Annotated in this window: 41 protein-coding genes (1 of these 41 only partly in view); 19 read left to right on the forward strand and 22 right to left on the reverse strand. The window is 44.9% G+C overall.

The genetic code is table 11. The features are described from left to right. Window positions 1–751 carry the 5' portion of a glycosyltransferase gene (locus QUB16_RS00880; RefSeq protein ID WP_333313351.1) on the reverse strand. 449 nt of this gene lie to the left of the window's left edge, so only the first 751 of its 1,200 coding nucleotides appear in the window; the start codon lies at window positions 749–751; its stop codon lies off the left edge, out of view. A gap of 161 nt (window positions 752–912) precedes the next feature. Further along, window positions 913–4,908 (reverse strand): nSTAND1 domain-containing NTPase, encoded by a 3,996-nt coding sequence (locus QUB16_RS00885; RefSeq protein ID WP_333313352.1) that lies wholly within the window; start codon window positions 4,906–4,908, stop codon window positions 913–915. A gap of 144 nt (window positions 4,909–5,052) precedes the next feature. Here QUB16_RS00885 and QUB16_RS00890 point away from each other — a divergent pair, with 144 nt between their 5' ends. Both QUB16_RS00890 and QUB16_RS00895 read left to right on the forward strand, forming a co-directional pair. Further along, window positions 5,053–5,517, forward strand: coding sequence for a hypothetical protein (locus tag QUB16_RS00890; RefSeq protein WP_333154643.1), 465 nt, complete (start codon window positions 5,053–5,055; stop codon window positions 5,515–5,517). Continuing rightward, window positions 5,514–6,944, forward strand: a complete 1,431-nt coding sequence (locus QUB16_RS00895) for a hypothetical protein (RefSeq protein WP_333313353.1) — start codon at window positions 5,514–5,516, stop codon at window positions 6,942–6,944. Before QUB16_RS00890 ends, QUB16_RS00895 begins: the two co-directional genes overlap by 4 nt. A gap of 7 nt (window positions 6,945–6,951) precedes the next feature. Here QUB16_RS00895 and QUB16_RS00900 read toward each other — a convergent pair whose 3' ends face one another. Continuing rightward, on the reverse strand, window positions 6,952–7,572 hold the full coding sequence (locus QUB16_RS00900) for a hypothetical protein (protein WP_333313355.1): 621 nt from the start codon (window positions 7,570–7,572) through the stop codon (window positions 6,952–6,954). Between the two features lie 284 nt (window positions 7,573–7,856). Here QUB16_RS00900 and QUB16_RS00905 point away from each other — a divergent pair, with 284 nt between their 5' ends. Both QUB16_RS00905 and QUB16_RS00910 read left to right on the forward strand, forming a co-directional pair. Next, the gene (locus tag QUB16_RS00905; protein WP_172192102.1) at window positions 7,857–8,183 is read left to right on the forward strand and encodes an MgPME-cyclase complex family protein; all 327 of its coding nucleotides are present in this window, start codon (window positions 7,857–7,859) and stop codon (window positions 8,181–8,183) included. Next, entirely contained in the window at window positions 8,180–8,917 is a 738-nt protein-coding gene (locus QUB16_RS00910; RefSeq protein ID WP_333313357.1) for a hypothetical protein, read from the forward strand. Before QUB16_RS00905 ends, QUB16_RS00910 begins: the two co-directional genes overlap by 4 nt. 192 nt (window positions 8,918–9,109) lie before the next feature. Here QUB16_RS00910 and QUB16_RS00915 read toward each other — a convergent pair whose 3' ends face one another. Next, window positions 9,110–11,314: a tetratricopeptide repeat protein gene (locus tag QUB16_RS00915; protein ID WP_333313359.1), complete on the reverse strand. Its 2,205-nt coding sequence runs from the start codon at window positions 11,312–11,314 to the stop codon at window positions 9,110–9,112. A gap of 457 nt (window positions 11,315–11,771) precedes the next feature. Continuing rightward, the gene (locus QUB16_RS00920) at window positions 11,772–12,713 is read right to left on the reverse strand and encodes an NAD-dependent epimerase/dehydratase family protein (protein WP_333313361.1); all 942 of its coding nucleotides are present in this window, start codon (window positions 12,711–12,713) and stop codon (window positions 11,772–11,774) included. 260 nt (window positions 12,714–12,973) lie between these two features. On the opposite strand from QUB16_RS00920, the gene dnaG reads away from it, so the two are divergent. After that, entirely contained in the window at window positions 12,974–14,992 is a 2,019-nt protein-coding gene (gene dnaG, locus QUB16_RS00925; protein ID WP_333313363.1) for a DNA primase, read from the forward strand. Window positions 14,993–15,289: 297 nt separating this feature from the next. On the opposite strand, the gene QUB16_RS00930 is transcribed toward dnaG, so the two are convergent. Further along, window positions 15,290–15,805 carry a pentapeptide repeat-containing protein gene (locus QUB16_RS00930; protein ID WP_333313364.1) on the reverse strand — a complete coding sequence of 172 codons (516 nt, stop codon included), beginning with the start codon at window positions 15,803–15,805 and terminating at the stop codon, window positions 15,290–15,292. Window positions 15,806–15,819: 14 nt separating this feature from the next. Between QUB16_RS00930 and QUB16_RS00935 the strand changes: the two genes are divergently transcribed. Then, window positions 15,820–16,410 (forward strand): YraN family protein, encoded by a 591-nt coding sequence (locus QUB16_RS00935; protein ID WP_333313365.1) that lies wholly within the window; start codon window positions 15,820–15,822, stop codon window positions 16,408–16,410. A 141-nt stretch (window positions 16,411–16,551) separates the two neighbouring features. On the opposite strand, the gene QUB16_RS00940 is transcribed toward QUB16_RS00935, so the two are convergent. Beyond that, window positions 16,552–16,941, reverse strand: coding sequence for a hypothetical protein (locus tag QUB16_RS00940; RefSeq protein WP_006632408.1), 390 nt, complete (start codon window positions 16,939–16,941; stop codon window positions 16,552–16,554). A 157-nt stretch (window positions 16,942–17,098) separates the two neighbouring features. Between QUB16_RS00940 and queA the strand changes: the two genes are divergently transcribed. Next, window positions 17,099–18,238 carry a tRNA preQ1(34) S-adenosylmethionine ribosyltransferase-isomerase QueA gene (gene queA, locus QUB16_RS00945; RefSeq protein WP_333313367.1) on the forward strand — a complete coding sequence of 380 codons (1,140 nt, stop codon included), beginning with the start codon at window positions 17,099–17,101 and terminating at the stop codon, window positions 18,236–18,238. Between the two features lie 42 nt (window positions 18,239–18,280). Here the strand turns inward: queA and rpmF are convergent, their stop codons facing one another. Together rpmF and QUB16_RS00955 are read right to left on the reverse strand one after the other, a co-directional pair. Then, window positions 18,281–18,454, reverse strand: coding sequence for a 50S ribosomal protein L32 (gene rpmF, locus QUB16_RS00950; protein ID WP_006632406.1), 174 nt, complete (start codon window positions 18,452–18,454; stop codon window positions 18,281–18,283). Between the two features lie 180 nt (window positions 18,455–18,634). Next, window positions 18,635–19,111, reverse strand: a complete 477-nt coding sequence (locus QUB16_RS00955; protein WP_333313368.1) for a TM2 domain-containing protein — start codon at window positions 19,109–19,111, stop codon at window positions 18,635–18,637. Between the two features lie 417 nt (window positions 19,112–19,528). Here QUB16_RS00955 and acsF point away from each other — a divergent pair, with 417 nt between their 5' ends. Continuing rightward, window positions 19,529–20,605: a magnesium-protoporphyrin IX monomethyl ester (oxidative) cyclase gene (acsF, locus tag QUB16_RS00960; RefSeq protein ID WP_190738830.1), complete on the forward strand. Its 1,077-nt coding sequence runs from the start codon at window positions 19,529–19,531 to the stop codon at window positions 20,603–20,605. 140 nt (window positions 20,606–20,745) lie between these two features. Here acsF and QUB16_RS00965 read toward each other — a convergent pair whose 3' ends face one another. After that, window positions 20,746–24,372 (reverse strand): CHAT domain-containing protein, encoded by a 3,627-nt coding sequence (locus QUB16_RS00965; RefSeq protein WP_333313369.1) that lies wholly within the window; start codon window positions 24,370–24,372, stop codon window positions 20,746–20,748. 308 nt (window positions 24,373–24,680) lie between these two features. Here QUB16_RS00965 and QUB16_RS00970 point away from each other — a divergent pair, with 308 nt between their 5' ends. Both QUB16_RS00970 and QUB16_RS00975 read left to right on the forward strand, forming a co-directional pair. Beyond that, the gene (locus QUB16_RS00970; RefSeq protein ID WP_333313370.1) at window positions 24,681–26,195 is read left to right on the forward strand and encodes a phospholipid carrier-dependent glycosyltransferase; all 1,515 of its coding nucleotides are present in this window, start codon (window positions 24,681–24,683) and stop codon (window positions 26,193–26,195) included. Between the two features lie 60 nt (window positions 26,196–26,255). Continuing rightward, complete coding sequence (locus tag QUB16_RS00975) at window positions 26,256–26,423, forward strand: hypothetical protein (protein ID WP_333313371.1); 168 nt, start codon at window positions 26,256–26,258, stop codon at window positions 26,421–26,423. Window positions 26,424–26,711: 288 nt separating this feature from the next. On the opposite strand, the gene trmB is transcribed toward QUB16_RS00975, so the two are convergent. The 4 genes from trmB to csaB form a co-directional block, all read right to left on the reverse strand. Beyond that, complete coding sequence (gene trmB / locus QUB16_RS00980; RefSeq protein ID WP_333313372.1) at window positions 26,712–27,344, reverse strand: tRNA (guanosine(46)-N7)-methyltransferase TrmB; 633 nt, start codon at window positions 27,342–27,344, stop codon at window positions 26,712–26,714. Window positions 27,345–27,503: 159 nt separating this feature from the next. Further along, window positions 27,504–28,223: a Uma2 family endonuclease gene (locus QUB16_RS00985; protein WP_333313374.1), complete on the reverse strand. Its 720-nt coding sequence runs from the start codon at window positions 28,221–28,223 to the stop codon at window positions 27,504–27,506. Window positions 28,224–28,297: 74 nt separating this feature from the next. Continuing rightward, window positions 28,298–29,092, reverse strand: a complete 795-nt coding sequence (locus tag QUB16_RS00990; protein WP_333313376.1) for a Uma2 family endonuclease — start codon at window positions 29,090–29,092, stop codon at window positions 28,298–28,300. 22 nt (window positions 29,093–29,114) lie between these two features. Next, a complete protein-coding gene (gene csaB, locus QUB16_RS00995; protein ID WP_333313377.1) occupies window positions 29,115–30,152 on the reverse strand; it encodes a polysaccharide pyruvyl transferase CsaB in 1,038 nt (345 codons plus the stop codon). Between the two features lie 410 nt (window positions 30,153–30,562). Between csaB and QUB16_RS01000 the strand changes: the two genes are divergently transcribed. The 5 genes from QUB16_RS01000 (at window position 30,563) to QUB16_RS01020 (ending at window position 36,535) form a co-directional block, all read left to right on the forward strand. Continuing rightward, on the forward strand, window positions 30,563–30,877 hold the full coding sequence (locus tag QUB16_RS01000) for a DUF2499 domain-containing protein (RefSeq protein ID WP_333057176.1): 315 nt from the start codon (window positions 30,563–30,565) through the stop codon (window positions 30,875–30,877). Between the two features lie 16 nt (window positions 30,878–30,893). Beyond that, window positions 30,894–31,313, forward strand: a complete 420-nt coding sequence (locus QUB16_RS01005) for a lysozyme inhibitor LprI family protein (RefSeq protein ID WP_333313379.1) — start codon at window positions 30,894–30,896, stop codon at window positions 31,311–31,313. A gap of 189 nt (window positions 31,314–31,502) precedes the next feature. Beyond that, window positions 31,503–34,163: a DNA polymerase III subunit alpha gene (locus QUB16_RS01010; RefSeq protein WP_333313381.1), complete on the forward strand. Its 2,661-nt coding sequence runs from the start codon at window positions 31,503–31,505 to the stop codon at window positions 34,161–34,163. 1 nt (window position 34,164) lies between these two features. Then, window positions 34,165–34,953, forward strand: coding sequence for an LAGLIDADG family homing endonuclease (locus tag QUB16_RS01015; RefSeq protein ID WP_333313383.1), 789 nt, complete (start codon window positions 34,165–34,167; stop codon window positions 34,951–34,953). Continuing rightward, window positions 34,937–36,535 carry a helix-hairpin-helix domain-containing protein gene (locus tag QUB16_RS01020; RefSeq protein ID WP_333313385.1) on the forward strand — a complete coding sequence of 533 codons (1,599 nt, stop codon included), beginning with the start codon at window positions 34,937–34,939 and terminating at the stop codon, window positions 36,533–36,535. The genes QUB16_RS01015 and QUB16_RS01020 overlap by 17 nt, the downstream gene beginning before the upstream one ends. On the opposite strand, the gene QUB16_RS01025 is transcribed toward QUB16_RS01020, so the two are convergent. From QUB16_RS01025 to QUB16_RS01040, 4 genes are all read right to left on the reverse strand, one after another. Further along, window positions 36,512–38,602, reverse strand: a complete 2,091-nt coding sequence (locus QUB16_RS01025) for a protein kinase domain-containing protein (protein WP_333313388.1) — start codon at window positions 38,600–38,602, stop codon at window positions 36,512–36,514. The genes QUB16_RS01020 and QUB16_RS01025 overlap by 24 nt on opposite strands. 554 nt (window positions 38,603–39,156) lie before the next feature. Then, on the reverse strand, window positions 39,157–39,495 hold the full coding sequence (locus tag QUB16_RS01030; protein WP_333313389.1) for a DUF3593 domain-containing protein: 339 nt from the start codon (window positions 39,493–39,495) through the stop codon (window positions 39,157–39,159). A gap of 297 nt (window positions 39,496–39,792) precedes the next feature. Further along, window positions 39,793–40,443 (reverse strand): ATP-binding protein, encoded by a 651-nt coding sequence (locus tag QUB16_RS01035; RefSeq protein WP_333313391.1) that lies wholly within the window; start codon window positions 40,441–40,443, stop codon window positions 39,793–39,795. Window positions 40,444–40,622: 179 nt separating this feature from the next. Beyond that, window positions 40,623–40,751, reverse strand: coding sequence for a hypothetical protein (locus tag QUB16_RS01040; RefSeq protein ID WP_333313393.1), 129 nt, complete (start codon window positions 40,749–40,751; stop codon window positions 40,623–40,625). Between the two features lie 299 nt (window positions 40,752–41,050). Here QUB16_RS01040 and QUB16_RS01045 point away from each other — a divergent pair, with 299 nt between their 5' ends. Then, window positions 41,051–41,794 carry a pentapeptide repeat-containing protein gene (locus tag QUB16_RS01045; protein ID WP_333313395.1) on the forward strand — a complete coding sequence of 248 codons (744 nt, stop codon included), beginning with the start codon at window positions 41,051–41,053 and terminating at the stop codon, window positions 41,792–41,794. A gap of 104 nt (window positions 41,795–41,898) precedes the next feature. Here QUB16_RS01045 and QUB16_RS01050 read toward each other — a convergent pair whose 3' ends face one another. Both QUB16_RS01050 and gatA read right to left on the reverse strand, forming a co-directional pair. Beyond that, complete coding sequence (locus tag QUB16_RS01050; protein WP_333313397.1) at window positions 41,899–43,113, reverse strand: alpha/beta fold hydrolase; 1,215 nt, start codon at window positions 43,111–43,113, stop codon at window positions 41,899–41,901. A gap of 118 nt (window positions 43,114–43,231) precedes the next feature. Further along, a complete protein-coding gene (gatA, locus tag QUB16_RS01055) occupies window positions 43,232–44,692 on the reverse strand; it encodes an Asp-tRNA(Asn)/Glu-tRNA(Gln) amidotransferase subunit GatA (protein ID WP_333057204.1) in 1,461 nt (486 codons plus the stop codon). 1,100 nt (window positions 44,693–45,792) lie between these two features. Between gatA and QUB16_RS01060 the strand changes: the two genes are divergently transcribed. From QUB16_RS01060 to QUB16_RS01070, 3 genes are all read left to right on the forward strand, one after another. Next, window positions 45,793–46,248 carry a helix-turn-helix domain-containing protein gene (locus tag QUB16_RS01060; protein WP_333057162.1) on the forward strand — a complete coding sequence of 152 codons (456 nt, stop codon included), beginning with the start codon at window positions 45,793–45,795 and terminating at the stop codon, window positions 46,246–46,248. A 414-nt stretch (window positions 46,249–46,662) separates the two neighbouring features. Further along, window positions 46,663–47,967 (forward strand): serine hydrolase, encoded by a 1,305-nt coding sequence (locus tag QUB16_RS01065; RefSeq protein WP_333313399.1) that lies wholly within the window; start codon window positions 46,663–46,665, stop codon window positions 47,965–47,967. A 55-nt stretch (window positions 47,968–48,022) separates the two neighbouring features. Beyond that, a complete protein-coding gene (locus QUB16_RS01070; protein ID WP_333313401.1) occupies window positions 48,023–48,853 on the forward strand; it encodes an alpha/beta hydrolase in 831 nt (276 codons plus the stop codon). A 264-nt stretch (window positions 48,854–49,117) separates the two neighbouring features. Here the strand turns inward: QUB16_RS01070 and QUB16_RS01075 are convergent, their stop codons facing one another. Both QUB16_RS01075 and rlmB read right to left on the reverse strand, forming a co-directional pair. Then, window positions 49,118–49,396: a DUF1816 domain-containing protein gene (locus tag QUB16_RS01075; protein WP_333313403.1), complete on the reverse strand. Its 279-nt coding sequence runs from the start codon at window positions 49,394–49,396 to the stop codon at window positions 49,118–49,120. Between the two features lie 293 nt (window positions 49,397–49,689). Further along, window positions 49,690–50,767 (reverse strand): 23S rRNA (guanosine(2251)-2'-O)-methyltransferase RlmB (gene rlmB, locus QUB16_RS01080; RefSeq protein ID WP_333313405.1); only part of this gene is annotated, 1,078 nt, incomplete at its 5' end.

Raw genomic sequence — 50,767 nt, forward strand, 5'->3', positions numbered from 1 at the left:
AGCCTTGAACTGCTAGCAAGTTAGCAGCTTCTAGCAATAACAAATGACCTTTTTGTTCGCTGAGTCTGCCAATGCAAGCTAAGCGGGGTGCTGGAGGTATGGGGACGTAGGGTGCAGCTAAAAATGCAGCATCTACGCCGCAGTGTATGACGTGAATTTTTGACCAAAAAGTGCGATCGCACCACCTAAAAAGCTGACTTTTACCGAAGGAACTAACTGCTGCTACAAAGGTCGAGCGTTTAATTTTTTCGTCTAAGGAAAGAAGTGTGGCTTTATCAAATTCTTCAGGGCCGTGAACGGTGAAACTGTAAGTCGGGCCGCCCAGCACGCGGCACAGCATTGCGACTGTTGTGGAATTTGTCCCGAAGTGAGCGTGAACGTGTGTTGTACCGGATTCTGCAAACCAATTTAAAAGAATGCAAGCTTCTGCTAAATAAGCTAGATGCAGCAAAATCCCCCGTTCCGAGTGCCAGCCAACTTTGAACATTAACCGCACAGCTTCGATGAATCGAATGGGTCTAGTTGCGGCAACGCGCAGCAAAGCCCACGCTAACCCCTGTACGCCAACTCCTAAGATTACTTTAGTCAATTCTTGCTCTAGTTTGTCGGCCTCATCAACGAGTTCTGACTCGCAGGATCGGATGGAAAAGCGTGCGACTTTCATGCCGCAATTTTCAACGGCTAGCACTTCTCGGCGGACAAAGCTGTGGCTGACTTTGGGATAGAGGTTGACTAGATAAGCGATGTTCATGAACAGGCTGGAAAGGCTTTGAAATTTATTGAGTTTATTTTAGCATGGGGATATGGCGAGCGCACAGTACCGTAGGTTGACACTATCGCAATTGATGGGATGGGGATTGGGAAAGGGCGATCGTATTCTCAAATTTACCATCAATACGATCGCTCCTATTTCTAAGGCAAATTTGAACAAGTCTTGCGATACCCCTCTCCCGGTAAATACTGCTTCCATTCTTCTTTCGTAAAATTACGAGTTAAGCGTTGGCATACTTCATCTGTGAGCTTGTTTTGAGGTAAGCTAACTAATTTTATTATGTTATTTTCTGTTCCAGTTGCATCAGCAACAGCCAGAAGTTTGCGATCTTTACTAAAAGTTATACTATTTATATTATCCTCCTTCTTCTCAGAGACTATCTCTTTAAATCTTTCTTCACTGAGAATATAGTCTATAATAAACATTGCCTTACGGTCATGCTGCTTAATCTGCTTCATAAAGTCTTGTGTAGAAAAAGTAGCGGGTTTAGATAGTATTATTTCTCTATTGTTACTATTTTCTTTCACTATAATTTTGCGATTGTCAATACACCGAGCAGAATATTTTTCAGCCTTCCAAGTAGAGCGAGATTTGCATGATTCTTCAAAAGATAAGTTATCGTCCCAAAAGGATGATATCTCATTCCCACTTTGAGTTTCATGGAGTTGTGTTCTATAACCACTAATACCTCCCACATTTAAAGATATAAATAAATATTTGAAGTCATTACTAAATAAAACTGCATATACCACTGTTGTAGCAGGCGATGAATTACTTGCTAAACCAAAAGTTTTGATTTTTTTATGGCTATTTACATCCCATATGTCGGCAGATACACCTGCATTAGTCTGACCAATTGCCACTAAATATTTTCCATCATCACTAAAATTGAGGGATAGAATATCATCTTGAGTTCTCAAAGATAATATCCATCTATTCGCAGGTTCCCATTGTTTTACTGTTCCATTCCTATACTCAATATTTAAAAATTTACCATCAGACGAATAAGTTACTTTTTGTATTTCATCTTTGTCAGTAAACCGGGCTACTTCCGACCCGGTTTCAACATCCCAAACTTGTGAAACAAATACTGATGACTCACTATAAGCTGATTTATCAAGCTGGGAAGTGCCGAACAAATACTTTCCTTCTGGACAAAAGACTATTTTCCCAATATTACCATTTTGCCAATTAATAGTTTTTATTTTTTTCGTGAGTGGTTCTAACAGTCTAATTTGACTAGAATCGGTAACTGCCAAGTATTTATCGCCTGGACTAAAAGCAATTTTATTTAATTGAGTAGGAGACTTTATTTCCCATATTCTTTTTCGGTTATTTGCATCCCAAAGTTCAATTTTATTGTCATGATTTACTGTAGCTATGTACTTGCTATTATAGCTAAATGCTATATTCTTAAAAATATACTCTCCACCTAGCGTAACATTTTCTGTCTCAGCTTTAGTATGATTAGTCATATCTGATAAAACTTCAGAATATCCACCATATTTACTATATCCTGTAGCGAGATAGTGATCGTTGTGGCTGAATTCATAACTTACATGGTTAACATAACCAAAAGGTTGAAAAGGATAAATCTCCTCATATTTTTTTTGACTATTGTTCCATGCTTTTAACATAAAATGATAGTTTTCAAGTGTAGTAACTTGATACTTCTTAGTTTTACTAAATCCGATATCATCATTCTTGGGAGATGTATTAGTTATATTTTGTATATTTTGTGGCAATAAAGTTAATCCATGCCACAAATTTTGAGTTGTTTCTAGAGATTCATGAATTCTGACAGCTTCCATAGCCAACAGCATACTTGTTTGAAACTCAGCAGGCTGTTTTCTTAGGTCTTCTGCTTGTTTCACTAGATTCTGACTGAGAGAGACTCGGCTTTTAAAATACAATGTTGTTCCTAATAGACCGAATATAGAAAACAATAAAATACGCATACTACGTGAATATTTTTCGCACTGTAGACTTAAATTTAGGAAATCTTCAGCCACCTTTGAAAGCTGTATATCTTCTTTTTTGATAAAATCTGCTGCTTCTTTTAATTTCTTACCTGACAGCAAATAACTTCTATTTTTACCTACTAATAGTGAAAAATAATGAATAAAAGGATCGATAAATTTATGTGGCTTAGAATGACTGAGTTGATGAGGATTATTTTTATCTTGCTCTCGCCACGTTTGAGCAGCATCTTCAATATTTTGTCGGATCAGCAATGCTTCTCTATTTTCGTGAAGCCAACTGTATAACCGTGGCCAATAGCGAATTAATGCTTCATGGGCAATGTCTACCACAGGAATTTTTTTATTTTCTGTTTCTAGATGGCTCGTTACGATTAGCTTAGCATCTGCTAAACGTTTGATAACCTGTTCTAACAATTCTTTAGCTTCTGGTGATTTATCAGTCAGTAAATCTTCTTTACGAACCTGCCTACGTGTATCATCACCTTCAACATTTAAGCGTGTCAGCGCCACAAAAATCCACTTGGCAACCTGCTGCGTAGCCAGCCCCTGCTGATTTGGTAACCGATTTTTGTCTTCATCTTGTAATAAGGAGTCATATATTTCATCTGCGTGTTGTTCCAGTGCTCCTGCTACTCCTCCTAATTTGGTTAAATCCGAGTTAATTAACCGCTTTTTCTGAGACTGTTGCCAAAGTTTATCTAAGGTGAACTGCAACAAGGGCAAATAACCCGGTGAATTCTCTACCTGTTTAATTAAACTTGTTACCAATTCAGTTTCAACTTCTATTTCAACTTTTTTGGCTGGTTCTATAATAGCTTCCCGTAATTCTACATCGGTCATCTGCTCAACTCTAAACAGATTCTGCTTCTGCGAAATTTTCCTGCCTATTTTTTCATATTCTGGTTGGTGAAATCTGCCTTCAAAATCTGAACGCATCACCAGCACCAGGCATAGTTTATGCCCTAAACCCTCTACAGCTTTCAATAAGCAGTTAAAAAACTTCTGTCTTTCAGCATCATCTTTGCATTCGGTAAAAATTTCTTCAAACTGGTCTATTACCAACACCACACGACGATCAGCAGATGCCATTTGGTTGACTAAAGCCTCTAGTTGGTCTGCTTCTACTCCAATGACATTTTTGAGGCTTTCCAGTGGATGCTTACCGGGTCGAAATGATGGGTATAGTTTCCAACTGTGACTCCCTACGATTTCCTTACCTAAGTACAACTGATAAAGTAACCCAGCTCTTACTAGGGAAGATTTTCCGCTTCCAGACACTCCCAATACCGCAATAAAATTCCTGTCACGCAACTTTTGTAATAGCTGTTTTGTTAAGTTTGTACGTCCGTAGAAATATTTGTGATCGTCACACGCTTTTAGCTGTTCTGGATTGAAGTCAAAATATTTCAACCCTCTGTAAGGACGAATATTTGCCAGAACACCGTTTTTACCAGTTAAATGAATGATACCAGTTGGATTACTACACCTGTGATGCTGCTGTGGTTTTTCCGCATTCAATTTCTTATCAATAAAGTCTGTTAGCGTGTAATTTGTCACCCAGCCGTCGCTGTTATTCTCAGGGTTAAGACCTGCCAACAATGCTGGTGTCAGCACCCCTCCAATCGCTGTCTCGAACTCCCGCGAGGCGACAATTAAACAACGGTCACGCCCTCTTGTTTCTTTCCCTAAATTAGTCTCTGTAAAATTGAATAACTCCCCACTATGACAGCAATCTAACCAAACAATCTGCTGTTGTACCGGACTATTTTTTAATATCTGATGTAAGTCTTTTAGGGAAAACAGACCGCTCTCCCTGCAATTATCATCATGACAACTGGTGACTAGAAAGCCTTCGGTTTGTCCATTTTTCTGCCTTCTCGAGCCATGACCTGCAAAAAACAACAGTGCTGTTTCTGGAATTATGACACTTTCGGGTTGAAAAAGCCGGGTAATTGCCGTCTTCAGTTCTGGGAGGGTAACAAATAAATCTTGTGAAACTTCCCTCTCATCATAAATTGGCAACCGATGTACCTCAAAGCTGCCGTATTCCTCTAAAAGTTGGGCAATCTTCTCCGCATCCTGTGCTGCTGTAGGGAGATAGCCTTCAAATGGATATTCATTGATGCCAATTACCAAGGCTTGTCGCTTCGTCATGTTCACCCACTCATGCAGTAGTGTCTTTTCTGACTATACACAAGCAAATTAGTTTCTTCCGGATTTAATGTTTTTCTTTGTGTAGACTACATTACAGCGATTTTGACTTGCTGTATATACTGGTAATATCCACAAAATATTTTTATGACTGCATCCATTGACACCACTTTACTAGCGTTGTTGATAGCTCTGAGCAACTTAGATCAACCCCTGAGTCCAACTGAACAAGCTGCCCTAAATAAGGTAGGTAAACAGTTAGATGCTAATCCTAAAGCTTGGGATACCATCGAAAAAGGATTGAGGAAGGTGGTTGAGGCGAATGATTCTTTAAATCAGCAATATCAAGTGGCAATAGCTTTAGTAGAAGCCGTAGATGGTAAAATACCCTCTGGACTACTACCCACTGAAGCTGAACTAGAACAGATATTAACAGTTGGGAATAAACTGGAAAAACGTGCTGGTAAACCCAAGCCAGTTCAAGACTCTCAAAGTAACGAAATTCTCAACATGAGTACCGAAGTTCTGAAAACTTTGAACCCCGTAGAAGCCAGCAAAAAATTGCCTTTGGAAAAACTCAAAGATTTCTTTAAAACAACTTTCAATAAATGATAAACCTCGTCTACCCTAACTTATTTCTGTTTCTTTATGACCTGCGGGAAGGATTGGGTGAAGATGCCCAATCCTTAACAGCCAATCAGAAAAATTTTGCGGCTAAATTACCGACAAATATTCGTTCATCCCTGTTTAACGGAGATTCTGTTTTTGAATCGGAATACCTGGAACTGCTGACAAATAGGTGTGAGGGTTTTACTGACGGCGACAAACCATTTGAAGGCTATTATTTACCCGTCCGCTTGAACGATACCTATGGATTACTTTTGGGTTGTTCTTTTAAGGAAGATAGGACTCCTCACCCAGCCAGTTGTCTTGCCCAATTTCAAGCTAAAATCAAGGAAAAGCTAAATAATCAGGAGCCAAATATCGGGCAAACCTGGCTGATTGTAACTGAGATGGACAACCCAAACATTAGTCCAGAAGAAGTTGCTAAAAAATGCTGTCAATCCTTAAATATTGGCTTGAAATGGGAACGAGATTTCCCAGGTAAAGGGTCTTTTCTGGGAGGGAGTATATTTGAGCTTTCACGGTACCAACTGCTGATGCAGGAGTCAACACAGGATTCTACACCACGCACTATTCAACAACTACAAGAGAATATCCATCTCATCATTGCCGTAATGCCGAGCAGTGATGCTGCCAAAACAGTTTGGGAAGATTTTAACACTAAACTGCTGCCCTTATTTTGCTATCGCCATAAAGTTTTCTGGGCTTATGCTCAAAGTCGCTATCTGAAACAACAACTAAAAAAAGATTTCAGAGATATTAACCAACTCGTAGGAAACATCTACAGTCAAAATCTCAAAAAACTCCGCAAAACCGTTGTTGATGCCCAAAATCTATTACCTAAGTATACCACAAAATTACATTATCTAGATGCTCAAATTCGCACTATTGAAATTAACGCCATCAACTATAGTAGACGGATCGGTACTATTGGCGATCGCCTAAATCAAATCCCAACCCCAAACTTACAAAACACGATCGCTCAAATCCTCCCCTGCGATCTAAAATTCCTGGAAAAATTCAGCGAAGATGTAGAGAAAAAATACCAGTTACAAGTGCAAAAAGACTATGCTTCTTTCAGTCTAGGCTCACAATTACTGCAAGACTTAATCAACTCAAGTCGGGCAATTACAGAGATAGAACAAGCTGAGCGCGATCGCACTTTCCAAAACACTGTTGGGATTATTGGTGCTGGACTAGCAGTGGGCTCCATCGTCGCCTCAATCGAAATACCGACTGAGCCAAATGACAACTTCTTAAATCCCCCGCTCGATTTGGCGCTTTCTACTCTACATATTCCATGCGCTTGGTTGCCTTTTGCCATTAAGATTACCTTTAGCTTGAGTGCCGCACTCGCCGCTGGGTTATTTACTGCTATACTAATTTGGTTAGGACAGCTTTGGCGGAAAAAGTAACAACAAATCAAACAGCTACCAATTGATTTAGCTGCGATTCACACTGTTGAAAGATGTAATTAACAGCACCAAAAAGTTGATCTAGTTCCTGAATGCTGTAAAAATTGATATTTCTGGTAAAAACATTTCCTTCTAGCTTGCCAAATTGCCAGGTTTTGCCATTAGACACAATACCCAAAATAATAACTTGAAGTTCATCGTTAAGTCGCTGGGCTGCAATCATTTCTGCTATACACTGCGCCCAGCCTTCTTCAAATTTATCTTGCTTAGCTTCAACTAAAAGCAAATACGGTTTGTCAAACACAACTTTGCCGAGAGGAGAACGTTTTGCCAAAATATACTCAGGAAAACCTGACAACTTAGTGTCATAGTTGAGAGCTTCATGGCTCCACAAAACAAATTTACTGCGATAGCACTTCCAAACTTCTTTTAGCACGGGATAAATCAAATTTTCGCAAACTGCAAATTCTGAGTTATCGACTACTCCTTCCATCATCATGATTTGCAAGTCTTCGCGAAAGTAGTCAGGGACAGTGAAAGCAATTTCAATCACAAAATTAGCTTCAGTATAAATTGTCTGAAATTCTTTGATAACTGCCCCGATCGTTTTATAATTGCTAAAAGCCATATTTACCTCACTGTGTTTGAGTTAAGTAAGTGGGTACTAACAAATATAACATGGGGAGAGCGCTGGTTTTGCAGCCGTAACTGGCTATTTGGGTAAATTTTGCAACATTTATCCTTTACGTAGCTCTACACCTACCCAAAATGACAGCAATAAGGTAAAGTAAACGGCACAAGAGTCTAGAACTCTCCAACGACCGCAACTCGGCAAACCCGCCCCTGACCAGCAAAACTGGTCGGTACAGGCGGCATTAACCGCAAACCGTCAACCCCTAACAACCGAGAAAAATGCAAACCTACTACTACGTTTTAGCCAGCCAACGCTTTTTGCTAGAAGAAGAAGCCCTAGATGAAGTGTTTAAAGAAAGAACTCGCAACTACAACGAACAAGAAAAACAAATAGACTTCTGGCTAGTCAAACAGCCCGCTTTCCTAGAAGCACCGACAATGGCAGAAGTTAAAGCAAAATGCCCTCAGCCAGCCGCCGCTATTATTTCTACCGATCCAGTCTTCATCACCTGGTTGAAACTGCGATTAGAATATGTACTGACAGGTGAATTTCAAGCACCATCACCAACTATTCCCGATGCCCTTGCATCCCTACAGACAGCATGAATAAAATAGCCAAATATCCGACCAAACAACTAACAACAATTAGGGGTAAACTGTACAAGTTTATTTTGTCTCTACCCCTATTTTCTGCTACTTCGATCGCCCTTTTTGCCTTAACAATTTTATCGAATTCTGTTAAAGCTGAGTCGAGCTGTCAACCGCCCCAGTCCGATGAATATCTACTGTTAATTGTCACCCCAACACCCGAACAGCAAGAAAGAGCAAAACGCTCATTCCCCGGAAATACTAACAACACCGTTTGTCGGTATATCAATGACACGGTGACGCGAGTTGGTGGCTTTCGCGACTCGCAAATCGCCAGCGATTGGGTTAAATACATCGAAGATGTTGTCGGATTGCAAGCTTACGTAGTACGATCGCCCGCTGCGGCACTACCCCAAAATTTGCCAGTCTACAACCCTCAGCCAGCACCAGCTTCTGAACCAATCACCAATCCTTCAACCGGCAATCTTGCCTTCAATCCCCAACCCCTGGGCCCTGGTTATGCAGTGTTAGTAGATTACTTCAACCAACCGGAATTAGCCGCCCAAGTCAGGCAAGCATTCGGCACGCAAGTAGGCTTAGCTTCCTATGGCCAGCGTCCCTTTTTATTCGTCGCTTATACAACGGATCAAAACGCCGCTACTGATGCCGTAAAAGCATTGAGCGATCGAGGTTTTTGGCCGATGTTAGTAGACAGCCGCCGAGTTACCGTAATTGCTCCCGCTGTTCGCTAAAAGATAACCTACCCCCACGATCGTTCGGATCTTGAAATCGCTACTAAGCTGAGGCGCATCTAAATTTTACAGTCAACTTTGATGAAATTATTGTGGGGAGTAGGGGTTGGGCGTCTCGCCCGCCCGAAAAATACAACGCAAGATGCGGAACAGCTTAAACAAACAAAGTCCGCCCACGCGGATTAATAACAATTATTGTTGTTGTTCGGACTCTAGCGGGCTGCTTCCTAGCTGACTTTCTGCCCGCTTTTTTGCTTCCATTGCCGCTCCGTAATCCGGTTTGTAGCGAATTGCTTTGTCATAGGAGGCGATCGCATCTTCGTATCTTTTTACCGCCATAAGTGCATTGCCGCGGCTGTACCAGGCTTCCGAGTAGTCAGGCTTGACATAGACAGCTTCATTGTAAGAGACTAGCGCATCTTCGTACCGCTTTAAATTGGACTGAGCATTTCCTCTATTGTACCACGCTTGATATTCTTTCGGGTTTAAATCTAAGGCTCTGTTATAACACTCAATTGCTTGTTCATACTTGCGTAATTCGTGGTAGGCCCAGCCTAAATTATACCACGCTTGATAATAATCCGGTTTTAATTTTACAGCTTTTTCGTAAGCTTCTACCGCTTCTTCATGCCTCCGCATTTTCAGCAAAGCGATGCCTTTACTGTACCACCCTTGATAAAACTTGGGCTGAAATCGCACGGCTTTTTCGTAGGCTTCAAAAGCTTCTTGGTTTTTGTTAACTTCTAGGAAGACATTGCCTAAATTGTACCAAGCTTCATAATTATCGAATTTGATTTCAACTGCTTTTTGATATGATTCAACGGCTCGATCGTACTGTTTTAATTTTTGGTGAGCTTGTCCCCGATTGTACCAGGCACGGTACAAATTGGGCTGAAATTTTACAGCTTTTTCGTAGGAAGTGATCGCCTCTTCGTACCGCTGCGAGTCTAACAGAACATCGCCTCTACCTTCCCACGCTGCGGCATAGTCGGGCTGGATTTTCAAAGCGTTATCAAAAGATGTGATCGCCTCTTGAGACTGTTGCAACTTATCCAAAGCATAACCGCGTCCCGTCCAAGCTTCCAAGTATTCCGGCTTTAATTCTATGGCTTTATCATAAGCTGACTGCGATTCTCGATATTTTTTCAATTCGTACAAAGTTTTGGCTTTTTCCTGCCACACTTCCGCGTAGTCAGGCCTGAGATTTATTGCTCGCTCATAAGCGGCCAGAGCTTCTTCAAATCGGCTTAAATTGTAAAGAGTATTACCTCGGTTGTACAGGTCAGTTGCATTGGCCGCATTAAAAGTATTTACACCATAAATAGATGCTATAATACTGATGCCAATTAAACTGGCGAGCGACAATATTTTTAAATACAGTTTTTTTCGGGATTTTACCTGCTTATTCGCAGCAGCAACCGGAGGCAATACAGGAACTGTACCGCTGAAAGAATTTTTCAATTCTTTAATAGCTTGCAGCGTTTCGCTGGCACTAGAATAACGTTGCCTAAAATCGTACTTTACCATCTTATCTAAAATCTTCGCAAATTCAGGACTGACGGATGTTTTGTCCTGCCAAATAATTTCCTCTGTATCGGGGTTCCTTGGCATTTGGTGAGGATTTATGCCAGTGAGGAACTGAATTGCGATCGCACCTGCGGCATAGATATCGCTGCTGAGTTTCGGGTTGCCGTGAGCTTGTTCGCTGGGCATATAACCGGGAGTACCGATGCTGACACTCAAGCTATTCTTGGGCTGAGGATTGGTGATTTGAGTAGTAATTTCTTTGACTGCGCCGAAGTCAATTAAAACTAATTTTCCGTCTTTATCTCTGCGGAGGATATTGCGGGGATTGACATCGCGGTGAATCACATTTTGTTGGTGTACAAAGTCTAAAATTTCGAGAAGTTCCTGCAATATACAAATGACTGCATCTTCCTGCATGACTCCTGCTGTTCCTCCTTGGTAAGGGGAACCCGCCCCAGTCGCCCTTTGGTAAGAGGAACCCCCCCCAGCCCCCCCTTGGTAAGGGGGGGAGCCAAGTCCAGCCCCCCCTTGGTAAGGGGGGGTTTGGGGGGGTATAATTTCCTGACTTAAATCGTGGCCTTCTATAAATTCTTGAACTAGATAAAACTCTTGATTCTCTTCAAAAAAAGCAAAAAGTCGGGGAATGCGATCGTGATTTCCCAACTTGTACAAAACTTGTGCTTCCGTATCGAATAAACGTCTTGCTACCTTTAGAGTTTCGGGATCGGTTGCGTGAGGTTTAAGCTGCTTGACGACGCAGAGGTGATTGCCTGGTAGCTGCTTATCTTCAGCTAAATAAGTTTGAGCAAATCCGCCGCCTCCCAAGTGACGGATAATGCTGTAGCGATTGCCGAGTGTTATTCCAAGCATGAGATTTACCTAATATTCCTAGTCTTTTGGAGAATTAGCTTCCAACCAAGCTGTTAAATCTTCGGCATTTGAAAATTCTAACATGACCCCTCGAAAATTTTTAATTGGTCGAACGACAACGGAGGAGTTTGAATTTCCATAAAATAAATTTCCGCGTGAAATCCTTGTGCAGTTCTTCAATCATTAATTGAGTTCCCTCATTTTTTGCTGTATTTTACCAAGCTAGCTTGTCTCATGTCGGCAGGTATAGAATTTGGATTTCAATAATTACAGACCTGCCATTGTGGAATTTTGCTATAACCTCTAACTAACTATCTTTGGTTTTGATGTAAGGCGCGCTGTGCGAACTTTACTGTGACAGTCTGTGGGCTTTTTTTCTTGTTCCCTCCCCTTAGTAAGGGGAGGGTTAGGGTGGGGTTCTAGATTGTGGCCGGCATTGGGATGCTCCCACTCTAACTTAACTTTGAACTGATTTCAAAATCTCGTCATCGACTGAAAAATCTACCTCAGCTTTGTCCCGCCCCGAAACTACATAATCATTCTGAAAAGAATCTTTTAAGCCAGAAAGTAAGTCAAATTCAGGCTGCCAGTTAAGATCGGTGACAGCTTTATTCACTGAAGCGAAAAAGTGCTGCAATCGCATCGGGAAAGCTTTCTTCTTGCCGAAGTCAAATTGTTTCGGATCGTAGTGTACAATCTTAATAGCATCAGGGGATTTGCCTGCCGCTTGAATGCAGGCGCGGGCTAAACCGTCAAAGGTGACAAATCGATCGCCCGAAACGTTGTAAATTTGCCCGATCGCCCTTTCGTTGCCCAAAACCGCCGCCATTGCTTTAGCCAAATCCTGACAGTGCCCCAACTGCGTGAAGTGCATTCCGTTACCGGGAATCGGAATCGGTCGATCGCGCACAATGCGATCGAAAAACCAAGCCTCCAAATCGTTATAATTTTGGGGGCCGTAAATGTAAGTCGGGCGAATCGAAGTCCAAGGCAAACCGGACTCGGCCAAGTAATTTTCGGTTTCGCATTTACCCAAATGCCGGCTTTTAGGATCGGTAGCGTCCCCTTCAATATGAGGCATTTGATCCGACTTCAAATAAACCCCCGCAGAGCTCATGTAAACAAAGTGCTGCACCCGCCCTTTAAATATTTCAGCTAAAGGCTTTGTATCGCTGAGTTCACGGCCGTTGTTGTCAAAAACCGCGTCAAACTCGACCGCCGATAACTTGTCGTGCAATTGTTCAACATTTGTGCGATCGCCCTGAATCTGCTTCACGCCCGCAACCGGTACAGGCTTGTTGCCCCGGTTAAACAACACCACTTCATGCCCTTGTGCTGCTAAAATCTTAGTAAGATAAACCCCGATAAACCGAGTACCGCCCATCATTAAAATTCGCATTATTTTCGATGCTCCTTACAGTTAGTGTAAATATCTTACAATAAAATTATGCCCTAGGGCGTGTTTTCTATCCCCGGATATCCCCTAAATCCCCCTTACAAAGGGTGACTTTGACACTGATTATTTCACCTTTTTAAGGGGGCTGGGATTTTGAATCTCATGAGAAATCACTCAGACTAGATAATTCATCCGTGTATCCGTGTCCTCATCCGTGTAGTGCTTTCCTTCTCCAATAATTTCAATTTGCCTAAAATAGCCCTATGCAAGTTCCCCGGCTGCATCCAGAAACAATCGAAGAAGTCAAACAAAGAGCCGACATAGTAGACGTTATTTCCGGTCGCGTCGTCTTGCGGAAACGCGGGAAAGAATTCGTAGGTTTGTGTCCCTTTCACGACGAAAAATCTCCCAGCTTTACTGTCAGTCCCGGCAAACAAATGTATTATTGTTTCGGCTGCGGTGCAGGCGGCAATGCTTTTAAGTTTCTCATGGAATTGGAGAAACGCCCTTTCAGCGAAGTAGTATTAGAATTAGCTAAAAATTATCAAGTCCCCGTCAAAACAGTCGAACCAGAACACCGACAAGAATTGCAGCGACAAATTTCTCTGCGGGAACAACTCTATGAAATCTCAGCACTAACAGCCAACTTTTACGAACACGCTTTGCGACAAACCCAAGGAGAAGAACCCCTAGCATATCTCAAATCAGAGCGCCAGCTAAGCGAAGAAACTATCCAACAATTTCAATTAGGTTATGCGCCCCAAGGTTGGGAAGCACTTTACAGTTATTTAGTAGAACAGAAAAATTATCCGGCGCAATTAGTAGAACAAGCTGGATTAATTGTACCCCGAAAAAATGGCGGCAGCGGTTATTACGATCGCTTCCGCAATCGCATTATGATTCCCATTCGCGACACCCAAGGCAGAGTCATCGGTTTCGGCGGCAGAGCTCTCGGCGACGAACAGCCGAAATACCTCAATTCTCCCGAAACAGAACTCTTCGACAAAGGCAAAACTTTATTCGCCTTAGATACGGCGAAAACAGCCATTAGCAAAGCCGATCGCGCAGTGGTTGTAGAGGGGTACTTTGATGCGATCGCACTTCAGGCCGCCGGCATCTCCAACGCCGTCGCTTCCCTCGGCACAGCCTTAAGCTTAAACCAAGTGCGGCAGTTATTGCGGTACACGGACTCCAAACAAATTATCCTCAACTTCGACGCCGACAAAGCAGGAACTCAAGCAGCAGAACGCGCGATTGGAGAAATAGAAAAACTCGCTTATCAAGGAGAAGTGCAACTGCGGGTGCTCAACATTCCCGACGGCAAAGATGCCGACGAATATCTCAAAACCTACTCCCCAGAACAATATCGAGAATTGCTCGAAAATGCTCCATTGTGGCTCGACTGGCAACTGCAACAAATGCTCGTCAATCAAGATTTGAAGCAAGCCGATACTTCCCAGCAAGTTACAAAAAAAATAATAAAATTATTAACTAATATCACTGACGACAATCAGCTAGCACATTATTTGCAAAAAAGCGCCGAAATTCTCAGCAAAGGAGATTTTAGACTCACAAAAATGCTCGCGGAAAACTTGCTCAATCAAGTAGTCAGCGATTGGGCAAGGCGGCAGAGTCAAGACGAATCTTTGACAATGCCCCTGTTAATTAGAAACAAGCTGAAGCCGACCAAACAATATAAAAAGCAGCGTGCAAGCGGCGAAAACAAAAGCTCAAAATCTAGCTTATCTGCCGTAGCCCGCAGTCTTTTAGAAGAAGCAGAAGCGCAATTATTGCAGATTTATTTGCACTGTCCCGAATACCGCCAAGATGTCAGAGAAGCAATAGAAGCTAGAGACGTGCAGTTTAGCCTTTCTCACCACAGATTTTTGTGGCACCAGATTGTGAATGCAGAAATCTTGCACAAAATGTCTTTACAAGTAGCGCCTTCAGAGTTAATATTGAAATTGCAAGATAGCTTCATTGAATATCCCAATCAACTAAATCAAATCTCGCATTTATTTCACTTAAATGAGTTCTCAGAAAGAAATGTTTATCGCGCACCTCTAGTAATTAGATCTGCCCTCGCCTGTATCGAGCAAATTATCAGCATGAAGCGCCGCCGAATTGCACTCAATATGTGGGAAAAAGCCAAGGCCGCTAGCAGTGGCGAAGAGGCTATAGAATATCACCAACTATTCTGTGCCGAACAAGAATGGCTCAAGGAATTAGAGCGGCTGCGTCAAGTTAATTTTTACGATTTAACCTCCGTGCCTTGGAGTTAATATCATTTTAGATCGTATCATGTCCGGTGGATCGATCGCGATTTTCGTAGGGGCGGGTTCACCAACCATACCGGCTAATAATTGACAAGCTCAAAAACCCGCCCCGGCCGGGATATTATTGTTAATCGATCGGACATGATATCAGTCCCAGACGCACACTCTATCTGTAGGGTGCTGATAGTTGCAGCTTACCCCTTACCTGAAATCAGGACACGGCAGTGCCGTTTCCCTACAATGAATCGGGGCAGGGAAACGGCATTGCCGTGTCCTCGGTTGCTGGTGTTACCGGAATTGATATCAATAATCGCAAAAAAGAGTTTCGCGAGTATCTCTACCCGTCACCGGATTAGTACCTTTTGCCACTTTACAAAGTTTTTCTATCATATCGTCTCGCAGCAGTGTCTCTGTAAAATCAGCACCGTCAATAATAGCTCCTTCCAGCCTGGTATTGTAAGCGAAAGCACCCTCAATGATAGCATTAGTTAAATTCGCTTTCATCATGCGAGCTAAATCTAAAGTAGCACCTGTGAAATTAGCGCCTTCAAAATTTGCCTCTTCCATATTGGCCGCAAAAAAGCTGACACCCCGCAAATCTGCCTTAGTAAAATTGCTGTTGCGAAGATTAGCTTTATTAAAACTGTCGTCAGTCAGAACTTGTCCACTAAAATCAGCGCCGACTAGGATTTCTTTGTCGTGATCCAAAGCGAAAGCAGGTGCGGGATTAATGCCGATCGCCCCAGTGGCAATTACTGCTAAAATAACAAAACTCAGCAAGAAAGTATAAATATGTTGGCGAATTCGAGAAATCATCATACAAGTTCAAGCTAATGGGCAGTCGTGACAGTTATGAATTGAATTTTACCAGAAAGCGCGATCGCCCGTTAGCGAAGCCCTCGAAGAGGATCGCCACCGCTGACTCCAATTGCCCCCAATCCCCAAACTCTAGGGATATCGGCACATTGGGAGAAAACTTAGTCGCCGACTGGTTGCAGCAGCAAGGCTGGGAAATCCTGCACCGGCAGTGGCACTGTCGCTGGGGAGAGATTGACATCATCGCACTCGGAAGAGATGAAGAAACCGCCAAAAACCAAGTTCTTCCCAATCACCATTCCCAAACATTAGCATTTGTAGAGGTGAAAACTCGCCGCCGGGGAAATTGGGATGCTGGTGGAATGTTGGCTATTACTACCACAAAACAAGCCAAACTTTGGCAAACAGCCGAAATATTTTTAAGCACTCATCCAGATTTAGCAAATAATTCTTGTCGCTTTGATGTCGCCTTAGTCAGGTGCGAACCTTCACAACAAAACACTAAGCGACTATTACCACCATTAACAGCAGCGCACGCTCAATCCGCCGTTGCAGGAAACTACCGACTCACCCTGCAAGAATACATTCGCTCGGCTTTTAGCATTTAAAAATATATAATTAAAAATTATCGGGCAAAGCCATCCGAAGGTAGCAATTATAAAGCAGAATAAAAAATTTCCCCCTCGGATACTCGGACACTTTCCCCCTTTGGGTCTCTGTCATAACAGTTAATTTATATGCGTAGCAATCTAGGCTAGAGTTTCCGGGCAATATCCCAGACCCTTGACAAACTGCTGGCGAAAGGCTTCAATTTCCTTACGGTCAGGGCTGCCGTGACAAACCACGGCAACCTGGTAGCGGCGCATCACGCTCAGTGGCGACTGTCCGGTTTCCAAACTCCAAAGCGCCATTTGCAACCGAATTTCAGGATCGTAAGGAATCCCGAGTTCGTTCATAAAAGCCCGAAAATCCCCGTGCATTTCAGGAGTTAAATATTGGCTCATTTTCACCTTTACCACCCAGCCGTCAATTTGGTGAATAACAGTGATAAATTGCAAGGGAAGATGATGAGCCGTGCGTAGGTAATCCACGACTCTCAGAGTAAGGCTAGTATTGGCGATGTAGTAGAGGTATTCCATAACGATCCTTATGAGCCTTATGAGCAAAGCTGATGCTATACCTCTATCATCCCGGGCTATACCCGCCACCACAAGGGGAAAAGCACCCGACTTTGGATGGGGGTTTTTACCCAATTTGTTACCCAGTTGACAGATCGATCGCACAGGAATTCACTCGATGACAGAGATGGACTGGTCTTTGGACGGCTATGACTACGAACTTCCGCCCTCGCGCATTGCCCAAAATCCCGTAGTGCCGAGGGACAGTTCTCGCTTGCTGGCTGTAGATTCTCCCAGCAGCCAGCAACACCGGATTTTTAGGGATTTACCCGATTTGCTGCAACCGGGCGACTTGCTGGTACTGAACAACACCCGCGTGCTGCCAGCGAGGCTCTACGGGCACAAACCCAACGGCCCGGCTGTGGAGATATTGTTGATGGAAGAACGGCAGCACAACTGTTGGCTGGCTTTGGTTAAACCGGGGAAACGCTTAAAGTTGGGAGCAAAAATTGAGTTTGATCCCATCGCCCCTGCCGGTGAGAACTCGACCACAGATCCTTGCTGTTGCCGAACCGATGCCGCGATGCCCGCTCGCCGTCGATTGACTGCAACAGTTATAGACAGGGACGACGCAACAGGGGGACGGCTGTTGGAGTTTGACATCCCCACAGATGAGAATCTGGTGACGTTTTTGGACGAATACGGCCACGTACCCCTGCCGCCCTACATCGAAAATTCCCAAGCTTCAGCGGAACAGTACCAGACTGTTTATGCCGATCGGCTTGGGGCGGTGGCGGCCCCCACAGCAGGCCTGCACTTCACCGAAGAATTGTTCAGCCGCTTGGAACAGCGGGGAATCGAAAAAACTTTTGTCACCTTACACGTCGGAGTAGGGACGTTTCGCCCGGTGGAGGTGGCAGACGTGACGGCTCACAAAATGCACGGCGAATGGGTGGAAGTACCCGCCGCCACCGTTGAGAAAATTCGGGAAACTCAAGCCCGAGGCGGGCGGATTATTGCCGTGGGTACAACAGCAGTGCGAGCTTTAGAGGGAGCCGCCGCCGCGAGTGGCGATTTTTCCTTGCAAGCTTTTTGCGGCCCGACCAATTTGTTTATCTACCCTGGTTACAAGTGGCGGGTTGTAGAGGGGATGATTACCAATTTTCACTTGCCCCGCTCTACTTTGATGATGATGGTAAGTGCCATGATTGGAAGGCCTCGGCTGTTGGATTTGTACCGAGAGGCGATCGAGCATCAGTACCGCTTTTATTCCTTTGGCGATGCGATGCTGATTTTACCAGCAGCAAAAAAGGATTGATCGATCGGGCATCGGGTTCGCCCCATGCCCGGTATTCCGTTTCTATTCTTCCTCCTCTTCTTCATTGCCGGGATACACGAAGCTGTTGGAACGCCCAGTCAGAACAGATTTGCCCAGAGACAGAGCTTTCTGAGCTGCCACGACAGCTTTGCGCTTCCATGTGGCCTTACGCATATTCTTCTTGGATTTGGAGGTTTTCTTCTTAGGGACTGCCATGACGCTAAATACTTTCTGCTTGCTTATATAGACAAACAAACATTCTAGCCGATTTTGCCGGCAATGCTTACTCGAAAAACCGCAACAACTGCTGGGCCAACAATATCAAGTAGTAGGGTGCGTCAGCGATTAGCTTCTGGAACAACACATAAAATCCCCGAACTGACGCACCCGCAGCAGCTAAAGTTCGTGAAAGTGGTAGATCACGACGCCAGTTACCGCATCGTTCTCGATACTCACATAATCCGTTTTGAGCAGTGCCGTGAAAGCCTCTTCCACTTCGGCAAAAGTAGCGCCGGTTGCCATCACCCCTTGGGTGACAGATAATCTTCCGTTCTTGGTATAAGCTGCCTTCAGGAGTTTAACCCCTAACTGGTCTGGAGTTGGCTTGGGGTATGTCGCGGCGATCGCCCCGCTGACGGGATATAGCGGTATACCTTCGCGAGATACGCCGAGTTTGCCCCTGAGACTGGCATTGTGTTCGTCCACCATGTTCGGCAGCAGCAGCAAGTCAAACAATTGCCCAAACCCACACAAACCAAAGGTAAACAGCCACAGCAAACCCGTACCAATCTTGCCGTTGTAGAGGCGGTGGAGTCCGAATGGGCCGAAAAAACAAGCTGCCCATAAAAGGTAACTAACACCTAAATTGCTCATTTTCTGACCGTCCTGCCTGGTTATTCTAAGAATTGGAGTCCCTTTATCCATTTTGTACTTTCTATCTGGTGTTTGAACAGTTTGACACCAGCAGATATTTGTGCGTAGTCCGAAGTTATTGGTTATTTACTACCAATTCCCCAATTCCCCATGCCCCATGCCCCATGCCCATGCCCCATGCCCCATGCCCACTGAGTAATTTTGCGTAGCAATTCTTAACGCCAGCAACATATTTGCGCGGGCGAGAGCTTGGTAAACTGGAGGGCGTGGAAATTACAGCAGCTTAGACCTGGATTCCACACGGAGCGCCAAACCAAGCGCGCCGCCAGCGCTGGCCGGAAATACACGAGCGCGATCGCCCGCAGTACCCGACAATGGAAACAAGCGAGTAGTTATAAGCAGAAATCCAATAAACATATGGTAGATTCCCTCAAAAAACCCACTTTTGAAGAACTGCGGCCGGGAGTGAAAGCCCCAGCCAAAGAAACTATTCTCACGCCGAGATTTTACACAACCGACTTTGACGAGATGGCCAAAATGGACATCTCGGTAAATGAAGCCGAACTAGAAGCAATTATCCAAGAGTTCCGCGTTGACTACAACAAAAACCACTTCGTGCGGGATGAGGAGTTCGCTCAATCTTGGGATCACATTGACGGCGAAAAACGCCAGTTGTTCATTGAGTTTCTAGAACGTTCATGCACCGCTGAGTTTTCTGGGTTCTTGCTTTACAAAGAATTGGGACGCAGGCTCAAAGACAAAAATCCAGTGCTCGCCGAGGGTTTCAACCTGATGTCGCGCGACGAAGCGCGGCACGCCGGATTCCTCAACAAAGCCCTCTCGGACTTTAATTTGTCCCTGGATTTGGGTTTCTTGACAAAGAGCCGCAGTTACACATTCTTTAAGCCGAAGTTTATTTTCTACGCGACTTACTTGTCTGAAAAGATCGGTTATTGGCGCTACATCACGATTTACCAGCACTTAAAAGCCCATCCTGAAGACCAGATTTATCCGATTTTCCGATTCTTTGAAAATTGGTGCCAGGATGAAAACCGCCACGGAGATTTCTTCGATGCGGTGATGAGAGCTCAGCCTCAGATGTTGAACGATTGGCGCGCTAAGCTTTGGTGCCGTTTCTTCTTGCTGTCAGTGTTCGCGACAATGTATCTCAATGATATCCAGCGCGCGGGTTTTTATCGATCGCTCGGACTCGATGCTCGCGAATACGACATCGAAGTGATTAAAAAGACCAACGAAACAGCAGGCCGCGTATTCCCCGTCATGCTCGACGTGAACAATCCAGAATTTTATGAACGGCTGGATATTTGCCTCAAGAACAATCAGCAGTTGACTGCAATTGTTGCTTCTAATACTCCGAAATTCTTGCAATTCTTCCAAAAATTGCCTTTGTATCTGTCGAACGGCTGGCAATTAGTGAAGCTGTACTTCATGAAAACAATTGAATCACCTTCAGTACAGGGTGCTGTGCGTTAAGTTTTGATTTTTCATCCTCTGTGACGGCGGTTCTGCGACAAGCAGAACCGCTTTTTTTTGGTATCCAGATTCACCGCAAAAAGTTCTCGCCAGACTTACACTCGCCCGGAATTGGAATTAATGCTGGTTTTTCCTAAAATTTATCGCCATTCCCCCTGAAGGTTAAAAGCCGCCCAATAATAAGGAGAACGCCACTCTTCCTGCTTCAACATTTCCAGTTGCGCCGCCCTTAAAGCCGCCGCTGGGGTTAAGCCTTTTTGCAGCATTCCCTGATAGAAACTCGACATTAACGCAGCCGTTCCTTCATCATCCACATTCCATAAACTCACCACAACTCGCTTCGCCCCAGCATACATAAATCCCCGCGTTAATCCTACCATGCCCTCGCCTTGAATGTTCTGCCCTAATCCGGTTTGACAGGCACTTAACACTACTAAATCGGCTGCTAATTTGAGATTGAAAATATCAGTAAGTCGCAGGAATCCGTTTAAAGGGTTGCCCTTTTCATCTATCAGCGACAAGATGATTCCTGATAGTTCCGGGTTAGTGCTATTCGCTAAACCGTGAGTGGCAAAATGAATGATTTTATATTGGCTTAAGTTCTGACTGGTTGCTGCGGCGCGGCTGGCTGCAAAATCCAAAGATGCGGTGCGAGAATTGGCCGGAACTAACGCTTGAATGATTTGAGCTTCTTGGCGAGTGAATTTTAAACGGTCAAACTGTACGTTATTGTCCCCTCTGGAGCGACTTAAACCGAGATTTGCTGATTCTACCGCTTGCTGAGTGGTGGCTGAAGAAGAATTTTTAACTCGTTCATCGTTAGGACTAAAAACTGGATCGGCGAGCATTGCTAAAGTCCGAGTTGGGGGTTGTCTGTCATTGTAGTTTTGTCTTAAGATTCCCAAGGTGGAAGCGGAAGGCAGCAGCACGATTTCATGGTCTACAATTAAAGGCTGATTCCGGTTTTTACCAGGTGTTTCAGGGAGCGAGAGGGCGGCAAAGGGGAGGTAATTGAGAATGCCATCGCCAACAATCAGCAGGCGTTTTTGAGCGAGTTGTGCTGCTACGGGCTGTAAAATAATTTGACTAAGCGTGTTGTTAGCTTCAGCAACTCGATCGGGAATGTTTCGGTAGCGCGGGTTAGTCACAGCATTGCGGAAATTGCGGGCGGCTTTTTCGATGTCAACCTGTTTGGGCAATTCATAACTGGTGATACTGGTTTTAGTCACAGCCCAGAGATAGCTACGATGTTTCCCTAAAGAATACTGGAGTAAAATGGTATTGTCATCGAGGATTTGTTGTTGAATCTGTGCCAGCGTTAGAGGTTGCGGTTGGGTGAGGGTGGCGTACCGGGGACTGGTGGAGCGGATTTGGGCTTGAATGTCCTGATATTGTCCTAGTAAAGTTTGCCGTTTTTGGTCTAATTCTACTTTTTCTGCGGGGGTATGATTGGGGCGGCTTAGAGTTTCGATTCGGCGTGTTTCTAAGGCATCGAGTTGCTGTTGTAAATTGCGTTCTTGCTGCAATAATTCCGGGGCTACACCTTGGCGAATATCGGCGTTTGCTTCTTGAAGAAGTTCGAGAAGGCTGCGGGCGCGGGAACTTTCGCTGGCTTCTAAGGCTTTGCGATCGTAACCAGAGTTGGGATTAGTTTTGTGCAGTTCCATTAACAGCTCAATGTAGAACTGGTAATAGTGTTGTACGGTGGCAAAGTATGAGATGCGGAGCTCGTGGTTGGTAATTTTGGTGCGGAGGTTTTCGATGATTTTGATGGAGGTTTCAATGTCAGTGAGGGCTGCGATTAAATTGCCTCGATCGCCTTTGAGAATAGCCCTATTGTAGAGGGTGAGGGCTTCCCCAGGACGATCGCCCACAGTGCGAAACAGCGGCAGGGCTTGGTTGAAATATTCTTCTGCTTTCTCCAGTTTTCCCAATTCTGAGTAAGTATTACCTACATTGTTGAGGCTGTTGGCTTCTCCACGCCTATCGCCCGCTTTTTGTCTCAAATCGAGGGCTTGTTTGTAGTAGTCGAGGGCTGTTTGTTTTTCTCCCAAATCATAGTAGACTAAGCCAATATTGTTGAGGATAGTGGCTTCCTTAGTCCGATCGCCCATAGCCCGGAATAAGGGAAGGGCTTGGTTAAGATACTCTTTTGCTTTCTGTTTTTCTCCCAAATCGTTGTAGGCTAAGCCGATGTTGTTGAGTGTGGTGGCTTCCGCAGTGCGATTGACCAAAGATCTATCGCTGTTTGCGGGTAGGTTCGAGATGTTGCTGAGGTTGATACTTGCTTCAGGGCGATCGCCCATTTCCCGAATTAAGGAAAGGACTTGGTTATAGTAGTCGATGGCTTGCTGTTTCTCTCCCAAAGCATAGTAGAAGGCGCCGATATTGTTGAGGATGAGGGCTTGCATCTGGCGATCGCCTACAGTCTGAGACCCAGAAAGGGCTTGCTTGTAGAAGTTCAGGGCTTGCTGTCTTTCTCCTAATCTATTACTAATCAAGCCCATTATATTCAGCGTCTCAGCTTCCTTGTCCCGATTTCTAAGCATTTGATAAAGCGAACGCGCTGCATCAAACTTTTGCAAGGCCTCCTGGTAAGATGCTGCTGTTTCCTGAGCCAATAGTCGCTTAGCTTCCTGAAGCAATCGCTCGGCTTCATCTGTTTTTTGATTTAATCGTTGTTTGTTTTTCTCAATTAATCGATCGGCTTCTCCATCCGGGATTTGATTTCTACTGAGATCGAGGGTTGTCAGATATACCAATCCCGCTAAAGGTGTGGCATCTGCGATTTGATTTCTACTGATGTCTAGGTTAGTTAGATTTGTCAATCCCGCTAAAGGTTTGATATCTGCGATTTGATTTCTACTGAGATCTAGGGTGGGCAGATTTGTCAATCCCGATAATGGTTTCACATCTGCGATTTGATTTGATGCTAGGAAAAGCACTATCAGATTGGTCAATCCCGATAATGGTTTCACATCTGCAATTTTATTGCCACTCAAATAAAGAAAATTCAACTCCGTCATTGTCGATAAAGGTGTCACATCTACAATTTGATTAGATGCGAGGGACAGCCCTGTTAGATTAGTCAATCCCGCTAAAGGTTTTACATCTACGATTTGATTAGCTTCGAGGAAAAGCTCTGTCAGATTAGTCAGTCCCGATAATGGTTTCACGTCTGAGATTTGATTGAATTGGAGGACGAGGGATCTCAGATTAGTCAGTCCCGATAAGGGTTGCACATCTGTTATTTGATTTACACTGAGGTTGAGCCTTCTCAGATTGGTTAATTTTGATAATGGTTTGATATCGACTATTTGATTGCCAGCTAGGTCAAGTAGTGTGAGATTAGTCAGTCCAGATAATGGTTTCACGTCAGAGATTTGATTGGAAGTGAGGGTGAGAAATCTCAGATTAGTCAGTCCCGATAAGGGTTGCACATCTGTTATTTGATTTGAAATGAGGTTGAGCTCTCTCAGATTGGTGAATTTTGATAAGGGTTTGATATCGACTATTTGATTGCGAATTAGGGAAAGTTCTGTGAGATTAGTCAGGGTTTTTTGAGCGCGATCGCACTCTTGTGTTTTTGCTTTTGATAGTAACACCTCCACCGTATGTCTGGTTTCAGGGGGCAAATTCTCTTTGTTGGTACAAAAATCAGCAAAAGTTTCAAATGTCTGGGGATTTGGCGCGGCGGCAGATCCCATCAGGATAGTCGCACCTACAGTTAACCCCCAACGCCCCCAAGTCGAAAGTATGGGATTCATAAGCACTCGCTCAAAAAAGACATGATTAGCTGCTATCATAATCTATCGCACCTTGTGATTCGCGCTTTTCCTTCCGGCTTGCTAATTAGATCGGGAGCATTTGGTGAAACAATAGTCCCTCCTGGTTTTCGCTGCACTCTCCAAGCATTATTAGAAACCGGGTTTAAGAAACTGAGTTTTTCCCAAAAACCCGGTTTCTCATCAAAAATTCGGTTGCTGCACAAGTCCTATTTTACGTTACTCTCAACTCAGGAATTTAAAATTAGCGATCGCCCTCAAATTTAGTATCTATTATTGGCTGCTGTTTTATGAAAATCAAGAAAAAACAATTAAACCAATCGAATGTTATTTTTTCCCTAGCAATGCTCGGTGTCTTCCTCTTTTCCTTAACTTTACGCTTTTGGGCACTAGAGCGATTTAACACTTTAGTATTTGACGAAGTTTATTACGCTAAATTTGCCAACAATTATCTCACAAAAACTCCTTTTTTCAACGCTCACCCGCCTCTGAGCCAGTACATAATTGCGATCGGAATTGCGATCGGCACTCACCTTCCCTTCGGACAAACAGCCGTCAACAGTATGGCTGGCTCCCTGCTTTCCCCTTGGGATTACCGCTGGCTGAATGCTCTCACAGGTTCCTTTATTCCCCTAGTTGTGGGAGCACTAGCTTATCAGCTAGTTCGGCGCCGCAGTTACGCTTTTCTTGCTACTTTGTTGGCCGCCTGCGACGGTTTATTTTTAGTGGAGTCTCGCTACGCGCTGAACAACATTTATCTAGTTTTGTTTGGAATTTTAGGTCAGTTATTTATTTTAAAAGCCGTCGAAGCCGAAGGCAAAAAGCGCTGGCTTTGGCTGGTACTAGCCGGGATAGGTTTCGGCGCATCTGCGGCTATCAAATGGAACGGATTATGGTTTATTTTCGGTACTTATCTAATTTTAATCTGTGCTTGGGCAGTTCGTTTTATCCAGGGTAACAGAGGAAATGAAGAACAAAGCCGCGAGGTAGATTCACCTCTAATTCCTGCCGAAAGTCCAGTACAAAAACTGACTAAACTCAATTTTATAGAACTCGGCTTGAGTCTAGCTATTATTCCTATTCTAGTTTACAGCATCTCTTGGATTCCTCACCTGTACTTTAATCCAACTCCCAATTTCTGGCAGATGCAAACGGAAATTTTGACTTATCACCAGCGGATTAAAAGCGGGCCAGATGTACATCCTTACTGTTCCGCGTGGTACAGTTGGCCTTTGATGCTGCGCCCCATAGTTTACTTCTACAAAACTGCTAGCAGCAATGCCCAACCAGATCCGGTTTTGCCGCCTTTACCGGAAGGTGCAACTCAGGCAATTTTTGACGTTCACGCCATGGGAAATCCATTGCTTTGGTGGCTTTCAACCTTAGCTTTACTGCTAGTAATAGGAGTTTTAGTTCACCGGATTTGGGTGTGGCTGCAAACGCGCAGCGAGGCTTCTGTTGACACGATAGAACAGCAGCGGCCGATTTTGTTTCCGCCGACTGCTGAAATGTGGCTGGCGTTATATTTAATAGTTAATTGGGCCGCTAATTTGCTGCCTTGGGTGAAGGTGACTCGCTGCATATTTTTGTACCATTATATGGGCTGTTCTGTGTTTGCAGCCTTAGCACTTGCTTGGTGGGTTGACAGGTGGCTGCACAGCCCTCAAACTCGACTCCGAGGGATGGGGGTAACAATTATTTTTCTGGTTTTGGGTGCTTTTATTTTCTGGATGCCTATCTATTTGGGACTGCCTTTGTCGCAAATGGAATGGAAAATTAGGATGTGGCTGCCCTCTTGGGTTTAAGTTAGAAATAATTTTTTTATTAACGGGCAAGATGCCCGTTCCACAAGAAAATTAAGTTTTGTGGAAAAGGCCGGAAAGCCGTTTCACAAGAAAATTAAGTTTTGTGGAACAGGCATCTTGCCTGTTCCTAACGGGGAAGATACCCGTTCCACAAGAAAATTAAGTTTTGTGGAACAGGCATCTTGCCTGTTCCTAACGGGGAAGATGCCCGTTCCACAAGAAAATTAAGTTTTGTGGAACAGGCATCTTGCCTGTTCCTAACGGGCAAGATGCCCGTTCCACAAGAAAATTAAGTTTTGTGGAACAGGCATCTTGCCTGTTCCTAACGGGCAAGATGCCCGTTCCACAAGAAAATTAAGTTTTGTGGAACAGGCATCTTGCCTGTTCCTAACGGACAAGATGCCCGTTCCACAAGAAAATTAAGTTTTGTGGAACAGGCATCTTGCCTGTTCCTAACCAAGGTGCAAGATGTAATTTATAACATTTATGACAAAGGTGAGTTTGCAAAAGCGAGCATTATTTTTGATACAGTGCTCGATAAACTGGTTCGCCCCGTTTCAGAGTAGCAATTTCTCTTTCTGTAGCCACAGGCAGGGGATTTTCTGCTAGCCATTCGCCACCATTTTGACGTTTAAAACTGGGGTGAGATGAAAAGCGATCGCACATTTCGCTTTCTACTTCTTCAATATCTGACTGAATAAACACTTCGCCACCAATTGCCAGATAATTTGCCAATTCGTTGACTAATTCCTGCTGCACCACCCGCCGTTTGTGGTGCTTTTTCTTGAACCACGGATCGGGAAACTGAATGCTAACCCGCTGCAAAATACCTGCGGGTAAAGTTTCTAAAATTGGTTTCAGGGAACTATTCGCATTGCAAAACAAATAGTGCAAATTTGTCAAGCCTTTTTCGTCCCGCCAAAGATTCGCTTCTTCTACCAGAGGTTCCCGAATTTCTAATCCGAGAAAATTCCAGTCTGTTTGGATTTGCGCCATGTGCCACAAAAACCGTCCTCTGCCGCAGCCGATATCTAAATGCAGCGGTAAATGTAAGTCGGCATAGATTTTAGTCCAATCCGGGGGACTTGCAGATGCTTGATATCTAATTGATAGGGGATTGACGTGTTCCCGCACTCTTACTCTTGCCAATTTTGCTGTCTCCTGAATGTATTTTTTAACCGCTGATGAAGGCAGATGAACGTGGATTAACGCCGATAAATATTGATTTTTGCGATGTTGTTCCCTACTTTTTAATTAATGAGCAATCTTAAATTGCAGATGGACAATTTTAAATTCCTCATTATTGCATTAGGCCTCTGGTTCGAGGCCTGCTGCTCTTAATTGGGCGGCTAGTCGATCGCCCCGCTGCCTTTCCCTTTCCACCATCTCTGCACCCCACAATAACATCTCTCCGCTCTCATCCCACCACCGCAACCAATATCCCGTTCTTTCGGCTTTTGTTCCCTGCCAAACACCCAGAAATAACCCGACTCCGGCAATCCAATAACGATTGTTTGCATCGGGTTGCTGTTTTTTATAGTCTGCTGGTGAAGTCAAATGATATACTATTAAAGCTCCGCTCGCAGGTTCAAAAATTACATAGATTGGGGCTTGTAATATTTGTTCGTAAAAATGCCATTTTCCGGGAATATAAGTTTGTTTTGCAGAATATTCATCCTGATAACTAGGAGGATTATCTGGCAAAAACTCCATGACAATTGCCGGAATGTCTCCTTCTAGGTTGGGGGTATAACTGCGACGAATTTCTCGATCGGGAAGGGGCTGTACGTTGGTGGCATAAAACAGATCGGGAGTTTTTATAACTAGCTTATCGTTGAAATTTACACAAATCGCCAGATGAGACGCAACTAATGTTCCCTCCAAAATTAGCCCCGCAATTTCTAAGCTTTCCCGTAAGGCGGCGGCGAGCAAAGGCTGGTCGATATCTTGCAGGGGGTGCTCGTCTAAAATGAAATTTTTGGGCAATTTTTCCCAGGATATTTTGAATTGAATTGGATTGAATGTCATGGTATTTTACCTCTTAGTAAGAATGCGGTGGAACTGCTGGCAATAATTTCCGATCGAATAGCATCGCCTATTTTTTAAGCTTCGGGTTCAATGCCTAATGCTCTTAATTGTGCGGCCAATATGGACGATCGTTCTCGTTCTTGTTCGGCTTGCTGTTGAGCGATCGTCTTTTGCTGCCGTTCTTGTTGGGCTTGCTGTTGAGCGATTACTCTTTCTTGCCTTTCTCTTTCTACCATTTCTGCACCCCACAATAACATCTGGCCGCTTTCATCCCACCACCGCAACCAATATCCGGTTCTTTCGGCTTTTGTGCCATACCAAACACCTAGAAATAATCCAACTCCAGGAATCCAATAACGGCCGTTTGGATCGGGCTGCTGTGATTGGTACTTTCCTGATGAATTCAACAGGTTAATTTCTAGCATTCCTGTGGCAGGTTGAAATATTGCATAATTTGGCACTCGCAATATTTGCTCGTAAAAAAACCATTTGCCGGGGGGATAAGTTTTTTTGCGAGAATATTCATCGTTGGAACTAGCTGACAAAAATTCCATCACGATCGCCGGAATTTCCCCTTCTAAGTTGGGAGTGTAACTGCGGCGAATTTCTTGATTTTCCAGCGGCTGGACGTTGCGGGCATAAAACCAATCTGGAGCTTTGATAACTAGCTTGCTGTCTACTGTCGCACAAATTCCCATGTTTGGGGCAACTAATATTCCTGCTACTATTAGCCCCGCGATTTCTAAGATTTCTCGCAAGGCGGCGGCTAGCAAGGGTTGGTCGATGTTTTCCACAGGTTCCTCGTCTAAAATGAAGTCGTCTGGCAATTTTTCCCAGGTAATTTTTAAGTTCGCTGTACTGACTGTCATTGTATTTCACCTCTGAATGAGATTACTGGAGCGCGGCTCGCAATACTTCGCGATGAAAGAGCGATCGCTCTACTATAAATTTTATCCTGTCTGGCGATAAGGCGTGGCCGTTAGCATAGTGTTCCATCCAGGTTTTGCTGATTAAATAAGGATCGTCTGGCAATTCTGATAATAAATATCCCGGCATTTCTAGCTCTTCCATTAACTGGCTGACTTTCGGATCGTAGCTGAGGGCAAAACAGCGGCATTCTTCGGATGCTGCCATAATTAAACTGTGGTAGCGCATCCCGATCGCCATTTCGACTCCCCGGAATACTCCTTTCAATTTTCTCGGATCGTCTAAACTCAGGATGCGGCTCGTTTTGGGCAGGGCTTCGTGCAAATGTTTGGCTATTTCTAAGTCGTGAGACGCTTGAAAAGGCAGCAGCAAAATTAAGGTGCGAGTTGCTTTTTGAAAGTCAACTAAAGCTTGAGTTAAGATTGACAAACGGGCGGGAGTTAGTGTAGAATGAGAACGCAAACAAACAGCAACTCTGGGCGCAGGTAAATCCCACAAACCCGACACGGGAGAATTCTCCAAAGCCCACACGGGATCGGGCGCTAAAGTAAAGGGAATTTTCCAATCTGCAAGTAAAGTAGCTGAACCTTTATCCCGCACGCTGACGGCGGTGCATCCAGCAAAACAGCGCTGAGATAACTTGCGAGTCATTTCGCGCTTCAAAGGCCCAATTCCCTGGGCCCAGGCAACAGTTTTTAAGCCCATCCGCTGCGCTAATCCCATCAAACCCCCATAATAGAAAGGGCTCGCAATGCTAGTAGTGTCTTGGATTAAACTGCCGCCGCCCCAGATTAGCGCGTCGGAGGTGCGGAGTGCTTCGATAACTTGAAAGGCATTCATGCGATCGCGCGCAGCTACCCCGTACCGCTGATTTGTCTCGACAGGATTGCCAGACAGGACGATCGGCGTTACGCCATCTGGTAACATTTGCAGTAGCGATGCCAACAGCGCCTCGTCGCCGCCGTTGCCTTTACCGTAATAGCCGCACAAAATTGCTCGCATTTCTACTCTTTTCTTTGTTTGTGATGGGGAATGTAACTATTTTAGATTTTAGATTTTGGATTTTAGATTTTTTTGAGATTTGAAATGAGATAATACTACTACCCAAAAAAATGCTACTGTCAGCAAGCTTCAAGGCTTTACGTCATCAGTCAGCTCAAATCGCAAATCTAATAAAATCTCGAATCGCTAATCTAAAATTGTATGACCAGCCCAAAAACAGGTACAAGCCCCGACTTAAGTCGTGGATGCTCCTAAAATTTTAGACCAAAGCTCAAGCTCCAAGATTCATCTGTGGAGTCAATCTAAAATCTAAAATCTAAAATCTAAAATCGACTGACTCATCATACTTTATATGACAGTTGCGTAAGTCCCGATCGATAAATCTTTCATCTTCGTTCACAATACAAAAAATGCACGCTTTGTCAATTCCCACCTGGATTATTCACGTCTCTAGCGTCGTCGAGTGGATTGCCGCCATCTGGTTAATTTGGACTTACGGCGAAGTCACTCAAAACCGAGCTTGGTGGGCCCTTTCCGCCGCAATGCTGCCCGCTCTCGTCAGCGCTATGTGTGCCTGTACATGGCACTATTTTGACAACTCCCCAGCCCTAGAATGGATCGTTACCCTGCAAGCGGCGATGACTCTATTCGGCAATTTTACTTTGTGGGCTGCTGCTTGGTGGATTTGGCGATCGGCTCAGCCAGCAGAGAAAATTAAAGATTAAAAAAAGGAGAAACTAAGTGAAAAATAGCACTATTTGCGTAAAATTTGCGGCAAGTTTGCTTTTGTTGACAGCCGGATTTTTGCTTCCCAGCAAAGCCAGCAACATTCCCCTACAAGTCGCCCAACAGCCTAACTGCAAAAGTCCTCAAACCACGCTAGACATGAATATGTGTTCTAGTCAAGAGTTTGAGGCTGCCGACAAAAAGCTCAATCAAGTCTATCAGCAACTGCAAGCAAAAATCAGCAGTAGACAAAAGCAGAGATTGACTGCAGCACAGCGTACTTGGATTAAATTTCGAGATGAAAATTGTGATTATGCAAAAGGGCAGTTTGAAGGCGGTAGTTTGGCTGCTTCTACCTACGGTTATTGCAGGGCCAGAGTGACGCAAGAACGGATTAAAGATTTGGAAGGTTATTTGAAACAAGCAAATTTGTAAAAGTTCGATCGCCAGGGAGAATAATTTACCCCTTCAATCCTCAATTCCGCAACAACCTCATCTTTTGCACTTCTAGAAGCCCCAGCACAAACCAGCTCAAGAGTGATATAAAGCTTTGTTTTTTATTTTACGCTTTGACACGCCAATGGTGTAAAATCTAAATTCTCAAATCTTATATTTTAAATCCCTATGTCCTTCGTTGGTTTGCACATTCACAGCGATTATAGCTTGCTAGATGGGGCTTCTCAGCTACAACAGCTCGCAGAACGGGCGGTCGAATTGGGGATGCCCGCGATCGCCCTTACAGACCACGGGGTGATGTACGGGGCGATCGAGCTAATCAAAGTTTGCCGAAATAAAAATATCAAGCCGATTATTGGCAATGAAATGTATGTCGTCAACGGCGACATAGAAGTAAAAGTTCGAGGTAGAAGAAAATACCATCAAGTTGTTTTAGCTAAAAATACCCAAGGTTATAAAAACCTCGTCAAACTAACCACAATTTCCCACTTAAAGGGAATGCCAGAAAGAGGTATTTTTGCCCGACCTTGCATCAACAAGGAACTGCTAAAACAATACTCCGAAGGTTTAATTGTCACCAGTGCTTGTTTGGGCGGCGAAGTTCCCCAAATGATTCTCCAAAACAAGCTAGATACTGCCCGTGAAGTAGCCACATGGTATAAAGAAGTATTTGGGGAAGATTACTATATAGAAATTCAAGACCACGGTTCCCCGGAAGACCGGATTGTTAATGTTGAAATCGTTAAAATTGCCCGCGAACTGAAGATTAAAATAATTGCCACCAATGATTCTCACTATATTTCCTGCAACGACGTAGAAGCACACGATGCTTTGCTGTGCATTAACACCAACAAACTGATTGAAGAAGACAAGCGGATGCGCTACAGCGGCACAGAGTATTTGAAGTCCGCAGAGGAGATGGCGCAACTGTTTCGAGACCATTTGGATGATGAAACAATCAAAGAGGCGATCGCAAATACCCTAGAAGTCGCAAATAAAGTATCGAGATACGAGCTCACAGGAGAAGCTCGGATTCCCACCATTCCAATTCCCCCAGAACATACAGCCGATACTTATGTAGAAGAAATATCCTGGCTGGGACTGTTAGAACGCCTCAAAGCCCGCACCAGAAATGAAATCCCCCCAGTCTACAAACAAAGACTAGAATACGAACTGAAAATGCTTCAGCAGATGGGATTTTCGGAATACTTTTTAGTAGTTTGGGACTACATAAAATATGCTAGAGACAACGATATTCCAGTAGGGCCAGGACGCGGTTCTGCCGCAGGTTCTCTAGTTGCCTACGTCCTCAAAATCACCAATATAGACCCCGTACACCACGGACTACTATTCGAGCGATTTCTCAATCCCGAACGGAAATCTATGCCAGATATTGATAGCGATTTCTGCATAGAAAGGCGGGACGACATGATTAAATACGTTACGGAAAAATATGGTAGCGAGCGCGTAGCGCAAATTATTACTTTCAACAGAATGACATCAAAAGCTGTCTTGAAAGATGTGGCCAGGGTGTTAGGTATTCCCTACAAAAAAGCCGACGAAATGGCTAAATTAATTCCCGTGTCCAGGGGAAAACCGGAAAAACTTAAAGTGATGATTTCCAATGAAACACCTGCACAGGAATTTAAAGACAACTATGAAAATACAATTTGCATAAATGCCGAAACTGGTACAGAAGTCCCAGTTCGTCAGTGGATTGACATGGCAATTCGCATTGAAGGAACCAACAAAACCTATGGTGTTCACGCGGCCGGTGTGGTAATTTCTTCCGAGCCGTTGGATGAACTTGTACCGCTGCAAAAGAATAATGAGGGGGCTGTGATTACCCAATATTTCATGGAAGATTTGGAATTTTTGGGGCTGCTGAAAATGGACTTTTTGGGATTGAAAAATTTAACAACGCTCCAGAAAACTGTTGATTATATTAAGCAAACCCAAAATCTAATTGTCGATCCAGAAATGCTACCTTCTGATATTGAGCGCAGAGCTCAAGAGACTTTTGGCAGAATCAAAAAGTTACCGGATGATGTAGATAAAACTTATAGACTTTTAGAAAGAGGAGATTTAGAAGGTATTTTTCAGTTAGAATCCTCTGGAATGCTGGATGTAGTGAAAAAACTCAAACCTTCCTGTCTGGATGATATTTCTTCTATTTTGGCACTTTACCGACCTGGGCCGCTGGATGCAGGTTTGATTCCTCAGTTTATTGACTGCAAGCACGGTAAAACAGTTGAGTACGATCATCCGCTATTAGAACCGATTTTAAAAGAGACTTATGGAACGCTTTGCTTTCAAGAGCAAATTATGCGGATGGCTCAAGATTTGGCGGGCTATTCTTTGGGTCAAGCTGACTTGCTGCGCCGCGCAATGGGCAAGAAGAAAGCTGATGAAATGCAGAAGCAAAAAGAAACGTTTATCGACGGCGCAACTAAGAATGGAGTCAGTCAAAGAATTGCTGAAAAGTTGTTCGCACAGATGCTGCAATTCGCGGAATATTGCTTGAGCTATGACACGAAGATATTGACAGTGGAATATGGGCCGATGGCTATTGGCAAAATTGTTGAGGAAAAAATTGAATGTACTGTTTATAGTGTTGATAGCAACGGTTATATTTATACACAGTCAATTGCACAGTGGCATCGCCGGGGGCAGCAGGAGGTCTTTGAGTATTGCCTGGAAGATGGCTCGATAATTCGCGCCACAAAAGATCACAAGTTTATGACTGTTGGCGGTCAAATGCTGCCCATTGACGAAATCTTTGAAAAAGGATTAGACTTAAAACAAATCAACTCTAGCTCAGATATATAAAATGTATCTCGACTATAGGCAGCTAAAATCGGAACACAAGGAACAAATCATTTCTGCTTTTAATCAGGGCATGGAGTGTCGAGACATTCCTAACTACCTTGGTGTGAGTGAAAGAGCAGTTTCAAGGGTTTTAAAAGAAGCCGACATTAATACTAAGCGGCGCAACCGCTATACTTTAAATGAGAGCTATTTTGATGTAATTGACTCTCAAGCTAAAGCTTATTTATTAGGATTGATAGCTGCTGATGGCTGCGTTACTCAAACTAATTATGTAGCTTTTGAATCTATTGACAAAGAACTTACAGAAATGCTCAGCATAGAGCTACAATACTCTGGTGAAATTAGAGTTATTCAGCCTCAAAATTATGCTCCTCACTACCGAATAAATTTTTCTTCTGAACAACTGGCAAGCTCTTTACAGGGCTACGGCATCATAACAGGAAGAACTTTTTCGGAAGTTACCTATTTCCCGAACTCAAAATATTTAGGGTCTTATGTGTTAGGCTATTTTGACGGTGACGGTTGTGCTTATGCAAACAAAGGTAGAAGTGGCGGTTTAGTGTGCATCGTCGGTTCCTTTGAATTTGCCCGCGAACTAGCCATGCACCTAGGGATGGGTTCTGTACAAGAGCATCAATTAAAAAAAGTTTATTATTGGAGAATCTTTAGTCGAAACAATATACAAGCATTCTATGATTTTGTGTATCAATATCCCCGCTTGGGATTGCAACGAAAGAAAACTAAAATAGAGGCTATTCTCAGGAGTTACAAACATGGTAAAAATTATTAGTCGAAAATCACTAGGAACTCAAGAAGTCTATGACATAGGCGTTGAACGAGAACATAACTTTATCCTAGAAAATAGTTTGGTGGCATCTAACTGTTTTAATAAATCCCATTCAATGGCCTATGCGTATATCACGTATCAAACTGCCTATTTAAAGGCGAATTATCCTCTAGAATATATGGCTGCACTGCTGACTGCTAACAGGGGCGATCAGGATAAAGTACAGAAATATATTGCCAATTGTCTCAAGCTGGGTATTGAGGTTGAGCCGCCCGATGTTAATAGCTCGGAACTTACTTTTACACCGATGCCGAAACAGATGACTGGCGCTGCAAAAGATAAAATTTTGTTTGGAATTTCGGCGGTTAAAAATGTGGGAGAAGCGGCAATTGAAAATATTTTGGCGGCGCGGCAGGAAGGGGGTAAGTTTAAATCATTGGCTGATTTGTGCGATCGCGTAAATCTCCATTCGGTCAACCGCCGGGCTCTAGAAGCTTTAATTCAATGCGGTGCTTTTGATAAAATTGAAAACAATCGCAATCAATTAGTACACGACCTCGAAGGAGTGATAAAATGGGCGCAAGAGCGCAAAAGAGACCGAGAAAGCGGCCAAGGCAATCTTTTTGACTTGTTAGGTGCGAATAGCTTCGGGAAGTCAGTCAATACCTATGAGTCCGCGCCCAAATCTAAAGTGGTACCAGATTTTGAAAAACAGGAGAAATTGCGTTTAGAAAAAGAACTGCTTGGCTTTTATGTGTCAGAACATCCCCTAAAGTTTCTCATGCAAGTAAACGAAGACCCCGATGTGGTGACTCTCGAACAGTTAGCAGATAAAAAGGGGAAAGTATCAGTTATTGTCATGCTCAGCGCTATTAAAATGGTAGTGACTAAAAAAGGCGATGCGATGGCAATTTTGCAATTAGAAGATTTGACCGCTCAAATAAAAGCTGTGGTGTTCCCCAAGGCTTACGAACAAGTGAAACCTTACATTGTAGAGAATGCGATCTTACTGATTAGTGGAAAAATTGAGAAAGATGGCGAGGAAATTCAGATAATTGTAGACACTGCAAAGCCGGTGGAAACAGTACAGGTTGAAGAGGAAATCGAGAGGGCCCAACCGGAAATAAATAACCATTGGGCGGCGGAACCAGTCAACGTTGTACGATCGACAAAACCTGTGGAAGTTTTAGAAATGGTGATTGTCAAGCTTACACTGCAGCAAGTACAAGACGGGGAAAAACTCAATGACCTCAAAGCCCTTTTGGAAGAACTTTCCTATGGGGGAGAAGATGCTAGCGTTTCTGTGGGGGGAATTGTTGTCGGTGAATATTCCTGTCAACCCTTTCGCATTAACCGTCAATTGTGGGTGCAAGAGGGCGAGGGAACTGTTAGCCGTCTCAAGTCGGCTAAATTTGATGCTTGGGTTTTTCCTCTAGACAATCGCGGAGATGCTGCGGTGTTTCGAGAAATGCGATCGCAACTTAATGTACATTCTTGGGCCAGTCGTTTACTTGACACTGACACCGATCGCCTTCACAAGTATGTCACTTATCTCGCCCAACTAAACAGACGCCCGCCAAACTAACACTTCGCCGCCATCCCCACCGGTGACTAAAGTTTGACCGTCAGGACTAAAAGCCACCGGATTGCGCCCAGCAAGAGAGCACAAACATTCTCCTGTTTCCAGGTTCCAGAGTTTAACCGTACCGTCTCGACTGCCGCTAGCCATAATTTCGCGATCTGGACTCATCGCCACCGAAATCACCGCCTCAGAATGCCCCCTCAAAGTATTAATCAATTCCCCTGTATCGGCATTCCACAATTTAACAGTAGCGTCGGCACTTCCACTGACAATCATCTTGCCGTCTTGACTAAATGCGATCGCATAAACCCAATCTGAATGACCGACAAAAGTCCGTACACTCTCCCCAATACCTACCAGCCACATCTTGATAGTTGTGTCAGCACTGCCGCTGGCAAGCATCATACTTTGAGGGCGAAAACTAACAGATAAAACCTTATCAGAATGTCCCGAAAGTTTTTGAACCAATTCTCCGTTGCGCTGGTTCCACAATTTAATACTCTTGTCGCCGCTGGCACTCGCGATCGCTCCAGAGTCGCAACTAAAAGCCACCGAGTACACGGGGCCGTACCGGTGACTGTACGGCGAACCAAAATCGCTGTAAAATTCGCGAATCATCGCCTTTTTATCCAGCTTCCACTCAATGACTTTTCTGTCAAAACTGCCGCTAACCATCATTCTCCCGTCTGGGCTGATTGCCACAGCATCAACCGTTGCGGAATGGCCGAAAAAAGTATGGATGAATTCACCTGTTTGCAGGTTCCACAGCTTAATTGTTTTATCGTCGCTGGCGCTAGCGAGAATATTGCCTTGAGGATTAATAACAACAGCATTAACCGGGGCTGAATGACCGTGGAGAATGCGATCGCACCGCCAGTTATTAGACGACAAAAATGTCGGATTGTTAGCGGATGGCGCAACATGAATCTTGTGGGGCGGCGCGGCCGATACGGCGGTTGCTTTATTGGGCTGCGAGTTAGTTACTGGCGAATTAATAGCTATTTTTGTTGGGGAATTATAACTGATTTGAGAGCGGGGATATTGGCCAAGATTTACCAAGTCTTGCAACACTTCAGCAGCGGATTGATATCGCTCTCTTACCGAATCTTTGAGCAATTTATTCAAAATAGTTGCTAATTTTTGGCTGACTTTTATGCCTTTTTGCGCCAAGTGCGATCGCCAAATCCATTTGCATTCCAAAGCATCGAACAAATCCTTCAATACCGCCCCAGTTAGCAGGTGAATGCAGGTAACGCCCAAACTGTAAAGGTCGCTCGCCGGATACGCCTTGCCGCTGCGGATTTGTTCGATCGGCGCATAGCCAGCAGTTCCAGTTATCGTCCCAGTTTGCGCCTCAGAAAGGCCGGTAATGTGCTTAGCAACTCCAAAATCTACTAGCACAAACTGACCCCCCCTAGCCTTTCCCTGTACAGCAGGAGATTCAGGCACAATTATCCCTTGTATACCACCAGAAGATTGAGGTAAAGAGGCCCCTCCTTTTCCTTTACCAGGAGTCGAGTTGCCATATCCCGCCGCAGCCCACAAGCTTTGGGGAGTTCTCCGCAGAATATTTTCCGGCTTAATATCCCGATGAATCACCTGCTGCTCGTGAACAAATTGCAAAACAGGCAACAAATTGATCAACAATTCCCAAATCTGTTCCTCGCTAAAAGCTCCCCGCTGCTGCAACTCCTGAAACAAATTATTTCCATCGATTAACTCTTCCACAAGATACAGACGTTTGGCTTGTTCAAAAGAAGCCAGCAAACTTGGAATTTGCGGGTGTTCTCCGAGTTCGTGTAGTCGGTGAGCTTCTTGTTTGAACAGTGCAGTTGCCTTTTCTAATTCAGCTTTTTCTTGAACTTGGGGGAAAAATTGTTTGATGGCGCAGGGAGTTTTCAACCTATCTTCATCGACAGCTAAAAAAGTTCGGCCAAATGTTCCTTCACCGATAGGTTGAAGGGCGCGGTAACGCTCTTTCAGTAGCAATTTAGAGCCGCACGCCCGACAAAAATTGGTTGAGTCCGCATTCTGCGGCTTTTGGCAATGGGGATTGAGGCAATAGCTCATCTTTTTTCCGGCCTGGAGATTCCCACCACAGCTAAACTTAGCAACATGGTAGTCTGTTTCCACTCACGCCCAGAGCACCATTCTCGATAATACCTGAGAAACTCGCTTTCTTAACCCAAAATCTCGGCTCTCAGGTTGAGCCCGTGGCAAGAAACCAAGGTGAGGACACTAAAATTGCTTGATGTGAGTTTCCATATATTGTAATGCTTTCCTAAAATTTTGCAGGTTGGCGGTTCACAAACTGATATGTCAACAGTTATACCAATTTTTTATGAGGCCCCGTAGAATCTGATCCCCCCTAACCCCCCTTCTTAAGGGGGGGACAAGATTCTTCTCAGAGTATGCGATTGTTTGAATTTATATTGTAGTTTAAGCTCCCCTGAATAAAGGGGGGACAAGATTCTTCTCAAAGTCAACCCCTACTCCCCAACAATCAGGGGGATTTAGGGGGATCGAGATATATGCAACTTCACATTAAATTGGTATTAACTGTTAACTACGGCTATTCTGGAGCATTTCTGCAGAGAGTAAATACCAAACTGAGATGAGCTCGGCTATTCTCCCCCATCTAAAAGACACTCTTGCTCCTCGTCGCCCTTCTGTGAGGATGCTTTGGCTTTAATCACCGCTTCTCTAAAGCCTAAAACTAATAAAATATTGGCAAGTGTTAAGAATAGTTCCGCAGAACCGTGCAGCCAATCGACATTTGCTAGTGACTCATTGTAGGCAACTTTTGCGTAAATTGCCGCGGGAATCGTCACTGCTACAAAAACGAGAGTGCCGTAAAATCCCATCAGAGCTAAACGGGGTGTTTTTCCCGATTTAGTCAAAAACCAGAGAAATCCCAAGTAGGGAAATAGAGACAGAACAAATAAAGTTTCTTTGGAAATCATTAGTAATTGGTGAGCGACCAGATACTATGATAAATTAAAAGCTCAAAAATTAGTGTGAATAATTTTTAACTTTTAAGGTTGAGTTTTTAATATTTAATTAGACAGATGCACCCGTTTCTATCGAACTGCTATAGAGTCACCCAATACCATAGCTCTTAACCCAAGCCGCAGCAGGTGGGCAGTATTCCAAACCCCTCACCCACGCGGAGACAAAACCCGTAACTTTTCCCCTAACACCGTTTTTAGAATAACACATTTTTCACCGTGCCAGTCTGTTAATTGTCCCTCTCCCCAAAGCTACCCAGCAATTAGAAAGAGAGACGGTTCCAAAGTTTTCTGTCTGCTAGGCATCAAGCAAGCATCGTTCACAACCTCTAAATCCAAGCCGTTATTTCTATCTGCTGCCAGAATTTCCTTTAGCTTAGCATCAAAATCAAAACACGGCCCGCAATCCCAAACTTTGAGTTCCAACCGTCCGTTAAACACCATAATTTCCAGTTGCACAGGAGTTTCTACTGGCAACTTTTTGTGAGCGTGGCGAACTGCATTAGTGAAACCTTCAGCCAAAGCTAACTGAAGATTCCCCCAAACCTCATTAGGAATCGATAAATCTTTCAACTGCTCAAACCACAACAAAACTTGAGTTAAAGCATTGACATCTGTGTTGACTTGCAGGCTAATATGTTGAATACAAGTTTCATGCAGCTCTTCTTCCTGCTCTGTTTCAGTCTGCCAATCCCAGGTGTTTAATAAATTCATTAACCCATCTAAAACGCTAGCATTTTTTATATTTTGCGATTGATTGCGACCTTCTACTTCGTAACTTTTGCTCAGCCAGAAACAATTTCGATTGTCGAGAGTCCGGGTGTAACTGAGCTCGTCTGCAATCTGCCACATGAGTTTGATCCCCCTGCCACCTTCTGCAAGTTGATCTATGCTGTTCGACATCTATTTTCCTCGTCTGAAAGTATTAGCTGTACCCAATTTTCCCACCCGCCGAGACATTTGGTATTTTTTTTATACTGGCTTGCTCGGTGTTATTTCGGGGATCACACAAAAATGCTATCTTTTTTAGAGAAGGCAGCGCATCAGCAATATGTCTTAAGAGTCTAAGCCAATTGGCTTATTTACCGATCGCCTGTACGGAGAACGATCGCCCTCGGCAGCAAAATCCAACTGCATCCATTACAAATACTTATCCGTTGTCGGAGTCGGTCACTTGCCGCAGCCGTCGCCAGCTTCAGAATCCCTGGCATTTAGCGCCTCCGGCCGTTCGCCGCTCGCTGCAGGGGAGCCTTGATGTGCGGGGTTTCATCCCCAAGGCGTAAGTAATATCGGTGAGGGCGATGGCTACGCCCCGGCTTACGCCTACGAACCTTACACCGTCGAGTCGCGTCCATCCACTAGAGTAGGACTTACGCAAACAACCCAGTTTCTGCTAAGAATATTGGGTTTGACAGCGAGGAATTAACGAGGAAACCGGCTTTTTGGCCCCCGCACGTAAGTCCAGCAGACAAATCGGTGATGAAAGGCAGTTACAGGACTTACCCAGACTATGACCAAAATCCAACTGAAAATTCTGACTGCAGCGATAATGCTACTCCCATTTTGCGCCGCACTTCCCTTACAAGCTCAAAATCTGTCTCTAGTCAAGCGGCTGCTAGAAACCAGAGGATGTCCCGGATGCGACTTATTTGGCGCTTCTTTGAGCCGTGCAGATTTGTTTGGCGCTTCCTTGAGCCGCGCCACTCTCAACAGGGCCGACTTAGTTGATGCCGACTTGACTGCGGCTGACTTAATGGAAGCTAATTTAAACAACGCCAACATGAGAAACGCCTTTTTGGCTGACGCCGACCTCAGCAAAGCCGACATGAGCAGGGCCGACATCAGGGGAGCCAACTTAGAAAATGCCAACCTCAGCGAGAGTTTTCTGCGAGACGCATCCCTCCAGTTGGCTAACTTAAAATGCAGTAATTTGAGCGCAGCTAAACTAAGTAGAACCGACCTGAGAAATGCCGATTTAAGCGGTGCAAATCTCAGGAGTGCCGACCTCCAAGAAGCCGATTTAAGCGGTGCAAATCTCAGCGGTGCAGACCTGAGAAATGCCGACTTGAGGGATGCGAGATTGAACAAAACTAATCTTACAGATGCCAATCTCTGCGGCGCCCGGATGCCGGATCGAAAAATATCTCGGCGCGGCTGCGAAGTTAAGAAAGAACAAGCTATAAGCACGAACAATTACTGCAATTATTGCTATGCCTTAAATGACTGGTGGCTGAATGTATTAAGGTTATACTAAGCGGTATCATCGGGATAACTGCTCCGCTTTAGATATCTACTGTTTGAAGTGCGAGCAGGCGGTACAGATATCAAACTTAACCTGTTACCGCCAATAGCTTTTATCTACTTTGAAGAACCTAAAAATTGGCTCAGTATTTGCAGATATTCTGCGCCCCCGATCTGTGCCACATTATTGTGACCTCCATCAGGAACTATGTACAACTGTTTGGGCTGAGGTGCTGCATCAAACAGTTTTTTGGTCATTTCCACTGGAACTACATTGTCAGCAGTCCCGTGAATAAAGAGCACAGGCATTTGCAGGCGATCGACTTTTGAAAGAGAATCAAACCGCTGTGTCAGCAAAACATCGATCGGAAACATCCAAAACAGCCCTTTTTGGAAATTCACCATCGCCCGCGTCGAAGTAAAAGAGCCTTCTACAATTACCCCTGCCGCCTCCGGGTGACGCACGGCTAGATCGATCGCGATCGCCCCTCCCAAAGAATGACCGTAGAGATAAATTTGATTCGGGTTAATCCCCCGCTGTTTCACCAAATAATCCCAAGCAAGCTGAGCATCCTCATAAACCTGAGATTCACTCGGAAAATCGCCCTGGCTTTTGCCATAACCACGATAATCGATCACAAATACCGACAAACCTAACCGATGAAATCGATAAGCGTGTTCGACATTTGCTCCCACATTTGAACCATTGCCGTGTAGATACAAAACTACCTTCCCTAACCCCAGGGCGGTTTCATTCTTGGTAGGGGCGGTGCCCCCGTGCCGGCCCTTTTTGCCAGAAACCCCCATTCGATGGTTGGTGGCGGGGGTAGGCACGGGGGCACTACCCCTACAAAAACCTCGTTTTTGGTGAGAATCAAACAGCCCTGCCCCTAACCCCCCCTTGTTAAGGGGGGGAACCGGAGCGACTGCCGGTCTCTCACTTTGCGGGGACGTTCCGACTCCTCTAGCTCCCCCCCTTGGCAAGGGGGGGCTGGGGGGGGTATCCGAGTCTCCGGTGTTAACAGAGGGAACAGCCTCCCCCTTTCTTGCTCCACCCCTAGCTTCGGGGGGGCTGGGGGGATTTTCCGATGCAGGAATCCACCACCCGTGCACGCTTTCCACCGCGCCTGTTTTAGTTGAAATTGGCAACCAAACATCTTGATATTTCAACTGAAAATCATCTGGCGTAGTTTCGATCGCGCGCGCGGGAAAAAAGATAAACTTACCTTGCGCTACAAAGAGGAATACACAAGCAGCAGAATAAGCAACGGCCAAAACTATCCCAAAAGCTATTAGCGACTTAGACAAAAGGAATACTAGCAAATTGTTCATAGATAGAGCACGCGGGAAATTAGAGATCGCTCAACAGCTAATGGCAAATGATTAATTCAGACAATTAGCCAAGATCGATTACTAACTTCCGCCACCGTATTCCGCCGATTTTCAAAAATTAATGCAATTCGGGGTGGTGTAAGTGCCAATTCGTAGACTGTTCGTAAGCGTGAGCCACCTGAAACAGCCGAGATTCTTGCAAAACATTACCAATCAGTTGTATACCCACGGGCAGTCCTTTATCATCAAATCCGCAGGGCAAACTCAAAGCTGGCAAACCAGCAAGATTCACCGGAATAGTCATCAAATCTGACAAATACATACTCAGGGGGTCATTGAATTTTTCGCCTGCCTTAAATGCGGTAGTAGGAGCAGTGGGACAGACTAAAACATCAACTTGAGAAAAAGCTTTTTCAAAGTCTTCTTTAATCAAAGTCCGAACTTTTTGAGCTTTTAGATAATAGGCATCGTAATATCCAGCCGACAATACGTAAGTGCCGATCGCAATCCGGCGTTTAACTTCCGCACCGAACCCTTGAGAGCGGGTTTTGGCATACATATCCAAAAGATTATCGGAGTCTGGAGACCGGAAACCGTACTTAACTCCATCATATCGCGCCAAATTTGCCGAAGCTTCCGATGGAGCAATTATGTAGTAAGTGGGCAAACCGTAGCGGAACCGGGGACAAGAAATGACTTGAATTTCTGCGCCCAATTGTTGAAATTGCTCGATCGCCTTAGTAACAGCGTCTTTAACCCCGGAGTCCAGCCCTACACCAAAAGTTTCTTTAATTACACCAATTCTAATCTGACCCTTCGGTCGCAAACTGGGTCTTAAAGCTTGAGCGTAGTCAGGAATTGGGACATTAAGACTCGTGGAATCTTTCGGATCGTAACCGGCGATCGCCCCCAACAAAATCGCCGAATCCTCAACAGTCCGGCCAAAGGGCCCAATTTGATCGAGAGAAGAAGCATAGGCCACCAAACCGTAGCGAGAAACCAACCCATAAGTCGGTTTCAGCCCCACCAACCCGCAAAAAGCAGCAGGTTGGCGGATTGAGCCCCCTGTATCCGAACCCAAACTCACGACGCATTCTCCGGCGGCTACCGCTGCGGCAGAACCGCCAGAAGACCCGCCGGGCACGCGCTCCAAGTCCCAAGGATTCGCGGTAACTTGATAAGCAGAAGTTTCTGTCGAGCTCCCCATTGCAAACTCGTCCATATTCGCCTTACCCACAATCACCGCACCGGCTGCTTGGAGTTTCGAGACGACGGTGGCATCGTAGGGAGGCACAAAATTCTCCAAAATCCGAGAGGCGCAGGTTGTGGGAACGCCCTCGGTGCACATATTATCTTTAACGGCGATCGGGATACCGGCCAACAGGCCAATTTGCTCTCCGGCTGCGATTTGGGCATCCACTTTATGGGCCTGCGCCAATGCGCTGTCTGCCGTCACGCACAGAAAGCTTTTCAACTTCGGCTCTAGCTGGGTAATTCGGTCTAATGCTTCTTGAGTAATTTCCACAGCAGAGCGTTCTTTATTGACCAGTTGTCGGTGCAACTCGCGGATGGATGCCATGCTCGTACCTTTATCATTTCTACTTTGAGACAATACAGTTAATATAGCTGGCAATTGTACCTGCTTACAGCCCGAAGGCAAAGTCGGCTATTTTTGTGGCGAAAGTTCGAGCCTCGAAGAGGGCTCCGCTAACGGGCGATCGGTCATTTTATATACAAGAGATTAAATTCCCAAAATCCCACCGGACACAAAATAGCGATCGAGTTTTTTACCTAATTTTTTAACAAACCAAGAATGCAACTGTATCAGGACTGATGCAAAAAGTGGTTTGACGCGAGATTTATATGAGTAAGGGGTAAGGTGTGCAATGCGACCCCTACATAATTAGGTTCGGTCTTCAAGAATGTCTATGCAAGATCGCAATCATTAGGAAATCAGTCATTCCCAATTCTGTAATCTAAATTCTAAAATATTAGAACCCAGCTTCTCTTCTACCTAACCCATAATTTATGGTAAAAAAGATGCCCTAACAAATAAAATAATACCCTATTATGACTGCTTTATTTCTGGAAAATTCAGACATTAAGAAAATTATTGGTATATAAAAACTTCGCTCTTTGTTAGATTTAATTTATTTTTAATAGCATAATTGCTCGCATCTGAAGCTGATTTTTGACTAGATCGATCGCGTCATGAAAATTCCGAATAACATGAACTAAAACTACAAAGTGATGAGAATTAAATATTAGATTAGGGCGGTCACTCCCCTAATAATTAGGGTCAGATTATGAAGAGCAGTTTTTTAGTCAAAAATGACTGAAAGTTATCAGTCAGCCGAGTGAATTAATGGCGGTGGCGCGATCGAAGAAAATAGCGATCGACCTTTTCCGATCCACGCCCATTGTGCCAGAGGTCAAAAAGCCTGTCAGAAATCTGGGGTTCACAAAAAAGCTCGAAACGCTCACCGCCACGCCGAGGTCTCCTGTTGCCCGCACCTGCAAAAAAACAGCAGTCCTTCCTCAAGTGCGACTAGCTGCGTGCCTCTGGGGTAAAAAAAGCTACTTATTTGCCGCCACGATCCCCAGGAAAATAATTTCATCCGGAATTATCCCCAAAACCAAAGATATATGGTAAGAAGTTCCCGATGCCCCGTTGGAGGAATGCCACCTAAAGCTCACTTAGAATCCCACCTGACGGCAGAGGAACTCAAAATTCGCTACCGGCAGGCACAAAACACCACAGAGTCGCGCCGCTGGCACTTGCTGCTGTTAGTGTCCCGAAATTGGACTATCAAACAAGCAGCCCAAGTCGTAGGCCTCAACTACGACTACGCCAAAGAAATTGTCCAGCGCTACAACCGAGAAGGGCCTAACTCTGTGAGAAATCGCAGCGGAGACCGCCAGCCCCCTCCTGCAAAATCCTTGCTGAATCCTGAACAGCAAGAAGAACTGCGACAAGCCCTGCTAGGCCCTGCCCCCGACGGCGGAGACTGGACAGGCCCCAAAGTCGCTCGCTGGATTGCCGAAAAGATTGGTAGCGATCATGTCTGGCCCCAACGCGGCTGGGATTACCTCAAGCGGTTGGGTGCTGACTGGCGACGGCGGCGCAGAAAGTAGATAGTTCCCAATATTTAGAGGGGGTTGATTGCCTTCGTGCGATCGCTCCCTTTATTTTGGCAGAAGTCATTAGTCAGCAGTCATTAGTCAATAGCAGTATTCGTAGGGTGTGTCGCCATTAAAAATCCCTAAATTAAATCGACTATTTTGTGGCGACGCACCTTCTATCATTTATCAACAAGCTTGCTACCACAAAAATGTTGGGCGGAGTGAAACGGAGGGTTGTTGCCGGGGTTCATTAAAATAAAAGGTGCGTCGCTATGAGATGGTCGCTCTTTTTTGAGGATTTAAGGGTAGCGACGCACCCTACGGCTACGGCTAAAATCCCAAATCTCCAATCTCCAATCTAAAACCGTTTGACTGATGTAACAATAGCTGCTTATATAGAATTTGGTTGTGTTGAGGATGTTAAATATGCCAGAGATTAGGCGTTTTTTGTCGATCGCCAACAAGATGGCGGCAGTAGTAGCCGGCATTGGACTGGTTCAGATGTTAACCATCGCAAGTTCCTTCTCTCAATCATCTAACCCGCGTTCCCTAGACGAACTCTACAAAATTCGCGATGGGCTAATTGCCGAATTAGAACAACCCTCCTCTCCCTCCCCAGAACCAAGCATCCTTTCCGGCTTAGTTCCCTTCGCAGCCGCCAATCCTCCAGAACAACTGCTACAGCAGTTGCAAGCGGTGGAAGCTCAAATATTAGTAGAACAGAGGGCTAAGGACAACTTACAACAAGCAGTCCGTTTAGCCAACAGAGCCGTAGAAACTAAAGGGCAGCCAAATAAGTCGATCGAATCTTCGCAGCAAACTCAATTTTTCTGGCATCAAGCCCTCAACAACTTGCAGGAAGTTCCTCAAAATTCATTTTTAGCTTCCCTCACTGCCTCAAAAACTCAAGAATACCGGGAAAATTTAACAGCAGCAACCTTTCAAGTGCAGCAAGCAAAATCTGATTTGTTGGGTGCGCTTGCGCGGGAAAGCGGTTTGTCGGCTCAAGCTTCGATCGGCATTTGCAACCTTTCTAGAGAATGCGTACACCTCCGGGGCGATGTACCTCCTGTCAGTCCAGCCAGCTTAATTAAATTGCCGATTGCTGTCGCCCTGATGCAAAAAGTCGAAAAAGAAAAAATTAGTCTGAACCAGGAAGTATTAGTCACTCGCGGTAATTTCACCGAAGACGCATCGGCAAAGATTACGTCCAATCGCAATTACCCGCTACAGCTACTGTTAGAAGAAATGATCTATCGCAGCAGCAATATCGCCACCAATCAACTAATCGATTATTTAGGTTCGGATTACATCAATCAATATTTAGATAATAGCGGCTACGAAGTCACCCGCGTCAACTTCAAATTAATGGGGGAAAGAATTATGCCCTCCAACCCCGGTTCAGGTCGCAACCGCCTGACTGCTAACGAACTCACCGAAATGATGGTGCAAATTTACAACGGCGAAACACCCGGTGCTAAACTGTTAATAGAAACTCTCAACCGCCAGTACGATCATGCTCTGGGATTTGCCGCGTTAAAAGGAACTAAAGCTCAGTGGTTGGGCGAAAAAACTGGCCAAAATTCCAAGGTGCTCGGCACAACTTTAGCGATGAGCATTGAGGACGAGGCCTATGTGATTACTGTGATTGACAGCCGCAGCGGCGAGCTACAAATGCGCCAGTCTATTTCTAAAATTGCCGATTACATGGTCAGAAACCCCAGCTTTTAACCGCTGGAATATACAATTTATAGCGGGAACAACGCACCGCCCAAACAGTTAAAAAATGCCGCATCAACAACTCAGTGTTTCCGTCAAAGGCAAAGGGTTTCCGATTCTTTGCTTGCACGGCCATCCAGGTTCCGGCGATTGTATGTCGGTATTCACAGAACACCTATCAAAACGCTTCCAGACGATCGCCCCAGACTTGCGCGGATACGGCAACAGCCGCACCTCAACTTTCTTTGAAATGACCGATCATCTGGTCGATTTAGAAGCACTATTAGACAGATTAGGAGTCGATCGGTGTTTGGTAATCGGATGGTCTTTGGGAGGGATTTTAGCCCTGGAATTAGCCATGAAATATCCCCAGCGAGTCACCGGTTTGATTTTACTTGCATCCGCAGCAAAACCGCGAGGAAGTCACCCTCCCATCTCTTGGCAAGATAACCTTTACACTGGTTTAGCCGGAATTATCAATTGGGCGATACCCGGTTGGCAGTGGAATATTGATACTTTTGCTCGGCGATCGCTCTTTCGCTACTTGATACAGCAGCATAACGCGACCCCTTACCGCTACTTAGCACAGGCAGGTACCCCCGCCTACCTAAAGACTTCCAACACGGCCACCAAGGCGTTAAATACCGCTCTGAGGGCTGGATACGATCGACTGATGCACCTGGGCGACATTCAATGTCCCAGCTTGGTGTTGGCCGGAGAGGGCGATCGGCACATCACCTCAGCATCCAGTTTAGAAACCGCCCGCCACCTCCATGATTGTCAGTGGCAGTGCTATCCCAATACTGCCCACTTGTTCCCTTGGGAAATTCCCGATCGGGTACTCGCAGACATCGATCGTTGGATGGAGAGTCACCCCGAAGCAGTTGGCAATTGCTAGTCTTAAGTTTGGAGTTTGTCAGGGGAGCATCTCAGTTTTGCATTTACAGTGCGAGCGTCCCCGCTCGCGTATTGTACAATACGCGAGCGGGGACGCTCGCACTACAATAAAAAAAATGCTTTTTACAAAACTGAGATGCTCCCGTTTGTCAGAAGCAATTAATCACCCAACACTCAACAGTTTTGAAGTTATAAATCACAACTCAAAACCGCACAGCGTTGCGAGGGAAGCGTAGGTCTCTCAAAACTCAAAATTCCCCTGCTTCTACTGACCGCTCAAAACCGGCCACAGCCCTCCATCACCAAGCTTTCCCAAATCTTCTGCAACCGTTAAAGTAATTGGTTTGCAGCGGTAAATCGAAACACTAACACCTTCTGCCCCTTCATTTTCTATGTCTTCTACATATCCTGCTTTTGCAGTTGCCGCCTCTCCCTGGGTTAAGAACGGGCCAAAATAGTAAATGCACCGCGGCGCTGAAGTTTTAACTTCAACCCACCAAGCCAATCCGAAAAAGTTGAGCAAGCTAATCAAGAATTCTTTCATGTGCTTTTCTAATGTATTTGACGGTGTTTTCAGGGTGCTGCGAACACGCCTAGGCTTTTGTTATTTACACGAGGCTGACTGCTACCAAGAACCGATCCAAACCTATTTAAATATATCTAAATAGATTGGTGTCGAATTCCTGTTTGAACCTAGGGGGCGGGCCCCTTCTACTTTCGTCTGAACAAGTAACGACAGTCGATCGGCTATCCTTACTTGTTCCGGGTGTGGTGCTGCTCAATTTTGGACAGCATTCACAATAAACTACTCTGTTGTGCTCTTTTTTTCAAGCACCTTTACGATCCGTGTACGTGAAACTTTTTGGGCCCGCGCTGGCGGTAAATTTCGTATAAAGCCATCCCCGTTGCTACCGAGACATTCAGGCTAGGAGTATGGCCCCTTAAAGGAATTGAAACTAATCCGTCACATCCGCGCTGTATCAAAAGGCTCAAACCGTCAGCTTCACCCCCCACCACTAAAACAGTCGGCCCGGAGAACTTGACTGTCTCTATAGATTGACCGACGCCTGCTGCAGTGCCATAAATCCAGAATCCCGCCTCTTTGAGTTCTTCCAGCGCCCGGTTAAGATTGACAACCCTCGCCACGGGCAGGCTTTCCAATGCCCCTGCTGCCACTTTTCTCACTGCCGAGGTAATCCCAACAGCCCGCCGCTGCGGAATCACCATGCCCTGAGATCCCAATGCTTCTGCGGTGCGAATAATCGCCCCTAGATTGTGCGGGTCGTTGAGTCCTTCTGCTACCACAATTACTGGATCTTCGCAAGCCGACTTAGCCTTTGCGATCAGTTCGCTCAAATCCAGGTATTCGTAAGCTGATACTTGGGCGGCTACGCCTTGGTGGTTTGCTTTGCGCGTGATGTAGTCGAGGCGCAAATCGTCAACTTCGTCAATGATGCTGCCGTTGGCTTTGGCTTCGGTTAGCAAGCTGTGAAAGCGGGGATCGTAGCGCAGGTGGGGAACAACCCAGATCCGGTTGAGGACTTGGTTTGTTTCTAAAGCTGCTTGCACCGCATGGCGGCCGTAAATCATGTCGTCTGTGTCTGCGTCTGGTTGCACGACTGTATTTGAGGCAGTGTCAACAGGGCGAGTGTCTCTGTCTTTGTCTCTGTCTCTGAAATGGTTGCCCCGGAATTCCTGCGGGCTATTGTCTTTGTCTCTGTCTTTGTAATAATTTCCCCTGGATTCCTGCGGGCTGCTGTCTCTGTTTCTGTCTCGGAAATTGTTGCGGGCCGGCTGCGGGCTGCTGTCTCTGTCTCTGTCTCGGAAATTGTTGCGAACCGGCTGCGGGCTGCTGTCTCTGTCTCTGTCTCGGAAATTGTTGCGAACCGGCTGCGGGCTGCTGTCTCTGTCTCTG

This window comes from Microcoleus sp. D3_18a_C4 (assembly GCF_036702415.1).
Lineage (GTDB): Bacteria > Cyanobacteriota > Cyanobacteriia > Cyanobacteriales > Microcoleaceae > Microcoleus.

Coding starts and splice junctions, on each gene's coding strand:
- QUB16_RS01030 (WP_333313389.1), bottom strand. CDS start 39,495: ATGATTTCCAAAGAAACTTTATTTGTTCTGTCTCTATTTCCCTACTTG.
- QUB16_RS00900 (WP_333313355.1), bottom strand. CDS start 7,572: ATGGCTTTTAGCAATTATAAAACGATCGGGGCAGTTATCAAAGAATTT.
- QUB16_RS01015 (WP_333313383.1), top strand. CDS start 34,165: ATGTATCTCGACTATAGGCAGCTAAAATCGGAACACAAGGAACAAATC.
- QUB16_RS00985 (WP_333313374.1), bottom strand. CDS start 28,223: ATGACATTCAATCCAATTCAATTCAAAATATCCTGGGAAAAATTGCCC.
- QUB16_RS00940 (WP_006632408.1), bottom strand. CDS start 16,941: ATGGAATACCTCTACTACATCGCCAATACTAGCCTTACTCTGAGAGTC.
- QUB16_RS01050 (WP_333313397.1), bottom strand. CDS start 43,113: ATGAACAATTTGCTAGTATTCCTTTTGTCTAAGTCGCTAATAGCTTTT.
- rpmF (WP_006632406.1), bottom strand. CDS start 18,454: ATGGCAGTCCCTAAGAAGAAAACCTCCAAATCCAAGAAGAATATGCGT.
- QUB16_RS01045 (WP_333313395.1), top strand. CDS start 41,051: ATGACCAAAATCCAACTGAAAATTCTGACTGCAGCGATAATGCTACTC.
- QUB16_RS00955 (WP_333313368.1), bottom strand. CDS start 19,111: ATGAGCAATTTAGGTGTTAGTTACCTTTTATGGGCAGCTTGTTTTTTC.
- QUB16_RS01065 (WP_333313399.1), top strand. CDS start 46,663: ATGCCAGAGATTAGGCGTTTTTTGTCGATCGCCAACAAGATGGCGGCA.
- QUB16_RS01075 (WP_333313403.1), bottom strand. CDS start 49,396: ATGAAAGAATTCTTGATTAGCTTGCTCAACTTTTTCGGATTGGCTTGG.
- QUB16_RS00965 (WP_333313369.1), bottom strand. CDS start 24,372: ATGAATCCCATACTTTCGACTTGGGGGCGTTGGGGGTTAACTGTAGGT.
- QUB16_RS00885 (WP_333313352.1), bottom strand. CDS start 4,908: ATGACGAAGCGACAAGCCTTGGTAATTGGCATCAATGAATATCCATTT.
- queA (WP_333313367.1), top strand. CDS start 17,099: ATGACAGAGATGGACTGGTCTTTGGACGGCTATGACTACGAACTTCCG.
- QUB16_RS00970 (WP_333313370.1), top strand. CDS start 24,681: ATGAAAATCAAGAAAAAACAATTAAACCAATCGAATGTTATTTTTTCC.
- QUB16_RS01060 (WP_333057162.1), top strand. CDS start 45,793: ATGCCACCTAAAGCTCACTTAGAATCCCACCTGACGGCAGAGGAACTC.
- csaB (WP_333313377.1), bottom strand. CDS start 30,152: ATGCGAGCAATTTTGTGCGGCTATTACGGTAAAGGCAACGGCGGCGAC.
- QUB16_RS00915 (WP_333313359.1), bottom strand. CDS start 11,314: ATGCTTGGAATAACACTCGGCAATCGCTACAGCATTATCCGTCACTTG.
- gatA (WP_333057204.1), bottom strand. CDS start 44,692: ATGGCATCCATCCGCGAGTTGCACCGACAACTGGTCAATAAAGAACGC.
- QUB16_RS00920 (WP_333313361.1), bottom strand. CDS start 12,713: ATGCGAATTTTAATGATGGGCGGTACTCGGTTTATCGGGGTTTATCTT.
- QUB16_RS00990 (WP_333313376.1), bottom strand. CDS start 29,092: ATGACAGTCAGTACAGCGAACTTAAAAATTACCTGGGAAAAATTGCCA.
- QUB16_RS01040 (WP_333313393.1), bottom strand. CDS start 40,751: ATGCCAGGGATTCTGAAGCTGGCGACGGCTGCGGCAAGTGACCGACTC.
- QUB16_RS00935 (WP_333313365.1), top strand. CDS start 15,820: ATGGGCAGTCGTGACAGTTATGAATTGAATTTTACCAGAAAGCGCGAT.
- QUB16_RS01025 (WP_333313388.1), bottom strand. CDS start 38,602: ATGAGCTATTGCCTCAATCCCCATTGCCAAAAGCCGCAGAATGCGGAC.
- QUB16_RS01010 (WP_333313381.1), top strand. CDS start 31,503: ATGTCCTTCGTTGGTTTGCACATTCACAGCGATTATAGCTTGCTAGAT.
- dnaG (WP_333313363.1), top strand. CDS start 12,974: ATGCAAGTTCCCCGGCTGCATCCAGAAACAATCGAAGAAGTCAAACAA.
- QUB16_RS00895 (WP_333313353.1), top strand. CDS start 5,514: ATGATAAACCTCGTCTACCCTAACTTATTTCTGTTTCTTTATGACCTG.
- acsF (WP_190738830.1), top strand. CDS start 19,529: ATGGTAGATTCCCTCAAAAAACCCACTTTTGAAGAACTGCGGCCGGGA.
- QUB16_RS00905 (WP_172192102.1), top strand. CDS start 7,857: ATGCAAACCTACTACTACGTTTTAGCCAGCCAACGCTTTTTGCTAGAA.
- QUB16_RS01035 (WP_333313391.1), bottom strand. CDS start 40,443: ATGTCGAACAGCATAGATCAACTTGCAGAAGGTGGCAGGGGGATCAAA.
- QUB16_RS01000 (WP_333057176.1), top strand. CDS start 30,563: ATGCACGCTTTGTCAATTCCCACCTGGATTATTCACGTCTCTAGCGTC.
- QUB16_RS00910 (WP_333313357.1), top strand. CDS start 8,180: ATGAATAAAATAGCCAAATATCCGACCAAACAACTAACAACAATTAGG.
- QUB16_RS00930 (WP_333313364.1), bottom strand. CDS start 15,805: ATGATGATTTCTCGAATTCGCCAACATATTTATACTTTCTTGCTGAGT.
- QUB16_RS01020 (WP_333313385.1), top strand. CDS start 34,937: ATGGTAAAAATTATTAGTCGAAAATCACTAGGAACTCAAGAAGTCTAT.
- QUB16_RS00890 (WP_333154643.1), top strand. CDS start 5,053: ATGACTGCATCCATTGACACCACTTTACTAGCGTTGTTGATAGCTCTG.
- QUB16_RS01070 (WP_333313401.1), top strand. CDS start 48,023: ATGCCGCATCAACAACTCAGTGTTTCCGTCAAAGGCAAAGGGTTTCCG.